The organism is Pantoea sp. F_5 (genome assembly GCF_008631595.1).
GTDB classification, from domain to species: Bacteria; Pseudomonadota; Gammaproteobacteria; order Enterobacterales; family Enterobacteriaceae; genus Pantoea; species Pantoea gossypiicola.
Genome location: NZ_VWUO01000015.1, coordinates 57672 through 104829, shown reverse-complemented (window position 1 = coordinate 104829; position 47158 = coordinate 57672). Strand labels below are relative to the sequence as shown.

Sequence of the window (47158 nt, the reverse complement as noted above, 5' to 3'; positions counted from 1 at the left end):
CTTCAGCCTCGCGAAGAATACTGATGATCTGTTCGTCGGAAAAACGCTTCTTCATGGGGATGTCCTCATGTGGCTTATGAAGACATTACTAACATCGTGGTGTATTAATCAACGGGGGGCAGGTCACCTGAACTGATGAGGGCCAGTATCATCCATAATATTTTCTTCATTTACGTCTCCCTTAACATCTATCATTTGTCGGTTTATTTATTAAAAACTAAAACGATAGCCGGCGTTAACCTGGCGCTGATCGAAGCGATTTCCATTTACCATATCTCCTTCGATAAAAAGGGTATGGTTACTGATTTGCGCACTGACACCGATACCGTTATTCCAGCCATTACCTTTAAATGAGAGGCGCTCATCTGAACCATTCAGAGCAAAAGCAGCATCCCCGCCAAACTCGCGTAAAGCACCTGTTTTGACATAAGTATTGAGTTTGTAGTTGCTCTGATTGACTTCATATCCTGCCAGTACGCTGGCTCTTCCCATCAGCGATTTGTAACTTGAGAGATCAATGTTGAGGCCATTCGACGCCCTTACTGAGGTTCCATCCTGATGACCTGCAGTCAGCTGAAGCTGTGGTTCCACGTAAAAGCCAGTAAGTTCGTCAGAGAAGCTGAACTTCTTCCCGGCTTCGAGTGATCCACTCAGGCCTGATGAAACACCATGACCGGATACGCGATTATTCTGTGTATCGCTGACATCGAATTGATTTCTCAGGCGGTTGAATTTCAGTACACCATCCAGGTAGAAACCAGCATCATTCAGCCATGTGCCGTAGATACCAAAATGTTCAGATTTTGTCGTGCCATCGCCAGCACGATAATGAGGCGAGCCCTCTGTTGCTCCCATGAACAAGCCCAGATAAATCGGCAGATCATCGGACAGGCGTTTATCTATCCCAAACTGATAGCCTGAATAATTCATGTGGAAGTTGCTCAGCTTGCCATTGGCAAAACCACTGAAACGCCCATCCATTCCGCGCAGCCAGACATTGCCGCCCGTCTTTCCCTGGCGCACATCACCCATACGCTGCATCAGAGTCTGCATTTCGGCATAATTCATCAGATAACCGATGTTAAGGAAGTTGGCACCTGCATTCGCTGTGCTGGTGATGGTTGAATTGTGATTTTGTTCTGCTGGCTGTGTCGGATTTCCATTTTCTTTCATGTCTTCATCTGAAGCAGGTTGAATGATGTTATCCGTTGGGACTACGGGGGATTGGTCTGCTGAGGGGTTCTCATCTGAAACAGGTTGAATGTTGTTATCGGCTGGAATGGCGGGTTGCTCATCTGCAGCAGACGTTTCAGGCGCTTTTGGCGATGAGAGAACCCAGTTAGTACCCTGTTTGTTGACCGAATAGACATACCCACCCAGTTCAACGTCGGTGTTGCCCCTGAACGTCGCGATACCATCCGTAGTCTCAACAACGGTCAGTACTTCATTACCTGTGGTAATGGCACTGCCGCGGTTCAGAATATTCAGACCGTACTCACCTGCGCTGCTTTCGGTCACCACGATTTTGTCGCCCGTATTATTTACCCCTTCACCATCGCCGACCAGATTGGTACGAAGGGTAAAGTTGCCGCTACCGCTCAGGTTTGCAATGGTCAGAGTGGAGTAGGTCGCATCGTCTGTTGCTGCAGAAAGATCTGCCAGTGAGTTATTTAATGTCAGGTTATCAAGATTAGATGTTTGACTAACGTTCCATGTGCTGTTGGTGAGGCTGACGTTTAAATGACCGCCATTCACGTTATCGCTGGTAGCACTACCGGACCACAGTGAACCCGGCTCTAAATTAAGATCGATCAGGCCCCCCTGCGATACCACGCTGCCGGTGATTTCCGCTTTCCCCTGAGAAGTGATAACGCCCGGTGCAAGCCCTTCGGCGTAAAGTGTTGCTATTGCTACGCCATCCGGAGAGGTCATATCGATAGAGAGATCGCCTGTCAGATTGGTCTGGCCACCATTCCAGGTAACAACACCTATTCCTGTATCAGGGCCGGTGATGCTTATGTCTTCGCCATTAATCTCGCCTCCACCCAGAGACCAAAGGCCTCTGCCGACCATATCTGATTGTTTAAGAACTATATCTGTGTTGGCCAGGTTGATCACTGCACCTGTCGATTGAGCGGATGCGCCATAACCACCAGACTGAATGGTGTTGCGTTCCTCTTCACTGCCTGAAAAGTTGAGGGTGACATTACTATCCATAGCAACAAGGCCGCCAGTCTGCGCTGAAGAGATTACGCTGCCTGCGCCGACATTTATCAGGCTATTTTCTCTGGCTGAAATGCCAGGAGAAGTCGTGCCAGATGTGCTGATTGTCAGATGATCGGCAGTCAGTTCACCCAGGCTCCAGATGCCTGCAGAAATCTTACCTGTGGTGATAATGGTTGAGTTGCTACCCAGATCGACCGAGCCATTATCCTGAATATTGATACCCTGCGAGGCATCGCCCAGGGTATTAATGGTCAGCGCTTCGGCTTTAAGCGTTGCGGCACTATTAATCGCATCACCGGCTAGTGTATCCACCTGGACACCATGACTGTTGGTCCCGTTGGTCTGTATACTACTGCCATTGCCTAAATCAACGTTCGAGCCGTAACCGCTGACGCGCAGTGCGATACCGTTGGTGCCCTGGGTACTGATACTCAATGCTTCGGCCTGCAACGAGGATTGATTGCTTACAACCACTCCCTCCGCGTAAGCAATGCCTGAACCGATCGATGTGACGGAGCTACCGGATCCCAGATTGCCAGTAACCTGCTTTCCGCTGAGCTCCATCGCTACTGCGGATATTCCTGAAACATTGAGAATTAATTTATCAGCTGTAAAGTTACTGTTCGCCGCCTGGATGAAAATGCCCTTAGCGTAGTGCTCAGGGTCTTTCACCGTAACTGTGCTGCCCGAACCGGCAGTCACTTCAGCAGCGGTTGCACCGGTTACAAGAATGCCATAATAACCATCGCCAGATGACTGATCGGCAATCAACGTGGTGCCATCCGCCAGCGTAATATCTCCGCCTCTCAGACTTCCGACAATAGCCGCTGAACTGATAAGGGGCAACATACCCATTCCTCCGGCCAGCACTATCGCTTTTACGCGTTTATTCAGGTCAGTATTATTATTCATATTCGTAACTCTTCCTTAAGGTTTTATTAAAGGGCTAAGGGGCTCTGAAAGGTGTTAGACAGGCATGCCATTTCGCACTTCATACGCTTCTTTGGCCCGATACGAATTAAGCGTTTTGTTAATTAAATCCATTAATAACAGCGTGTTTACTAAGGGCGTCAGGATTATGCAGGTGGGGCGTTAATTATGTAAAGGGAGTGAAAGTATGCGTCTTTTGACGACAGGTTAAAAGAATCGAGGTACTACAAAGGAATTTTCATTGAAAATTAAGCTTATGTGTTAACTATAACTCGGGAGGTCTTGTTAATTATTATTACAGTCATTCTCTTTTGGGGTTTGTTTATTGTGTTTCGCAGGCCAGTAATGAGAATGCCGACAGTAATAGGTGTTGTTAAGAGAGGGTTTAGCGCGTGGGTGCTATCATTATTAGATGCTCAGATAAACACCCGGTTTTTCCACAAACTGGCCAGAAACGAATCTGAAGCGATGGTCTATGAAAAACGCATGACGAATAGCGAATTAATTAATGCGCTCATCGCTATTACGCTTTGTGCCATAGCATGGTGAGCATGAAAAACGAAGTCTCACTGACCTGAAAATGATGCTGAGAGAGGGTTACATGAAAATCATAAACAGAATAACAGTCGGCTCCCTGATGCTGGCCACACTGCAAATTAGTGCCTGCACGCCTCATCATGCCGAGCCACAGCGCCTGGTAATGCGGAATCCTGCAAGTCAATGGTGCCTTCAGCGTGGCGGACAACAGGTAAAGGATGAATTATCGAACACCAGTACACTTTACTGTCTGTTACCTTCAGGAGAAAGGATTGAGCAGTGGGCGTTGTATCATCGCGATCACCCGCAATAATCACTTTTCAATTTCCCTGCCAGCAGGATTATCAAAAGCTATTGAAATAAATGATAATTCTCCTGAGGCTCTGTCTGAGCTCAATGCTGGCTAAATCTTTGCAAGACCCCGGATCATTTGTCGCAGTCCTTTTTCTGGACTGCTACAGATTTCTGCTGCCTTTCTTATTTCGGGCTTACTCCAGGAATGGTTAACCGCGTGTTTTATGTGAACTATACACGCAATTGATTAATCTTATGAATGATTTTGAGTATTATTTAAACAAAGTAAAATAAGCTTTTTAAGATAAGAATTAATCCCGCGATAGATAAAAAAACTGGCTCTTAAATAATAAATTATTTTTTATCAGGAAGTGTTTTTTATATCTATCTTGATCTCATTTGGCACTCGCCCGGCATATCTTTTAAGAATTATATTAAATAAGATATTTTCAATCCATTTTGGCAATGGGTTTTTATGGCCTTTTAATACAATGAGTTATCAAATATTTTACGCTAACCTGCCTCCTTTAATTGATCTGAATCAATATCTTTATAAAACTCAGATTCTATTACCGATTGTCATAATGATACTATTTCATTAATTAAGGTATTTTTCTTAAATAATAATAGCCTCATGAGGATAATCCATTGAAACATTTTGGAAGCGCAGCGTTATGTTGCACCTTCTTTATCTGCACCAAATCTTATGCGGGTATAATGCGACACGATATTGATGTGCAAGAATATCGTGATTTTGCTGAAAACCTGGGAAAATATTCGGTCGGTCTGACAAATATACCTGTCTATAAAATGGATGGTTCTTTATCAGGCTATCTTGATTTCGCCATGCCTGATTTCGGTATGGTAGCGACCTATGGCTACAGCACGCTGGTAGCACCCTCGTATGTTGCCAGTGCCCGTCACAACACCGGTTATCAGTCGCTGCAATTTGGCAACGGTGCACAATATGGTGCAACCTATAAGCTCATTAATCGCAATGAATCAACGATCTCAGATGTTGATTTCCACCTGCCTCGTTTAAATAAAGTTGTCACAGAGGCTGCGCCAGCAGAAGTGCTCGATAAGACGACCATGCGCACGGCTGATAAGTCACGTTTTTCCTGGTATACACGTACCGGCGGCGGTACGCAGAGTCAGGTCAGTGAGGATCAAACAACACAGATCACTCTGAGCGGTGCCTATAAATGGGTAAGCGGCGGCACTATTAATGCGGATACGATAACGACGCCGTCCGGGACCTTGCGCGCAATTGATTACGGACCAGACAACCCTCTCACTTCGCCGCTCGCGATTGGTACTCTGAGCGGTGATAGTGGTAGCCCGATTCTGGCCTATGACGAAATTGATCAGAAATGGAAATTGGCGGGTGTGCTACATGGTGGTACGAGTGCAGCAGCTTATGGCAGTACTTCCATGTGGGAATATATTCCTGATGGGTATATTCAGAACATCAGCGCCACAAATACCTCGCCCGATGTTACAGATAGTGCCAGTGGCGGCTCAATCTACTGGGACGGCAATGGCATTACTCAAAATAATGCTTCCTGGTCATGGAGTGGACTGGATACGAAATATGCGAGTATTGCCCCGTCAGAGCGAACCAATGAAGAGCTCGATGCCACCAAAGATCTTCGCTTCAATGGTGCTGGCGGACTCATCACCCTGAATACACCCATCAACATGGGTGCTGGCAAACTTCAGTTTTCCAGCGATTACACTGTCGCATCTGCCGACGGCGTCAATGCGACCTGGGCTGGCGGTGGTATTGAGGTTGATGCAGATAAAGAAGTCCTGTGGCAGGTTAACGGATTGGCCAATGACGCTCTGCACAAAATCGGCGCAGGTACATTGCATATCAATGCCGTAGGTAGAAACCCGGGTTCCCTGAATATAGGAGAGGGTACCGCTATCCTTGACCAGCAAGCGGATGCTTCAGGTAACAAGCAGGCTTTTTCCTCGGTTACGCTAGTCAGTGGTCGGCCAACCGTAGTACTCAATGACGAAAGTCAGGTTGCTACTGACCAGATCTTTTTTGGCTATCGTGGTGGTCGCTTAGATTTAAACGGCAATACGCTGAGTTTTAAAAAGATTAACCATACCGACAGCGGCGCTACACTGCTAAACCACAGTGATGCCGCGGCAACGCTCAACATTACTGGCTATACGGCCGCAGATGTTCCCTTTTATAAATTTACGGGCAGTAACCCTAAGGGAACACCAGGCACAATCTATGTATATAATAATCCTTACACTAAAGATACTGAGTACTTTCAGTTAAATACATCATCTTACTGGTATTTTCCGACCGATAAATCCTCGACGTCGACCTGGACGTATCTGGGGACCGATGCGGATGAAGCCATCAATCATCGCCTGACACAGCTGAACGTTCAGGTGTTCCGCGGTTTTCTGGGTGAAACGCTCGAAAATGCGCTGAATGGCGTCATGAATGTTAACATTTTACCGCGTAATACCACCGCGATTACCGCGCTGACCGGAGGGATGAATCTTAATGGCAATCTGGATGTTGCCAGCGGGACTGTTGTTCTCTCTGGCCAGCCGGTTCCACATGCGGGCAATGTTGTCGTTGATGATGACTGGAACACATCTCTGTTTAAGGCCGATCAGATCAATGTTGGCTCCGGAGCGCATTTCCAGGTGGGAGAATACGCTGGCGTTAAAGCCAACATTGTTGCTGCTGATTCGTCAACACTCTCTTTTGGCTATAACGATAGCGAGGTGGCAGGCGAGAAAAGCTGGCGTTGCTATTCTGCCATCTATTCTGATGATGTTTCCTGCAGTCAGCCCGTGCGAAGCGCAGAAGCACTGACACTGCTGCCTGCGAGTGAAGTTGAAGGGGATGTCCAGCTAGCGAATAACGCCTCACTTTATCTTGGAAAGGTAAATTATCAGGGTTCGGTAACCTCAACAGGCAGCACTATTATGACACTGGATCCCAATGCTGCCTGGACGATGACCGGCAACAGTAATGTCAGTTCGCTTATGGCGAAACGTGGATCGATGCTTTCAATGGTGCCTTCAGGCAACTGGAGCGCTAAAACGCTGAAGGTAGATACGCTGGATGCGACCGGGTTGAATCTGATGTTAGGCGTTAAGCCATCAACGCTGGAAAGTGACAAACTGATTGTAAAAAATTCGGTGAGTGGTGGTGATAACCTGCTGGACGTAAGTCTGCTAATCGGAAGTGAAGAGGAAGTTGCGCTGACCCAGGATCTGGTGATGGTGGATGCGCCTGCTGGCACCTCACACAGTTATTTCTCATTCGCCGACAGTTACAGTGGATTCAGCGTTTACACACCCAATTATCAGGTGAAAGATGATAACGATCGAGTTTTATGGGTGCTGGAGAGTAATAAGTCGGCCGAACCTGACCCCATCCCGGAGCCAACACCTGTTCCGGACGTGACGCCAGAGCCAACACCTGTTCCGGACGTGACGCCTGATCCAGAGCCAACACCTGTTCCGGACGTGACGCCTGATCCAGAACCGACGCCTGTTCCGGACGTGACGCCTGATCCAGAGCCAACACCTGTTCCGGACGTGACGCCTGATCCAGAGCCAGCACCTGTTCCGGACGTGACGCCTGATCCAGAGCCGACGCCTGTTCCGGACGTGACGCCTGAGCCAGAACCGACGCCTGTTCCGGACGTGACGCCTGAGCCAGAGCCGACGCCTGTTCCGGACGTGACGCCTGAGCCAGAACCGACGCCTGTTCCGGACGTAACGCCTGATCCAGAGCCAGCGCCTGTTCCGGACGTAACGCCTGATCCAGATCCAACCCCAGCACCGTCTGCTCCGACAGAGGATACCTCGACTGCCGAACAATCTGCTGCTGAGAAAGCGAAAGCTGAAGAGGAAGCTAAATCCAAAGCGGAGGCTGAAGCAAAGGCCGAAGCTGAAGAAAAAGCGAAAGAGGAAGCCGCGAAAGCAGAAGAGGAAGCCAAAAAACCGGCGTTCAATCCGGATGACTGGTTCTCTGTTTACGACAACCTGCCACTGATCCAGCGCACGCGTGCCTTAATCGCCTCGCGGCAGTACATTTTCAGTGAAGCGGTCAGCCAGTTGCATAACCGCACTGACAGTCTGCGCGCTTCGCCAGAAAGCAACGGATCATGGGCAACAATAGAGCAGAAAAAAGGGCATTTTCTTGGACTCGACGCCAACCAGCAAACACTGAATGTGGGCTGGGATACCCGCAGCGACACGCAAACAGCCGGTATCAACGTCAGTTATACTCAGGGTGAAGTTAAAGGTGAGGGGCATGAGAAGCATCGGCTGGCCACGGTTGGGGCCTACTACTCATGGCAGTCCGATGCCGGATGGTTCTTTGATTCTGCCAGTCGTTATATGTATCTGAATCAGGAGATAACGCTGGATCCTGCTTTAAATATTAATGGCATGAAAAAGGACAGCCATATGCTGGCAGGCAGCCTGCGCACTGGCTATCAGTTTGCGCTGGCTGACGATACGCTGTTTATCTCACCGTTTGTGGGTGTGACCGGAGGTGTCATGTCCGGCTATACCCTGAAAGGGGAGGATGCGTCAGTTTCGTTAAGTTCATCCACACCATACTTCACCAGCAGCGGGTTAATGGTGCAGAAACGCGGTGTGGGCGCATTAATGCCGAATATTAACGTCAGCGCCAGTCTGGCCTATCAGTATTCACCTGGTAAAAATGGCTCCACTACCACGCTCTCCGATCGTCAGTCAAACCGGCAATACAGCGCCTGGTCAGATAACCGTTATCGTGGCAGTGTAGGGCTGGAAGGCATTATCGCACCTGGCCTTTCACTGAATGCAAAAGTAGAGAGCAGTTTTGGTGGTGAATTTAAAACGGATTACAGTGGTTTGATCGGCCTGTCATATCACTTCTGATATCCGTGTCTGAATAATATCAGAGCATCACTGCGTGAAAGGGTGATGCTCTGACTTATCGATACATTATTCCTGCTGAAAAATATCAGTCTGCGGTCGTACTCGTAAGAGGAAAGGGGATAATCTGCAGACAGTAAATCATCAGCGGCTAATGTATTAATTTTTTTCTCCTTATTTCAGCTTCAGCAAACTAATCGCCAGACTTCCGCAGGCACTTCGTTGTAAGTCTCATTCATTATTAGTTCGGCTTTACGATGATCGTATGCGCCCTCAAAAGAAGAGAGATCGTCAGAAGGAAGTTTTTTTCGCATATAGCTTGTCACGATATCCAGGATATCGGTTGACGGGCAGTTTCTTAACTTATTCAGATAGTAGACTTTGTTCATAATTTTTTGCTGAAGTTAACCTGTAAAAATGAGCTTATGCGCGGTCTTAACTTTATCTAAGCTGACTCGCTGTGCTATCGATGCTGCCAGGAGAATAAATAAGAACCTGACAACAGATATACGTGTGTCCTTACGCACTGGATGCGTTCAGATGCGCAGTGTCGCCTCTGACGCTTCACTGACCTGGCTAAGCAGAAGGTTAAAAAATCAGTTTTTACCTTAACGTATTTTTAATTTATTGTTTTTTTGTATTATTTTTATGTGCAGCCCTGCCGTAATCCCATATCAGATTGAACAGATAAGCATAAACCAGAAAAAACAGCACCAACCCACATTCCAGTTTCAGCGCTGCGAGTAGCGTAATATCCAGCCACCATGCTGCAAAAGGGATCAATACGAATAACAGACCTGCCTCAAATAAAACGGCATGGAGACATCTTATTCGCCAGTCTTTTTTAAATCCGGTTCGCAGCTGAACGCTGTCAAACATCAGGTTGAACAGATAGTTCCATCCCATCGCCAGTGTCGATGAAACGATGGTCAAAAGTGCCGACTGTGAAGGTGCTGCCGAGGCAAAAATAATCAGAATGATGAAAACCAATACATTGGCAACAACTTCGAAAATAACAGCGTGCAGCACTCTTTCTGTGGTGGTGCGCACTGGAGATAAACACTTTTCCAAACCACGCTCTCATTAATCAGTCAGACACCGTTACCGGTGGAGATAAAATTCAGGATGACCCTCTGCTCAGTCCTCTTAATATAAAGCGCTGAAAGTATCCCTGCCTTAAACCGATGAGAATTTAACATCGCACCGTCATAAAGTGAAAGCGTAACGGGACACTGGCAATTAAAACCCAGACAGGCTTGATATTTATCAAACCTTATACAAAACGTGCTTTATCAGTCAAACACCTTAGCGTATCAGCTCCTGAATCGCTCTTTCTGTTCAGCGATCCGGGTTCAGAGTGTCTAATCTGATATGTTCCTCGCTGCATGCGATGCTGGCCTGTCGGATTTGAGGCGATGATAGCAACTCTGAAGTGGGGTGGAATATTAAAATAATAAATTGATTATATATAGATTTATATTTCAATATTTAGATGCAAGGCAGTTTTAAAACCTGCCTCTCGGCATCATTTACCGTTCTGAAGTGATTGCGATACAGAAGAGCAGAGTAGAAGTGATGCTGCCTGACGTTAAAAGTGGGTCATCTGCTGGCCCAATATCAATAGCCTGATCAGATTTCAACGGCTGGCATCTATAACGAAAATGAGGGCTCTCGGTGGAGGGTATGATGTGATGGTTTGCTTCATATCGCGTTCTCGGCTGTATAAATCATGAAGTCCACTTTACCGCTGGCATACTCATCGGGTTTCGTCCCCTGCTCCAGATAGTTCAGCATCAGCTGCAGGGCGATTTGAGTATGCTGCCGGGTATTCTGATCCAGCGTCAGCGCAACGCTTTGCTGCGCCATCAATGTGCGGGTGGTGGCATAAAGTTCATGGGTGATCCAGATACACTGATTAAGCCGACGATGACGTGCCAGCGCCTGACCGATCTCAGTGTTCCCCAGGCCGGTATTATAAATTCCCATCAGATTTCCGCTCTGAATCAGCTGTTTCTCCAGCAATTTACTGATTATGTCGCGATTTTCCTGAGCGGCCAGAACTTCACGCAGCTGAAGATGGGGATATCGTTCAGTCATAAGCGTGCAAAATCCTTCAATGCGCTGACGATGCGCGCTGTAATCCCTGTGACCACTGACCATCAATACCTCACCGGGCTGATGCAGCATTTTACCCATAAGCTGAGCGGCGGTGCGTCCTGCCTGCAACTGGTTGATCCCGACATGACAGAGCCGGGCGGCACCGGGTAAATCGGTGACCAGCGAGATCACCGGTACACCACGCACCTGGCAATGTTCCAGCGCCTCATAAATAGCCGGATGTTCATGGGCAAAAACGATTAATCCATCCCGCGATTCACTGCCTTGCCTGATAAGCTTTGCCAGCCTTTCTGGCTGCGCCTCCGGGACAAAAGTGCGATGCAGCGTCAACCGGCGATAGCCCAGATGGGAGGCGATCTCAGTAAAATCCTGCGCCAGTTGCTTAAAGAAAAACGAATCGTTACTGCTCAGCAGCAGTTCGATCTGCCATGGATGACGATGCTCCTCAGGCAAAATCCGCCTGAGTCCGACTTCCCGTGCCGCCTGCAATACCCTGTGGACCGTTTCCGGTGCAACGCCACCCCGTTCATTAAGCACCCGATCCACGGTTGCCAGCCCTACTCCTGCCCGCAGGGCGACTTCTTTCAGCGACATGCCGTTCTCCTCTGAGGTAAACACCTCAAAACATCATGCCGTCAGTGTAAAACGCCGCGCTATCCTGCCGTTGCAGCTTTCTGCCGTACTATGATGGAGTTCAAATAATGAATAAAAAGCAACGCGTTGCCCTGCTCGGGTGTGGCTTTATTGGCGAAGTTCATGCGGCTAATCTTCAGGCACATCCCGGGGCTGAACTGGTGTGGGTAGCCGATGCGGAGCCCGCACGCGCTGCCGCGTTTGCGACACGCTTTGGTGCCAGGGCCGCGTCCGTGACTGAAGCGATAAATGATGGGCAGATTGACATGGTATTGATCGCCAGCGCGACGCCAACCCATGCCGATTTGCTTGAAGCCGCTGCCCGTGTCGGTAAAGCCATTTACTGTGAAAAGCCGGTCGATCTCTCTCTTGAGCGCGCCCGTAAGGCCGTGTCTAACGTTCTCCCTTACAATGTGCCGGTCACGGTGGGATTTAATCGCCGTTTCGATGTCAGTCATCTGCAGCTTAAGCAGCAACTCCGCCAGGGGCGGATTGGCTCGGCGGAACTGATTCAGATGGTCTGCCGGTCTTCGTCCATGCCGCCACTGGCCTATCTTCAGGCATCCGGTGGCCAGATGCGCGATCAGGCTATCCACTTTTTTGACCTGCTGCGCTGGCTGACTGAACAGGAAGTGACGGAAGTGGCAGCGATGGGCGCAGCGCTGGCTCTGCCTTCGATCAGCGAATTCGCCGACGTGGACACCAGCACGCTGCTGTTACGGCTACAGAGCGGGGCGCTGGCACAGCTCGATAATGCCCGCCGGACTGGCTATGGCTATGACGAACGCATCAGTGTGATGGGGTCAGACGGCATGCTGGAATCGGCCTCTCAGCCGCAGCGCGGCGTCAGCTGTTATCAGGGCGCGCAGGTTCAGCAGCCTGGGCTGCTGCCAGACTGGTTCAGCCGGGTGCAGCCAACCTATTATGCTCATCTGGACGCATTTATCCGATCGCTGAACGGGGAGCAGGTTGGCGATCTGCCCGGCCTGGAGGATGGCCTCAGGGCACAGGCAATTGCGGAAGCCGCGGTGATCTCCCTGGCGGAAAGGCGCTTCTGTCAGGTGGAAAACGTGCTGATCTGATGAGGCATGGCAGACTGAAAAAATAAGATTATTTTTATCGATTAGAAACCGGTGCTGAGCTGTTTACCGATTGTGAGGAGTCCCGCAATCTGAAATCTGTCATTAATGGCCATCCCGAGGTCTGATGTAGCAGGGAGGCGCGAAAAATCATGTACAGCAACCTCCATCAGCACCCTGAGGAACACCTGGCGTATGGCTATGCGCTGTCGCACAACGGTGACATGGCATGCAGCTGGCCTGGTGGACGCACGACGGTTATCAATATGTACTGATTGGCCGCAACCAAACCCTCAGCGCAGCTGGCGGCCTCCTGAAACATGACAGGCAGCGCTCACGTAATCCGGCAGCACGCGCAGCAGTGACGATCAGCGCGGCTGTCTGACCTGCGCTACAATCTTAAGCGCAATATTTACCCGGTCGTCAACCACCCCGACCAGCCGATCCATACCGAAGGCGGAGCGGGAGATAGCGGTGGAGGCATGCAGCGCCAGCAAGCGTGAGGCAGGATCGAGGGTCTGCCCGCTGTCCAGCGAGGCCAGCATCACGACAGGCCGGCTGACAGTTTTAACCGTCAGCGTGCCAAAAATCCGGTAATTACCGTCACCCAATGCAGCCACGCGACTGCTGACGAAATGAATCTGCGGGTAATGTTCTGCATCAAAAAACAGATCACTTTTCAGTTGCCAGGTTAACAGGCTGTTCGAGGCGACCAGCGTTCCCACCGGAATATTCACTTCAATACGGTCGTCACGATCCTCATGCGGATTAAGCGTCACTGTGCCGGTCACGCCCTGTAGTCTGGCCTGCGAAAAGTCATGTCCAAAGGCACGCCACGAAAGGCCAATCGACGTTTTATCGGGGGTAATGGCATAGGTTACCGGCGCGGCACAGATCACCGGGCTGATCAGGACAAACAGAATGCATAAACAGGCGGCACGTATCATCACTTTTCCCCCTTCAGACAGACCAAACGTTAACGCCTGAAACCGCGATCTTATTCGCTTTTATTAGCACTGCTTTTACCACAGGGGCACAAATAATATTAAAGATATTAACTGACTGTCACCTTAGATTCACCAAAACGTAATGATTATTTGGGGCAAAGAACATCAACTACAGGAAATATTAAGAATGCATTAAGGAGGGCTTATTAATCGGTCGTTTTACTGAAATCCTGAGTGGAGGTATTTGATGACGTTAAGGGGGAAATTTTCAATCTGAAATTATCTTTTCGTCATCAGTGGCTTAAGGTTTCCCCATTAAAAAATCTGTGTCAGTCGAGCTGTGTCTGAGTTGATAACAGGCCGGCGTTTCTGTTTTTTAAACAAAATATCAATCACTCAAAAAGAGTTGGGTACCGGCGGAGTATTATTGAAATAATAGTGAAATTTTCAGAAATCCATTAAATGAATCCTCGCTGTTTTATTGTAATTAAACCTCTTCATTTAATGTTTAGTTAACTTTCATACGTTAGCTTGTATTAGCAGTCCGGTAACCTTAATTCCATAACGGGAAACCTGTTATGGCTTATCCGCCTGCCGGGTATTGATAAATCGCTATTTCAATTCTTTTCCGGCGTTGTATCCGATTAACAACGCGCGACAGTTTATGGGTTTGATTTGCAGGAGTTTTAGCATGGAATTTTTGCCATTTTCCCGCCCTTCATTCGGTGATGAGGAGCTGGCTGCTGTTAAAGCGGTATTCGATTCCGGATGGATAACAACCGGGGCGAAATGCGCTGAACTGGAGCAGGCCTTTGTTCAGCTGACCGGCAATCAGCACGCCATTGCAGTGAGCTCTGCCACTGCCGGGATGCATGTCACGCTGATGGCGATGGGGATCGGGCCTGGCGATGAGGTGATCACGCCGTCCATGACCTGGGTTTCAACCCTTAACCTGATTACGCTGCTGGGTGCCACGCCAGTCATGATTGATGTTGATCCGGATAACCTGATGGTGACGCCGGAACGGATAGCGCAGGCCATTACGCCACGCACCCGCGCCATAATTCCGGTGCATTACGCCGGTGCGCCCGCCGATATCGCACCGATCTATCATCTGGCTGAGCAGCATGGCATTGCCATTATTGAAGATGCGGCTCACGCGGTGGGCACGACTTATTACGACAGACCGGTCGGGTATCGTGGCACGGCAATTTTCTCGTTCCACGCCATCAAAAATATTACGTGCGCAGAAGGCGGTCTGGTGGTGACCGATGACGCTGCTCTCGCCGATCGTATCCGCAGCCTGAAGTTTCATGGCCTTGCCGTGGATGCGTTTGATCGTCAGACTCAGGGGCGTCTGCCGCAGGCGGAAGTGATGATGCCGGGCTTCAAATACAATCTGCCCGATATCAGCGCAGCGATTGCGCTGGTGCAGTTACAGAAACTGCCGGGCTTTATTGCACGCCGCCGTGAGATTGCCGAACGCTATCTTGAGGCGCTGCGTTCGCTGCCCTTCACGCCGCTTTCACGGCCAGAGTGGCCACATCAGCATGCGTGGCACCTGTTTATTATCCGTATTGATGAACAACGCTGCGGGCTGTCCCGTGATGCCTTTATGCAGGCACTGAAGTCGCGAGACATCGGCAGCGGCCTGCATTTCCGTGCAGCGCATACCCACAAATATTACCGCGAGCGCTATCCCGATCTGCGTCTGCCCGCCAGTGAACGTAACAGCCAGCAGATGTGTTCAATTCCGCTGTTTCCGTCCATGACGGATCAGGATGTAGAACGCGTGATTCAGGCTTTACATGACATTGCCGGAGTCTGAGATGCGCGATATCAAACCGATCAATATGCTCTCCGTGGTGATCCCGGTCTATAACGAGCAGGAGAGTTTGCCGGCGCTGCTGCAGCGCACCAGCGCCGCCTGCGACGCCATCAACCTTGAATATGAAATTCTGCTGGTGGATGACGGCAGCAGTGACCGCTCTGCCGAACTGATTGAACAGGCCGCTACCGTTCCCGGCAGCCGGATAACCGGCGTGCTGCTCAACCGCAACTACGGTCAGCACTCCGCCATCATGGCCGGCTTCAGCCAGGTCCGTGGCGATCTGATTGTTACCCTTGATGCCGATCTGCAGAACCCGCCGGAAGAGATCCCGCGGCTGGTTGAGGCTGCGCGTCAGGGGTATGACGTGGTGGGCACCGTGCGGCAGCAGCGCCAGGATACCTGGTTCCGTCGCAAGGCCTCGCGCACGCTCAATCACCTGATTCAGCGGGTCACCGGCAAAGCGATGGGAGACTACGGCTGCATGCTGCGCGCCTATCGCCGCCACATCGTCGAAGCGATGCTCAATTGCCACGAACGCAGCACCTTCATTCCGATTCTGGCCAACACCTTTGCCCGACACACCATCGAACTGCCGGTGATCCACGCCGAACGGGCTTTTGGCGATTCGAAATACAGCTTTATGCGCCTGATCAACCTGATGTACGACCTGGTGACCTGCCTGACCACCACACCGCTGCGACTGCTCAGCGTGGTCGGCAGCCTGATTGCCCTTTCCGGTTTTGCTTTCTCACTGGTGTTGATCGTATTGCGACTCTTTTTTGGTGCGGCCTGGGCGGGTGACGGCGTCTTCGTGCTGTTCGCCGTGCTGTTCATGTTTATCGGTGCCCAGTTTGTGGGTATGGGACTGCTCGGGGAGTACATCGGGCGCATTTATAACGACGTTCGCGCGCGTCCACGCTATTTCGTTCAACGCATTGTTCAGGCTCCTGAAGAGCCTTCAGTACAGGATACTCAATCATGAAGACCGTTGTTTTCGCCTATCACGACATGGGCTGTGTCGGCATCAATGCCCTGCTGAACGCAGGCTATGAGATCACCGCCATTTTTACGCACAACGACGTGGCGACCGAAAATAACTTTTTCGGCTCGGTAGCCCGCCTGGCGGCAGAACACGGCATCCCGGTCTATGCGCCGGACGAGGCGAATCATCCGATCTGGCTTGACCGCATCCGTACCATGGCACCAGAGATGATCTTTTCCTTCTACTATCGTCATCTGCTGAGCGATGAGATCCTGCAATGCGCTCAGAAGGGGGCCTTTAACCTGCATGGCTCCCTGCTGCCAAAATACCGTGGTCGGGCACCGCTGAACTGGGCGCTGGTCAATGGTGAGCGCGAAACGGGCGTCACGCTGCATCGCATGGTGAAGCGCGCAGATGCCGGTAATATTCTGGCGCAGCAGAAAGTAGCCATTGACGATCAGGACAACGCGCTGACGCTGCATCGTAAATTGACCCAGGCCGCAGAGCAGTTGCTGGGCGACATATTGCCTCGCCTGCGTCAGGGTGAGGTCAGTGAGTGGCCACAGGATGAGAGCCAGGCAACCCGGGTGGGCGGTCGCACGCCCGAAGATGGCCGCATTGACTGGAATCAGCCTGCTGAGAAAATTCATAATCTGGTCAGAGCGGTCACCGATCCCTGGCCTGGGGCATTCGCCTTCGCCGGTTCGGTTAAATTTATTGTCTGGAAGAGCAGGGTTCATCCGCAGCAGCAGCAGGTGAAACCGGGCACTGTCATCTCTAAACAGCCGTTTCTGATCGCCTGTGGCGAAGGCGCACTGGAAATCCAGACCGGACAGTCTGAGCATGGCGTCTATATGAACGGCAGCCAGCTGGCGCAGAGCCTGGGCATGGTGCCAGGTGCACTGCTCTATTCACAGCCGCAGTCGGCGCTGCAACGCCGTACCCGCGTGCTGATCCTCGGTGTTAACGGCTTTATCGGTAACCATCTCACCGAGCGTTTGTTACAGGATGAACATTTCGACGTCTACGGCCTGGATATCAGTTCAGACGCTATCAGCCGGTTCCTGGAACATCCGCGCTTTCATTTCGTTGAGGGCGATATCGCTATTCACTCCGAATGGATTGAGTATCACATCAAAAAATGTGACGTCATTCTGCCGCTGGTGGCGATCGCGACGCCGATTGAGTACACCCGCAACCCACTGCGCGTGTTTGAACTCGATTTCGAAGAGAACCTGAAAATCATTCGCGACTGCGTGAAGTATCAGAAGCGCATCATTTTCCCGTCCACCTCTGAGGTCTACGGCATGTGTACCGATGCCAGCTTCGATGAGGATTGTTCTAACCTGGTGGTCGGGCCGATTAATAAACAGCGCTGGATCTACTCCGTATCCAAACAGCTACTGGACCGTGTGATCTGGGCATATGGTGAAAAAAGAGGGGCTGCGTTTTACCCTGTTCCGTCCCTTCAACTGGATGGGACCGCGTCTGGATAACCTCAATGCGGCACGCATCGGCAGTTCCCGTGCAATTACCCAGTTGATCCTCAACCTGGTAGAAGGTTCGCCGATTAAGCTGATCGACGGCGGCAAACAGAAGCGCTGCTTTACCGATATTCAGGATGGCGTGGAAGCGCTGTTCCGCATTATCGAAAACAGGCAGCAGAATTGTGACGGTCAGATCATCAATATCGGTAACCCGGACAACGAAGCCAGCATTAAAGAGCTGGCCGAGCAGCTGCTGGAAAGCTTCGAACGCCATCCGCTGCGCAGCCAGTTCCCGCCGTTTGCCGGTTTCCGGGAAGTGGAGAGCAGCAGCTACTACGGCAAAGGCTATCAGGATGTAGAGCACCGAAAACCCGCTATCCGCAATGCACGTCGTTTGCTGGGCTGGACGCCGACCGTCACGATGGATGTCACTATCGACAACACGCTCGACTTCTTCCTGCGCACCGTCGAGCAACAGGCTGATAAGTGATGAAGAAGATCGGTCTGCGGATTGACGTAGATACCTGGCGCGGCACGAAGCAGGGTGTGCCAGCGCTGCTTGAGCTGTTCCGGCGTCATGCGGTGCGAGGCAGCTTTTTCTTCAGCGTGGGACCGGACAACATGGGCCGCCATCTCTGGCGGCTGGTGAAACCGGCGTTTCTCATGAAGATGCTGCGTTCCCGCGCTGCATCGCTCTATGGCTGGAACATTCTGCTCGCCGGCACGGCCTGGCCGGGAAAGCAGATGGGACGTGGCTTGCGGCAAATTATGCAGGACGCCACCCGTCAGCATGAAGTTGGCCTGCACGCCTGGGACCACTTTGCCTGGCAGACCTGGGCGGGCGTCTGGCCGCAGGACAAGCTGGTTGAGCAGATAGCCCGCGGCACGGAAACGCTGAGTGAGATCCTCGGTCACCCGGTCAGTTGCTCGGCCGTTGCAGGCTGGCGCGCTGATAGCCGGGTCATCGCTGCCAAACAGGACTTCAGCTTTCACTACAACAGCGACTGTCGGGGCAGCGGCCCGTTCCGGCCCCTGCTGCCGGATGGGCAGATCGGCACGGTGCAGATTCCGGTGACGCTGCCCACATGGGATGAAGTGGTTGGCCGCGAGGTCAGCGCAGCAGGCTATAACGACTACATTCTGGCGAAGATGCTCGCGTCTGATGAGGGCGCGGTTTACACCATACATGCCGAAGTTGAGGGGATCATCGGCTACCCGGACTTTGACCAGTTGCTGGATGCTGCGGAACGTAACGGCATTCAGTTCTGTCCGTTAGGCGAGTTGCTGCCCGACGATCTCAGCACGTTACCGGTGGGCAGGGTCGTCAGAGGCGAAATTCCCGGACGGGAAGGGTGGCTGGGCTGCCAGAAACTGACTGAAGAGGCGAACTAGTGCGGATACGTAACAACACGATGTGGGTGCTTTTTTGCAGCTTCTTTATTCTCTATTACCTGATCCCGCCCGTGTTCCGTGATCTCTGGCAGCCGGATGAGACCCGCTACGCGGAGATCAGCCGGGAGATGCTGGCCACGGGTAACTGGATCACGCCACACTTCTTCGGCCTGCGTTATTTTGAAAAACCGATTGCGGGTTACTGGATTAACTCGTTGGGGCAGTGGCTATTTGGCCACAACAATTTTGGCGTGCGGGCGGGATCGATATTCTCCACGGCGATGACTGCCGCGCTGGTCTTCTGGCTCGGCAGGCGGATATTTGGTTCGGCGCGCACCGCCGCTGTCAGTGGTCTGATTTTCCTCAGTTCACTGCTGGTCTACGGCGTGGGCACCTATGCGGTGCTCGATCCCATGCTGATGCTCTGGCTGGCGGCGGCGATGTGCAGCTTCTGGCTGGCGACGGAGGCCACCGGACGTGCCGGACGCGCGGGCGGTTATCTGCTGCTGGGCCTTGCCTGCGGCATGGGATTTATGACCAAAGGCTTTCTGGCACTGGCGGTTCCGGTGCTGGCGATTCTGCCGTGGGCGATCTGGCGAAAGAGACTTCCGGAGCTGCTCTGCTTCGGGCCACTGGCGATGCTTTCAGCCGCAGCGATCAGCGCGCCCTGGGCGCTGGCGATCTATCATCAGGCTCCCGATTTCTGGCACTACTTCTTCTGGGTTGAGCATATCCAGCGCTTTGCGGAAGAGAATGCACAGCACAAGGCACCGTTCTGGTATTACCTGCCGATTCTGCTGCTGGGCACGCTGCCATGGCTGGCGCTGTTACCGGGTGCATTAATGGCTGGCTGGCGCGAGCGTCATCAGCATCCCGGCGCGCTCTATCTGCTGAGCTGGGCGGTTATGCCGCTGCTGTTTTTCAGCCTGGCAAAAGGCAAGCTGCCGACTTATATCCTGCCCTGTTTTGTGCCGCTGTCGCTGCTGATGGCGCACTATGGGCTGAACGCCGCGCAGCGGGCAGGGCGCGCTTTAACGGTCAATGGCTGGCTTAACCTGATTTTCGGCATTCTCACCCTGACAACGGTACTGCTGGTGCTGGCACCCTGGAGCGTGACGCATCATCCGCTGTTCGCTACGCATGAGATGCTGAAGCTGCTGCTGGGCGCGCTGGCATTTCTCATCTGGGGGCTGGTGGGTGCCTACAGCTGTCGATCTTCACAACGCCGCTGGCTGGCGGCCGCGCTTTGCCCGCTGGGTGTCGCACTGCTTATTGGTGCTGCGATCCCGGATAAAATCCGCGACGCTAAACAGCCACAGCACTTTGTTGCCACGATCAGCGCGCGTCTGGCCTCAAGCCGCTTTATCCTGGCGGACAATCCCGGCGTGGCGTCTGCCGCTGCCTGGCATCTGCAGCGCAGCGATATTGGCTTCTACGACACCAAAGGCGAACTGGAGTATGGGCTGAGCTACCCGGATGCGCAGTCCCGTTTTGTCTCTCAGGCCGACTTCGGCAGCTGGCTTGCCGACCATCGCCGTACCGGAAGCGTGTCGCTGCTGTTGCTGGTCGACTCGGTGCACAGCGATATCGGTGAGGATGTGCCGGTGCCGGATGCGGTCTATCGTCAGGGCAGGCTGGTCTGCCTCTACTACGATCAGATGAAGTAATGCTGCTGCTGATTGTGCTGGTGAGTCTGCTCAGCTGCAGCGCGCAACTGTGTCAGAAACAGGCGACGCACGCGATTTCGCGCCGTATTCGCCTGAGCTGGATTGGCATGAGCGTGCTGCTGTTAGGCATTGCGATGCTCCTCTGGCTGCTGGTCCTGCAGCGGGTACCGGTGAGTCAGGCCTATCCCATGCTGAGCCTGAACTTCATTTTCGTTGCGCTGGCCGGACGCATCCTCTGGCGCGAGCGGTTAACGCTGCGCCAGATTGTCGGTACGCTGCTGGTGGTGACGGGTGTGGCGCTGATGGCGAGCCAGCTATGAAAGGATACGGATGGGTCGCGTGCAGCGTGCTGCTGGTCTCCGCGGCACAGCTGATGATGCGCTGGGCAATGCCGCGGCTGCCCGATGTCAGCAGTATCTTCTCTCTGCCGACTATTGCCATACAGCCCGCCTTGCTGCTGTTTTCCGGGCTGGCCGCTTATGGAATTTCTATGCTCTGCTGGATTCGGGCACTGCACTATTTCCCGCTGAACCGGGTCTATCCGCTGCTCAGTCTGAGTTACGTGCTGGTCTGGCTGGTGGCTGTCTGCGCGCCGGTATTTCATGAAGCATTCAGCTGGCATAGTCTGGCGGGCGTGGTGATTATTGTTACCGGGCTGCTGTGCATTGTGATTAAGCCCTGAACATGTAAGTTAGCGTTTCCGCATCATCAATCCATTTTATTACTATTTTCGGGCAGGAATTAATGCTGCTGTGGTTGGTATATTAGCGTTTTCGTGTTAAATATCCTTTTTGTTATCATTTTCGGGAAACGGATAAAGGATTCGCTATGCTGGTCGGCTTCAGCGCACTGCGCGAACGTTATGCTATTAATCCGGCGCAGCCATTACGCGTTAAGTCAGCTATCGGAACGGTACGCTCTCATCATGAGAGTCAGGGGCAGGTGGAAAATCATTATCCACCTGGCTATCAACCGGAAGATGATTTTGCCGGTCACTTTGCCTTTGGTCTCAAATACGAAGAGATTCACCTTGAGTTTTTTGCCCGCCTGTTTACCGCTGTCGGCCCGGAACCTCTGGAGGCGTGGTGCCGTCAGGAGCCGTTCGGACAGTATGCGCGACGGGCTGGCTTTCTCTATGAATGGCTGACCGGCAACACGCTGCAGGTACCGGATGTCACCAATGGAGGCTATATTGAGGCCATCTCATCCAAAACCTATCTGACCCGAACGACAGTAAAGCGCGTCAGACGCTGGCGCATCAATGATAACCTGCCAGGAACGGTGGATTTCTGCCCGCTGGTGCGCAGGACCGCGGCCGTTGAACAGGCGCTTACGTTCGATCTCAATGAAGCCTTAAACGATCTGGATAGCGCCTTTGGCGCGGACATTCTGATGCGCACGGCCAGCTGGCTGACATTTAAAGAGTCGCGCGCCAGTTTTCTGATTGAGAAAGAGTCGGATCAGGGCGACCGCATTCAGCGTTTTGCTCACGTTATTGCGCAGTATTGCGGACAGCTTGACGATCCGCTCAGTGATAGCAGCCTGCATACCATACAGCAGGGCATTCTTGGCCAGGACGCATTGGGGCTGGGCCTGCGCCGCTCACCTGTATTTGTCGGGCAGTCGACAATGCGTGAAGATATCGTCCACTATATTGCGCCACACTATGATGATGTTCCTCGCTTCATGCAGGGCCTTAAAGCCTTTGACCTGGCGACGCGGGGGGCCGCGCCACTGGCCCGTGCCGCGGTTATTGCGTTTGGCTTCGTCTATATTCACCCGATGCGTGATGGCAATGGTCGCATCCACCGATTTTTAATCAATGACACGCTGATTCGTGACGGGGCGATACCGGATGGGGTCATCCTGCCGGTCTCAGCCACCATCACCAGCTCGATAGATTTCCGGGTCGGCTACGATCGCACGCTGGACGTGTTCTCGAAACGGCTGATGCGGCGCTATGCAGGCTGTTATCGGTTTGGCGAACTGAAAACCTATGAAGATGGCACGCTGAGTAATTTCAGTTTTAGCAATTATGAGGATGCCCGGTTCGCCTGGCGCTATCCCGACTTAACCGAGCATGTGCTCTATACCGGCAAAGTAATAGAGCACACCGTCCGAAAAGAGATGGCTGATGAAGCGCGCGTGCTGGTGATATTTCAGCGTGCACAGCAGCGCCTGAAGGAAGTCGTTGAAATGCCCGATCAGGATGCGAGTCGCATTATTCGTTCGCTGAAGGAAAATGGCTGGCAGATTTCCGGCAAGCTTAAAAAAACGTTCCCGTTGCTGGACGATGCGACACTGTCCGGGCGCATCGTGGAAGCGGTCAGATCGGCATTTGAGACCCAGGCAGACTGACTGCCTGAGTCTCACCGGCAATCACTGCGCACTATGCTCAGCAGAGCGGCTTAAGCTGTGCGGCCAGCGCCTGGATATCGCTGACGATCAAATCAGGTGCAGGTGCCAGCGGATAAAGTGCCTGTCCCTGACGGCTGACAAAGGCGGTTTTCATGCCAGCCCGTTTTGCTCCGCCAACATCCCAGCCATGCGCAGCCACCATCATGCACTCTGCGGCGGGCTTGCCCATCTCTTTCATGGCCCACTGATAGACTCTGAGATCGGGCTTATACACCTTCACTTGTTCCACGCTGAGAATGCGAGTGAACAGCGGTGTCAGTCTGGCTGAGCTGAGTTGTTTTTCAGCCAGCGCGGCTGAGGAGTTGGTCAGCGCAACCAGCGTAAAACCCTGCTGCTGCAATGCAGACAAGCCAGTGGCAATATCCGGATGGGCGGGCATGGCGGCGATGATGTCAGCCAGCGGCGTCGCGCCAGCTGGCATAGTGACGCCGTAACGCGCAGCGGTCATCTTCAGTACCGCTTCTGCAATATCACCAAAGCTGTGCCAGCTGCCGGTCACTGACTCGACCAGTGAATGATGCAACAGTGAGGTAAACCAGGCCTCGGCGCGCTCAGGCCTGTCGCCGAGCCGTTGCGCGACAGCCTGGTTCAGGGATGTGGTATCCAGCAGGGTTTCATTGACATCGAAAAACAGGGTGCCGCTGCAGGGTTCGGGGTTGTGATTGTTAGTCATAGAGTCTCCGCCTGGCTTAAAAGGGTGAGGGTAAGGCGTTATAGGCGCTGACTGAAGGCAGGACCCGGGGGGCAGATTCACCAACAATAGGGCTTAATTGCCAGACGCTGATTGCTGGTGACGTTGAATATCGCGATGGTCACACCAGCGCCTGCATCAGGCAGTATAATCTAATCAAAAAATCGGTTCAGGTTGATAACAAATATCATTTCTGACTAAGGAGAATATTCTTCTTAAATCAGCGAGCCTCGTGAAACATTTTCAGCTGCAAATTTTCCCCATACTGGTGGCCGATACTCCTGTGCACTCTGCTACACGTGTTCACTGGGTTACAGTATGAAATATCCTGTCATCTTCTGAAGCAGAAAAAAATTTTCTCCATAACCTTACTAAAAGTCGGGGATTGAGAAAATATTTCTCCCCCCTCCTGATTATCATACCTCCAAAGAGTGAATCAAATTTTGAGAGGATGCCTGTGAGTAAAATTAACGATGACGTTTTCCTGAAATGGCTCAGGCAGGAAGTCAGACCTGCGTTGGGGTGTACAGAGCCGGTAGCGATAGCATTTGCCGCAGCCATGGCCTGCCGTTATCTGCATGAACCCTGCGTCAGTGTCTCGGGCTTTGTTTCTGAGAATCTGTATAAAAACGCGATGGCTGTGACTATTCCGGGAACACAGTGCTCCGGTATTGCTATGGCTGCAGCCATAGGCGTCTACGGTGCCGATCCTGATAAAGGGCTGGAGGCGCTGCGCGGACTCACCGCAGAACACATTAAACAGGCTGAGGTTCTGGTGGATCAGGAGCTGGTTAACATTACCGCCCGCGCCGTACCCGATTTTATTCACGTCGACCTGACGGTATCTGGTAAGGAAAACAGGTGCCGTATCGTCGTCAAGGGCGGGCATACCTCCATTACGGAACTCTATCTGAATGACCAGCCTGTCGCTGACTTCTGCCGCCCGGAGAAAAAAGCCAGCACGCCACCACTGCCCCAGTTCTCTGTGCGTGAGGCGTTTGACTTCATCACCCGGGTTCCCCTGCGTGATATTGATTTTATGCTCGAGGCCGCTCGTCTGAATAGCGAGTTATCCCAGGCGGGTATACATGGCCGCTACGGACTCAATATTGCCGGCACGCTTTCAGCCGCCCTCAGTCAGGGGCTGATGAGCGATGATCTGCTTTACCGTATTCAGCTGGAAACGGTGGCGGCTTCTGACGCCCGAATGGGCGGTGCGCCAGTCACGGCCATGTCCAATTTTGGATCCGGCAATCAGGGGATAACGGCGACGCTGCCTGTCGTTGTGTTAGCCCGGTCGCTCAACGCCGATCAGGAGACGCTGGCCAGAGCGCTGACACTGTCACATCTGGTAGCCATCTCCGTACATGCCCGTTACACCCGGCTTTCGGCCCTGTGTGCGGCATCCACGGCGGCAATGGGCGCTGCGGCAGGCATGGCATGGCTGTTCAGCCGTGATTTGAATGTCGTTGAGTCAGCCGTTATCAATATGATCAGCGACGTAAGTGGAATCATCTGTGATGGTGCTTCGGGCAGTTGCGCAATGAAAGTCTCAACCGCGACGTCGAGTGCGTTCAGATCCGTGTTGATGGCAAGGCAGGGCGTACGGGTCAGCAGCACCGATGGCATTGTCGGCGTCAGTGCTGAGCAGACGGTTGATAACCTTAGCCGGTTGGTTGTTAACGCGATGCCTGCTACCGACAAAGAAATCATTCACATCATGACCGAAAAGGACGCGCTCGCGCACAGTTGAGTGCCTTCAGACAATGACGAGCTGCTCTCAGTGAGCGGCTCGGGAGAGTGTTAATGGACAAGAAAACCACCATCTGCCGTGGCGTCAGCGCGGTAATGCCCCTCTGTATAGGAGACTTTCCGTTCTCCTTCATCGTTGGCGCATTAAGCGTCAGCGCTGGCATGAGTGTGTGGCAGAGCACAGCCTGGTCCTGCATCGTAATTGCTGGTTCAGCCCAGATGCTGGCAGTGAACATGCTGAAAACCGGTGCCAGCCTGGGGGTGATTATCTTCACTACCTTCGTCATCAATCTGCGCCACGTACTCTACAGTGCCTCTCTGGCCGGTAAAATCCGGGATGCTTCTTTTTTTCAAAAATGCCTGATGTCTTACGCGCTGACCGATGAGGTGTATGCCACCACGATTAAGGAGATGGAAGAAAACAGGGGAGACAAATACCTCTTCTATTTCACCGTTATGCTGACTTTCTGGGGATTCTGGGTGCTGGCAAACTTTATGGGCGCGATGATCGGCTCTTCTTTCCCGGATATTCAGAAATACGGTCTGGATTTTGCGATGGTGGCCGCTTTCATCGCCATCGTGGTGCCTCAGGTCAAAAGTCAGGCCTGCACGGTCGCGGCTCTGGTCGCCTCTATGTCAGGCGTACTGCTGGTTATCCTGCCGTGCTCACTGGGTATCGTCATCGCCTCTCTGCTTGGCGTGCTTGCGGGCCTGGCGGTGGATCTGTCGGAAGAACGCAGGCAGAAAAACGTCAGCGGCTCTTCCATCATCAGGGACACCGCACATGAATAATAGCTACTTTGCTGCGCTGACATTGGGTATGGCAGCGGTGACATTTCTCATCCGCGTCTCCTTTACCGGGATGGCAGGCAAAATACAAATGAGCGAACGGGTCAGGAAAACACTGCGCTTCGTACCCGTGACCGTGCTGCCTGCCATCATCACCGTCCAGATTCTGGACATTAACTCACGTATGCAGTTCGACCTGCATAATCCCAAGGTGATTGCGGCGATCGTCTGTACTTTAGTGAGCTTTCGGTTTGGCCTGATTTGGGTGGTCATCAGCGGAGTAGGCTCACTGATTCTGCTTAACCAATTTATGTAACGGAAGAGAGAAGCATTAAATGAACATTATCAGTACAAAACAGGCACCGGCAGCCATTGGTCCTTACGTTCAGGCAATAAGCACCGGCAGCATGGTTTTTACCTCTGGACAGTTACCGGTCGATCCGGAAACAGGGCTAATGTCAGAGGCGATTGAAGTTCAGGCTTACCAGTCTCTGGAGAACGTCAGAGCGATCATCGAAGCCTCAGGTCTGGCGGTGAAAGACATTGTTAAAACAACCGTTTTTGTCAAAGATCTGAACGACTTTGCCGCCGTAAATGCGGTTTATGAAGCCTTTTTTACAAAGCACGCCGGAGCATTTCCAGCGCGTTCCTGTGTTGAGGTGGCTCGTCTTCCGAAAGATGCCAAAATTGAAATCGAGGCGTTAGCGGTGCTGTCGTAGCAGACAGAATTGTCATTAGCAGGCTGCTGCCGTAAAAGGTAGCAGCGTTGCATTCACTTTCTGTTCCGATTCATGATGCCGCCCGGCATTGTTGATGTTGTAGTGTTGAATCAGCAAAGTATAAACAGCTTGTGTTTTATCCGCATAACACTAATTATGTTAAATTAATTGTACGGACGCGCACCCTATGTTGCGCGATGCAGTCACCTGTACATCAATGATGCTATTGCTTGCAGCTTATTACTATAATTATGCATGTTTTGAAATTTAGAGGTTTAGAATTTGTCACGGGGTTTTGTTGGCACACACAGAACAACAGTATCCTTAAGCTTGAGTTCTGCAAGTGTAGGAACTTTATTAATGAGCAGTGTAGTACTTCCGGCTTCTCCCAATTGAAGAAATCTACGCTCAAGTTCTTTTTCTTTGTCCGCCGAGTTCTCGAATAATTCATATTTGCACAGATTCGAGTTCTCAGTAAATTCGCTCATTTTTTCCTCATATTCTGAGCGTGTAAAGTAAGCATGTGCGCCAGGAAATATTGAGAAAATAGCTAAGCATGATAAAATGAGAATTAATAGTGAGGATGTAAATCTCATTTAGGCAAGATCTGGATGGCGCTTTGCATATGCCAGTTTTTGCATGGTCGGTGTTATGGTTTTTTCTTTTATAAGCACCTGGTCAACATTGAATTTTTTATCTGTATTGTAGAATTGTATAATGACAGAGTCATTTGGAAAAACTTCATTAATTAAAATCTCTTTTAAATCGGGCATTACCTCAAAAACGACATCTACATCACGGCGATGATAAATTAAGCGAGGCAGATATTCATATGAACCTGACATTAAAACTCGTATGTTTTTCTGAACGCTGGTAGTGAAATTGTCTATGCGGAAATAAAGGCAACTTAACTGTTCAATTTTTTCTAAAGCCTCTTTGCTTAAATCCTTGGTTATTTCATTCGGAATTTCGAACATATCTTGTTTTTCAATGAATGTATAACCAATTGCATCTGGAAGTTCCTGCCGAATTTTTATTGCAGCGAGAATTTGATCAAACATTCTAAATCCTTTCTACTTTTCAGGTTAATATAGTTGGCTGACGTAACAACTTGTTAAATCATTAATAAAAATAATAAGGTCAGAGTGTCATTTTATAATAAAATCCCTGGCCGACAAAGTTATTATCGACTCTCAGGGATTATTTTTATATAATAAATGAGTAGGTCATGCCCGTTACCATTATAGTCTTTGATAAAATTATTTTTTCTGGCCTTATATAAACCGGGAGGCTATATGAAAAACAAGCTCAATCCAAAAGACATATTTTTATTTTAAAATTCGATTTATCGATAGCGGTAAATCCTGATGAAATCTGTCCTCTCCACAGAAAATATGCATGTATGATCAAATCAGGCCTTACTAACGCATTCTCTCACTGGCAAGATGATACACATCATTGCGCTCGCGCTTACCTACAGCCACTACGGCAATGATCAGTTGATCGTCGATCACCTGATAAACCAGCCGAAAGCCGGACGCCCGAAGTTTGATTTTGTAGCAGTCTTTAATGCCACGTAATTTTGCCGAGGGGATATGGGGATTCTCACAACATTTCTTAAGCTTTTTAGCAAACTGCTGCTGGAGAGATTTGTCCAGCTTCTGCCATTCTTTAAAAGCCTCTTCCCTGAACTTGACGGTATAACTCACAAAAGTGCATCCAGATCGACATCAAGCAGAGGCTGGTTGCTCCGTTCGTGGACCAGCTTAGCCAGTTCCTGATCGTCAAGGGCATCAAGCATCTGTTCATAAAGCTCAGCCGGCACGCAATAGAATGCAGGCTGGTTGCGGTTGAGAATAGCGACGGGATAGCCGTCCCCGGCATTAACAGTAGCCATCGGGTTTTTTTTAAGTTCGCTGACGCTGGCACTGGTATCGCTTAAAATGATGTGTGGCATAAGGCCTCCAGGACTGCTTAACAGGTCTTTATGGTATCAGGATGAAGACCTGTTAACCAGTCATGGTGTACTGACAGAATCCGATTTATCCAGAATGAAAAGCACTAATTCAGTTAAGAAAAAGCCGCTGATTATGACTTGCGCGACACCCGGTAGCTTCGGCAAGGTTATGTCATACGATATAAAGCCCCAAACCACAGACAGGCGGTTTTAGTTATCCCTGTTATTACAACCTGAATGTGGCTTATGCACTATGGCTCACGATTCAGGGTTTGAGGATAACCTTTGTCCAGCCATTATCACGATCGTCAAAATGCTTATAGCCTTCGGGAGCGTCTGCCAGTGCAAGACGGTGCGAGATGATCTGCGACGGATTGGCTCTGCCCTGATGGATAAGCCTGGCGAGCTGGCGGTTGTAGGCTTTCACATTACACTGGCCGGTCTTCATCGACTGTCCTTTAAACCAGAACGTACCAAAATCGAACGGCACTTTTCCCTCTTTAGCCAGTTCGGTTGCACCGCCGGGATCCTGAGGAACAAAAACGCCTACCGTACCAATGCCGCCCGTGGCTTTGGTGGATGCAACAAGGCTGTTCAGTGTGGCGGAGTTATCCTCGTGGCCATGTTTATTGCAGCACTGATAACCCACGCATTCGCAACCGCAATCCGTGCCGCGCCCGTCGGTGAGTTCGAGGATTTTATTTACCGCCTCATCACCCACGCCATTGATCGCCACTGCGCCAAGCTGTTCGGCTAACGCCAGTCTGTCCGGATGAGTATCGACCACAAAGACCTGTGATGCGCCTTTAATCATGGCCGAGTGCGCAGCCATTAAGCCGACCGGGCCAGCGCCGTAAATGGCAACACTCTCGCCAGGGCGCAAGCCTGCCAGTTCAGTGGCATGCCAGCCGGTGGGGAAGATATCAGAAAGCAGAACGTAATCTTCCTCTTTTTCTACCGCATCCGGCGGCAGTACCAGGCAGTTAAAATCAGCATAGGGAACGCGAAGTAGCTCCGCCTGTCCGCCCTCCCATTCACCCATCTCCGCAAAGCCATAGGCGGCACCTGCCGTACCCGGGTTGGCTGTCAGACAGTAACCGGTTAACCCTTTCTCGCAATTTTCACAGAAGCCGCAGCCGACGTTAAAGGGCAGACAGACATAATCACCGACTTTAACGCGCTCCACAGCGCTGCCAGCCTCAATAACCTGTCCCAGGTTCTCATGGCCGAAGATGCGACCCTGCTCGAAGCTGGTTCGCCCTTCGTACATATGTAAGTCAGAACCGCAGATATTGGTGGTGGTAATACGGACAATCACATCGGTGGGACGAACGATTTTCGGATCCGGAACGTCTTTGACTGAAACGTCAAACGGTCCGTTATAGACAACTGCTTTCATAGTGTTCACCTCTCGTGCATGCTCAGTTTTGAGGGTGGCGACTGCGTGATACATTGCTGTCACCACCTTCTTCGTGATGCTGCTTTTTCAGTCAAATGGCGCGACTGAAGGTGTAAGTGTAGAACAGCTTATGGCGCAGTCTGGCAAAAGAAATATCATGTAACTCTATGAAATATAAAACCGCTTCGCTAAAAACCCATTTATCTCCCACTGTCGTTCTGCTTATCCTCGTCCTGCTGTAACGCTCCGGGATAATGCTGGAACAGGATTAGCGAGGCCGCCTGTTGCTATTTAACAGCCTGATTATCATCAGATGTCAGACGGCGTTTATCCTGATAAACATCCGCCTGATGTTTGCCTACTTCTTATCCTGTGACCACGTCGCGCTGCGGATATCGACTTTTACCGGCAACAAACCAATCCGGGTAAAGGTATCTGCCAGCGCCTGCTGCTGGGTGAAGACTTCTGGCGTCATCCGCTCTGCGCCAAACGGCATCCTTGCCAGCGCGCGCTGCCAGATCGGCTGCGGCAGGCCGGTTGAGGTGGACATGATTTTTGCTGCTTCTTCCTGATTTTGATTAGCCCACTGACTCAGTGAACCCAGCTCATCTACCACCTCAGTGGCGATATGTGGATATGTCTCTGCGAACTTACGACTGGCAAGATAGAAGGTGTAGTGTGGCACCAGCCCTTCGGCATTTTTAAGCAGCCGCGCGTGGGCATTAGTTTCCACTTCGGCGTAATAGGGATCCCAGATGACCCAGGCATCCACCGCACCACGCTGGAAAGCGGCGCGCGCATCAGCAGGTGGCAGATAGACCGGCGTAATGTCTTTATAGGTCAGCCCGGCCTGCTCCAGCGCGGTGACCAGCAGATAGTTAACGTCAGAGCCTTTATTCAGCGCCACGCGCTTGCCTTTGAGATCCGCCACACTTTTAATCGGGGAGTCAGCGGGCACCACAATCGCTTCGGTTTTAGGGTTAGCAGGCGAGTGTCCCAGATAAACCAGATCGGCCTGCGCTGCCTGCGCGAATGTCGGTGGCGCGTCGCCGGTAGCGGCCAGATCGATACTGCCGATGTTTAAGCCTTCCAGCATCTGCGGTCCGGCCGGGAACTCAATCCAGTGCACCGCAATACCCTGCTTTTTAAATTCCTGATCCAGCGTGCCGCGATACTTCAGCAGCGCGAAGATATTGGCTTTCTGAAAACCGATGTTCACTGTCTCGGGTTTCTCTGCTGCCTGGGTGTTGAACGCGAAACCCGCCTGGGCGGCAATCATCATTACGCTGAGTAAAACTTTTTTCATCTCTCATTCCTGAGTCTGGTTGTTGTCTGCGCAACATAACAAACGCGGGTTGAAGCGCTTAGCGATGAAATGTTCGATGCTTAGCTAAAAAAACGCTATGGATGCCAGACCGACTCGCGTACGCGAATGGCGCGACTGAATAACCCCAGCGCATAGAAGCGGTCCGCGATGGTCTGCTGTTCCCGGATGATGGCCAGGTTCATTCTCTGAGTCTGATGACTGCGTCGGGCTAAGGCGTGCATCAGTGAGGTGGCAGAGATGCCGAGTTCCGTGGAGAGCAGTCCGGCAGCTTCAGCACGATGCGCATCAATGTAGCGGCCGGTCTGCTCCAGCGCACTAAGCAGAACATGTAACAGATCGCCAGCGTGCGTCGCAAATCCGCGCTCAGCCAGGTAAAACTGATGGTTATTGACCCGGCCTGTGCCATCCGCAATCACCCTGAACTCTCCGCTGTTCTCAGCATCACTGAGTAACGGATCCCACATCATCCAGGCATCCACCGCGTTGAGGTCGCTGGGTGTCAGCGGATATTTAGGCGGGGCATAGACAATGCGCACATCATCCAGCGCTAAACCCGCCTCATCCAGAATCTGCAATAACAGATAGTGAACGTTGGAGCCGCGATTCACTGCGATGCGTTTGCCCCTGAGATCGCCAATCTGCTGAACCGGGCTGCTGTTCGGCACCAGCAGCGCCACGCTCTGCGGGGCGGCAGGTTCCCAGGCGACATAGACCATCGGACTGTTGCTGGCCTGTGCAAACAAGGGTGGAACCTCACCGGTGGTCCCGAAATCGATCTCCTTATTGCTCAGCGCATGCAGAAGCTGGGGACCCGCAGGAAACTCACTCCACATGACGCTGACACCCTGCCCGGCCAGCTGCTGCTCCAGCGACTGGCGCGCTTTCAGAATGCCAAGGTTGCCAAATTTCTGATAACCAATACGCAGTTCCCGCTCCCGCTCAGGCTGCTGACCAGGAGCAGCATCGCGCTGACGCACTGAACCGCGGCGCGGTTTAATCACCCCCAGATGCCCCAGCTGTGTGCGCAATGTATGTCGGCTGATCCCCAGCAGCGCGGCCGCCTGTAACTGATTACCCTGCGTGAGTTCCAGCGCATTTTTCACCAGCGCAGCAATGACCCGGGGATAGAGCGGCGAGTCACTCTGCTGCATCTGCTGGCGTAAAAACTGATCCAATGCCTCCTCTCCCTGCGGCAGATCGCTCCCCGCAAGTGGGCTTAGCCGCAGCTGCTGGGGCGTGACCAGTGAGGTTTTGCTGAGCAGCACGGCGTTGTGCAGCGTGTTCTCCAGTTCACGGATGTTGCCCGGCCAGCTGTAGTTCATCAACACCGTCATGGCTTCATCGCTGAGGCGAAGCTGAGGACGACCAAGACGGCGCGCATAGAGTTGCAGGAAGTGACTGGCCAGTACCGGTATATCTTCGCAGCGCTGGCGCAGCGGTGGCAGTGTGACGCTGGCCACATTCAGCCGGTAGTAGAGGTCTTCCCGGAATCGGCGTTCACGGATAGCCACCGCCAGATCCCGGTTGGTCGCGGCAATGACCCGCACATTGACTTTTACCGGCCTGGACGAACCCACGCGGGTGATCTCACGCTCCTGCAGCACGCGTAGCAGCTTCACCTGCAGCGACGGGCTTAGCTCACCAATCTCATCCAGCAGTAACGTGCCGCCCTCAGCCGCCTCAAACCAGCCACGATGCCTATCCTGTGCGCCGGTAAAGGCACCCTTCTCATGACCAAACAGCTCCGACTCCGCCAGGCTCTCGGTAAGTGCGCCGCAGTTAACCGCCAGAAAAGGCTGCCGGCTGCGGGCGCTGTGGTGATGCAGATAGCGCGCCATCACCTCTTTGCCGGTGCCGGTTTCGCCAATAATTAATACGGTTGCATCAGTGGGCGCGAGCTGGTCCAACACGCTTTTGAAGGCGCGCGATGCGGGGTCAATTAACTCAGGGCTGGATATCTGCATCTCTTTTACCGGGTGAGTTGGAAAGTCATGACCATACCGCGCCGCTGACGCCGAAACGAGAGGCGAAACAAGTCAGATTGTTGCCAATGCAGCAGGATGCAACTGCCTCTGTTGCCAATGCAGCAGATTAACGCCAGTCAGCAGGTTGCTATATGACTGAATTTTAATAATAAAAAAATTTCACCGTACTGGCACGCATCCTGCTAAAGCCTATATAACCAAAGGGATTAACCCTATGTGATAAATTCGAATATCGTTATAAAGGAATCTGCTAATGAGTCATGCGACACAGGAAAACCTCAACCTCTTCTGGTTTCTGCCTACCCATGGTGACGGGCGCTATCTGGGCACCACCGAAGGCGGCAGAGCAGTTGATTTACCCTATTTACAGCAGGTTGCGCTGGCGGCAGATAATCTGGGCTACTACGGTGTGTTAATCCCGACCGGTAAAAGCTGCGAGGATTCATGGTTGGTCGCCTCGGCACTGGCACCGATTACCAAAAAGCTGCGCTATTTAGTGGCCGTGCGTCCCGGCCTGCAACCGCCCAGCCTGGCGGCGCGTATGGCGGCGACGCTGGATCGTCTTTCCGGCGGCCGGTTGCTGATCAACGTGGTCACAGGTGGCGATCCGGTGGAGAACAAAGGCGACGGCATCTTCCTGAGTCATGAAGAGCGCTATCAGGTGACCAAAGAATTTCTTGAGGTCTATTCCCGCCTGCTGAAAGGCGAGAAGGTCGACTTTGAAGGCGAACATATTCGCGTGGAAGGCGCTGAGATCCTCTTCCCGCCGGTGCAGGAAGACGGTCCGCCACTCTATTTCGGTGGCTCGTCTGAGGCCGCTATCGACGTTGCTGCGAATCAGATCGACACCTATCTGACGTGGGGCGAGCCGGTTGAGCAGGTCGCGGAGAAACTGGCGGTGGTTCGCCAGCGGGCGCAGGAGAATGGCCGCACGCTCTCTTATGGCATCCGGTTGCATGTCATTGTACGAGAAACGGAAGAGGAAGCCTGGGCAGCGGCCGATCGGCTGATTTCGCATCTGGATGAAGAGACTATTGCCGCCGCGCAGAAGATCTTTGCCCGCATGGACTCCACCGGTCAGGCGCGGATGAGTGCCTTGCATCAGGGTTCGCGGGAGAGCCTGCGCATCGGTCCCAATCTCTGGGCGGGTGTCGGCCTGGTGCGCGGCGGCGCAGGAACTGCGCTGGTCGGCAATCCGCAGCAGGTTGCCGATCGTATCCGGGAGTATCAGGCACTGGGCATTGAGAACTTTATCTTCTCCGGCTATCCACACCTTGAAGAGGCACACCGCTTTGCTGAACTGGTCATGCCATTGTTACCGCTGGCCGCCAACGCCGAAAAGAAACAGCGCAGCGTGAATACCGGCCCGTTTGGTGAAACCATCGGCGGCGACCGTCGCCCGGCTAAACAGGCCAGCGCCGGCTAGTTAGTTAACAGAAAAAGGCTCGCTTATGTCACAACAGCAGATTGTCATTATCGGCGGCGGGTTCACCGGCACTGCGCTGGCGATCCATCTGGCCCGCGCTGGCCAGGCGGGGTTGCAGGTGACGGTGATTGAACCTCGCGCGCAGCTGGCGCAGGGCGTGGCATACGGCACTACCGATCCAGCCCACCGCATTAATGTGCCAGCCGCCAGAATGCAGCTTGTCGGTGATGAAGAGGGGGCATTTGATCGCGACTATCGCGCCTCGCCCGACTTCAGGGCCGATCCAGAAGCGCTGTGGCATGACGGTAATGTCTACCCGCAGCGCGGTGAGTTTGGTCACTGGGTCAATGCGCAGTTTGTTCATCAGCAGCAGCACTCACCGGTGAAACTGAGCCATCTGCGTGACAGTGCCGTCGCTTTTAAAGATGGCGTGGTGACCACGGCCTCCGGGCAGCAGATTCATGCCGATCAGGTGGTGCTGGCGATCAGCCATCCTCCGCCGGATCTGCCTGCTCTGCTGAGGCCGTTACAGGGCCATCCGGATTTGATTGCCAATCCCTGGCAGCGCGACGCGCTGGCGCAGGTCGCCCGTGACGATCGGGTCGCGATTATCGGTTCAGGCCTGACCATGTCCGATGTCGTGGCGTCACTGGATCGCCAGCTGCACCGCGGAAAGATTACCGGCTTCTCCCGTCGTGGTCAGTTGCCGCGCGCCAACCTGAGTGGCAGTTTTGAGAACTACACGCTGGATTACGATCAGCCGCAACCTGCGACCGCGCGCGGCTGGTTACATCGGGTGCGACAGGAAGTTAAACAGGCGGCGGCGCTGAATCTGCCCTGGCAGCTGGTGCTGGATGATATTCGCCGTAACGGTCAGCGCATCTGGCAGAGTCTTTCGCTGCATGAGCAGCAGCGCTTTCTGCATCACCTTCGCCCCTGGTGGGATGTTCACCGCTACCGCATTGCGCCGCAGGTGAGCCAGGTTCTTAGCCAGCAGCAGGCCAGCGGTCAGCTGTCGCTGCTGGCGGCACGTCTGATTGCCGCTGATGCGAGGGGAAACACTCTTCGGCTCACGCTGCGCCTGCGTGGCGCGCAATCACACATGCTGGAGGTGGATAAAGTCATTGTCACCACCGGCCCTGCACACAACGCTCTGCTTAACAGCACTGCGCTGCTGCGTCAGCTCCATGGCGATGGCGTTATCCAGCCTGACCCGCTGGCGTTGGGAATCCGGGTCAATGCGCTATCACAGACGCTGAATGCGCAGGGCAAGGCTAATCCACATCTCTATGTCGCCGGGCCTGCCGCGCGGGGGCGCTTTGGCGAGCTGATGGGATTACCGCAGGTGGCGGAACATGCTGAATCTGTAGCAAGGCAACTGCTTAGTGCCCCGCCACTGCCGCTCAGCGAGCGATGTCCCGGCTCACTCACCTACTGAACCTTCCTCCTGAAACACACTTTAAAAGGTGGGCGGCAAGCGATTGCCGCATCCGCTCTGGAGTCGCTATGTCATCGCAACGTGAAATTCGCCTGAATGCTTTCGATATGAACTGTGTTGGTCATCAGTCACCCGGCTTGTGGGCGCATCCCCGCGACCGCTCATGGCAGTACAAGGACCTGGCATACTGGACCGATTTAGCCCGCCTGCTGGAGCGCGGTAAGTTTGACGGGCTGTTTATTGCTGACGTGCTGGGTGTCTACGACGTGCTCAACGGTAATAACCATGCCGCCATCCGTCAGGCGACACAGGTGCCGGTTAACGATCCGCTGGCATTAATCACGCCGATGGCCATGGTGACGGAACACCTGGGCTTTGGCCTGACCGCCTCGTTGTCGTTTGAACACCCCTACCCGTTTGCGCGACGGATCTCGACCCTGGATCATCTGACCAAAGGCCGTATTGGCTGGAATATTGTCACCTCCTATCTGGAAAGTGGTGCACGCAACATTGGCCAGCAGACCCAGACCGATCACGATGCACGCTACGACTACGCCGATGAGTATCTGCAGGTTATCTATAAGCTGCTTGAAGGAAGCTGGGAAGACGACGCTGTCCTGCGTGATCGTGAACGTCATATTTTCAGCGACCCCAGTAAAATCCATCCGATTAACCATCAGGGAACGTTTTTCCAGGTGCCGGGTATTCATCTTTGCGAGCCGTCACCGCAGCGCACGCCGGTGCTTTATCAGGCCGGTGCCTCCAGCCGCGGTAAAGCCTTTGCAGCGGAGCATGCTGAATGTGTATTTGTCGCGGCACCGTCGAAAGTGCTGCTGAAGAAAACCGTGGCGGATATTCGCCGCAGGGCCGCTGAGGCGGGACGCGACCCGCGTTCCATACTGGTCTTCAATCTGCAGACGGTGATAGTGGGTGAAACTGACCTGGCGGCACAGGCCAGATGGCAGGAGTACAAAAGCTATGTCAGTTACGAAGGCGCGCTGGCGCTCATCTCGGGCTGGACAGGTATTGATTTCGGGCAGTATCAGCCGGATCAGGTCCTGAAGCATCTGCATACCAACGCCATTCAGTCGGCGGTCGAAACCTTCTCCACGGCCGACCCCAACCGTCAGTGGACGGTGCAGGGTCTGGCTGACTGGGTGGGCATTGGCGGTTTTGGCCCGCTGCTGGTGGGTAGCGCCGAAACTGTGGCCGATGAGTTGCAGAGCTGGGTTGAAGAAACCGACGTTGACGGGTTTAACCTCGCTTACGCCGTGACGCACGAAACCTTCACTGACGTGGTGGAACTGCTGGTGCCGGAACTGCAAAAGCGCGGCGTTTACAAGCAGGACTATCAACCCGGCACGCTGCGTGAGAAGTTGTTCGGGCAGGGACCACGGCTGGCAGTGCCGCATCCGGGTGCCGGTTATCGCCGTATCACAGGCGCGGAGCAGTGGACAGAAAGCGTGGAGGCCTCATGATTGAGATTACGGGGCTGAGTAAAACGTACGCCGGGCCACAGAACCGTCAGATTGAGGTGCTGAAAGATATTACGCTCAGCGTTCCTGCCGGTTCAATTACGGCGGTCGTCGGGCCAAGCGGCGCGGGAAAATCGACGCTGGCAAAGTGCATCAGTCTGCTGGAGCGACCGACATCGGGAAGCATCCGGGTCAATGGTGAGGATCTCTCACATTACACGGGTGAGACTTTACGTCACAAACGTCGGGCGATAGGCACGGTGTTTCAGTCATCCGCGCTGCTGCAGCGCAAAACCGCCTGGGAAAATGTGGCGCTGCCGCTGGAATGGCTGGGCGTGGTGCCTGTGGAGATCAAACGCCATGTTGGTACGCTACTGGAGAGCGTCGGTCTGAGTGACAAGGCGGGCTTTTATCCGTCTCAGCTCTCGGGCGGCCAGCGCCAGCGTGTGGGTATCGCCCGGGCGCTGGCGCTTAAGCCCTCGGTGTTGCTGGCTGACGAGGCTACGTCCGGGCTTGATCCGGATGCCACCCGCGCCATTCTGACGTTACTGAAAACCCTGCGCGATCAGTTTGGGCTATCAATCATCTTTATTACCCACGAAATGGATGTGGTGCGGCGCGCAGCCGACGCCGTCGCGCAGATTGCAGACGGCAGGCTGGTGCAACAGGGCCATTTACGTCAGCTGCTGGCCACGCCCGATTCGTCGCTCGGCCAGCAACTGTTCCCACTCCAGCCACTCGCTGGGTCCGGCGATCTGCTGCTGCAACTCACCTATGGCGACCGCCCGATTGCTATCGACTGGATCAGCCGTCTGACGCAGCAGTTTGCCGTGCAGGTGGATCTGCTGGCCGCACACGTTGAGCAGGTTGGCGATGCGCTGGCGGGACGGATGCGGGTGGCCATTCGCTTTTCCCATTCTGGTATCACGCCCAGGCAGGTGACAGAGCAACTGCAGCACTATGGTATTCATGCTGAGATCCTGGAACAACGTGCGGCCCTGCAGGAGGTGGTATGAAACCGGCTGACGTATTGAGCCAGGATACGCCGTGGAACCAGATCCCGGCGCTGATGCTGCCGGCCTACGGAGAAACCTGGCTGATGGTGGCTGTGGTGATGCTGTTTGTGGTGACACTCGGTGGCCTGCTGGGGGTGGTGCTGTTTAACACCTCGCGGCAGGGGCTGTTTCCGCACAGGACGCTGCACCAGATTCTGGGCTGGATTATCAACATGGGCCGTTCACTCCCTTTTCTGGTGCTGATGGCCGCCATTATCCCTTTTACCTTTTGGCTGACCGGCACCACTATTGGCATCCCCGCAGCCGTGGTACCGATGATCATCGCCGGCACGCCCTTTTTTGCCCGACTGGTCAGCAATGCGTTGCGTGAACTGCCCGCTGATGTCACCGCCGTGGGCCTGGTCTCCGGCGGTTCCACATGGCAAATCATTACCCGCGCCCAGATCAGTGAAGCCCTGCCCGCAATTGTGGCAGCCATTGTGCTGAATCTTATTTCGATGATTGAGTATTCCGCTATCGCCGGAACGATCGGTGCCGGGGGGATTGGCTATCTGGCTGTGGTTTACGGTTATCAGCGTTTTGATAATCACATCATGGTGGCCACCATTATGGTGCTGATCGTCACTATTCAGCTGGTTCAGTTTTTAGGCGACCGTTTGATTTCGGCGCTGCAACCTTATCAGGGAAAACATTCAACATGACGCATCACGACTTTGAAATCCGACAGAAGAAAAAATGGCCGTGGGTAGTGGCTGGGGTGGTCTTACTGTTGATTGCCGCTGCGGTCTGGTATCAGGTTGCGCACAAGGCCCGCACCGTCACTTTTGGCACCACGCTGAAAGTCCATTTTGAACCGGCGATGGCCGGTGAAGAGCGGCTGATTCAGTTTGTGGCGCAACATATAGCGCCCGACTACGGCATTAAACTGGAGGCGGAAGGATTGCAGGATCCGGTACAGGCCGATCGCGCAGTGGCGGAGGGTAAATATGCCGCCACCGTCTATCAGCATCAGTGGTGGCTGAAACAGGTGGTGGATGCCAATAAATTTCCGCTGACAGCCACCCTGCCGCTGTTCCAGTGGGCGTTTGGCATCTACTCAGATCGCTACCGTGCCATCAGTGAACTGCCACAGGGCGCGGAGATTGTGGTGCCCAATGATGGCGCTAATCAGGGACAGGCCTTATGGCTACTGCAGCGTATCGGCCTGATTGGCCTCGATCCGGCGATTGAGCCACGCACCGCAAAACTCAAAGACATCAAAGAGAATCCTCATGGTTTCAACTTTAAAGAGCTGGATCTGTTGACCATGCCACGTGCGCTGAATTCGGTTGATGCAGCCATCGGTTATGTTTCACAGTTTGATGCCGGAAAAGTACCGCGCGAAAAAGGCATTTTATTCCCGCCAGCCCCTCGCACCTTTGCCTCTCAACTGGTTATAGGTACGCCCTGGCTGGCAGATGAAAATATTGTCCGGCTTAAAAAAGCCTTCGCCGACCCCCGGCTACAGCAGTGGCTGAAAGAAACGCAGGATCCGCTGGTGAAAGGCGTGCTGGTGCCGGTTTCCGCAGAATAATCAACAGGCCTGGACTGGCCCGAACCGGATGAATCACTGCATTCATCCGGTCTTTTCCATGTCTGATAAATGAGATTAACTTATTGAATTATATAGAATAGTTATCCATATTTGTTGGTTGTTTACTGAGCCGGGAATGCCTATAAAAACCTCGTTACCTGCTGAATATAATAACGAGGATATGATGAGTACATTAGAGATTGACAACACCCTGACCGCTCCGCCGCCCCACTCCACGCCGGTTCGTTCGGTGAGTGATGTGGCCCGGCTAATCAACAGTAATACGGAGAACAACAGCTACGCCCGCTGGATTGTGTTCCTGGCGCTGGGCGGTGTATTTCTTGATGCTTACGATCTCACCACGCTCTCTTATGGTATTGACGATGTCGTGAAAGAGTTTGGCTTAACCCCGGTGCTGACCGGACTGGTCACCTCTTCAATTATGATCGGCACTATCGTCGGTAATCTGGTTGGCGGCTGGCTGACCGATAAATATGGCCGCTACTCGGTGTTTATGGCGGACATGCTGTTCTTTGTGGTCTCTGCGATAGCTGCGGGTCTGGCACCCAACGTCTGGGTATTGATTGGCGCACGCTTTCTGATGGGCATCGGGGTCGGGATCGATCTGCCGGTTGCCATGGCCTACCTGGCAGAGTTCTCTAAATTCTCCGGCAAAGGCAACAAAGCGTCGCGTCTCGCGGCCTGGTGCCCGATGTGGTACGCCGCGTCATCTGCCTGTTTCTTTATTATTTTTGCGCTCTATTTCCTGCTGCCTGCCGAACACATCGACTGGTTATGGCGTGCCTCGCTGTTGTTTGGCGCGGTACCGGCGCTGCTCATTATCGCCGTGCGCAGCAAATTCATGAATGAGTCACCGCTGTGGGCAGCCAATCAGGGAGACCTGAGCGGTGCAGTTCGTATCCTGCGCGACTCCTACGGCATTATTGCGCATGAAGAGCAGCCCGAAAAAACCGAAACCGCGAAAGCGGCCCCGAAAGTGAGTTTCCGCGTGCTGTTTCAGAAGCCTTACCTCGAACGCACGATCGTCAGCGCAGTAATGAACGTCTGTATCGCATTTGAGTACACCGCCATCGCATTCTTTCTGCCCTCTATCCTGGCGCAGTTCCTGGGCGCGGGCGTGTTTGAAACCATCTCCGCCTCACTAGGGCTGAACGCGCTGTTTGCCTTTACCGGCGGTCTGCTGGGGATGCGGCTGGCATGGAAGTTCCCTTCCAGACATGTGGCGATTGCGGGTTTTGCCCTGCAGTTTATTGCGCTGATCTCGCTGGCGCTGATCGGTCATCCACAGGCCACTGCTGGCGTGGTGTTTGCCGTGCTCATGCTGGGACTCTGGCTGTTTGCCGAAGGGTTCGGCCCCGGTGCGCAGTTAATGATCTATCCGGCGCTCTCTTATCCTACCCACATTCGCGCAACCGGTGTTGGCTTCAGTCGCTCGCTCTCTGGTATCGGCAGTGCGCTGGCACTATTTATCCTGCCCATTCTGCAGGCCCGTTATGGTACCAACATGTTCTGGATCGTCTCTCTCGCCGCCCTTATCCCCATTATTTTCCTGTTGATTATCCGGTTTGAACCGACCCGACAGGACATTGATGAACAATCTGCAACAGGAGAAGATCATGTCTGAATTAACCCGTACTGAATTTTCCGCGCTGACCGAACAGTTCCGGCCACTCTTTAACCGCATTGCTGAAGGCGCTGCCGCGCGTGAAATCAACCGTACTCTGCTGCATGAGCCAATCCGCTGGCTGAAAGAGGCGCGGTTCGGCACCCTGCGCATCCCCAAAGAAGAAGGCGGCTTCGGCGTCTCACTGCCGCAGCTTTTTTCTCTGCTGACCGCGCTGGCTGAAGCGGATTCGAATCTGCCGCAGGCACTGCGCGCGCACTTTGCCTTTATTGAGGATCGCCTGAATCAGCCGGAGAGTGAGGATCGACGGCAATGGTTCCGCCGTTTCGTGGATGGCGAGCTGGTGGGCAGTGGCTGGAGTGAAATCGGAGCGGTTAAGCTGGGTGAGGTCAACACCCAGGTCTCACCGGCAGAGGGAGAATGGCGCATCAGCGGTGAGAAGTTTTACAGCACCGGCACGCTCTATGCGGACTGGATTGATGTCTATGCACAGCGGACTGACAACGGCCGCGATGTCATCGCGCTGGTGAACACGCATCAGAATGAGGTAGAGCGTGATGATGACTGGGATGGTTTCGGGCAGCGGCTGACCGGCAGTGGCACCACACGCTTTCATCATGCCCGCGTGGAGCAGCCGCACGTTTATGATTTCAGTGAGCGCTTTCGCTATCAGACCGCATTTTATCAGCATGTGTTATTAGCTACGCTGGCGGGTATAGGCCGGGCCGTAGTGCGCGATGCGTCAAAGGGGGTCGCACAGCGTAAACGGATTTACAGCCACGGCAATGCGCCTCAGGTTAAGCAGGATGTGCAGGTGCTGCAGGTAGTCGGTCAGATCAGCAGCTGGACCTGGGCCGCTGAAGCCGCCGTTGATCGGGCGACCCACTCACTGCAACGGGCATTTGAACTGCAACTGAGCGGTGCGAATGAAGCGGAGCTTCACGCGGCGAACGTTCAGGCAGAGGTGGAGTCCGCCCGGGCGCAGGTCGTCGCGGTGGAGTTAGTGACGCGAGCTGCCACGGAGTGCTTCAATGCGCTGGGCGCGTCCGATACCCGCGTCAGCAAGGCGCTGGATCGGCACTGGCGCAACGCCCGCACAGTGTCATCACACAACCCGGTGATCTACAAAATCCGCAATGTGGGTGACTGGGAGGTCAATGGCAACGATCCGACATTTATCTGGCAGATCGGCAACGGCGAAGGGGCATAAAACAGCAAGGCCGGGGGAACCCGGCCTTATACGTTTAGCGATGGTTCAGGCGACGCGACAGCCGATCGCCACACAACTGAAGGAGTGTCACCAGCGCAACCAGCACCACAATCACTGTCACCATCACCTGCATATCAAAACGCTGATAACCATAACGATACGCCAGATCCCCCAATCCGCCTGCACCGATAGCGCCGGCCATGGCTGACGCGTTGATCATCGTCACCAGCGTGATGGTAAAACCGCTGACGATGCCAGGCCGCGCTTCAGGCAGCAGCACATGCCAGATAATATGCCAGCGATGAAATCCCATGGCCTGTGCCGCTTCGGTCAGCCCTTTATCAACTTCACGCAGGCTCACTTCCGCAATACGGGCAAAAAACGGGGTAGCTGCAAGGGTGAGCGGTACGACGGCTGCCCAGACGCCATAGGTGGTTCCCACAATCCAGCGGGTAAAGGGAATTAACGCCACCATCAGGATCAAAAAGGGAATAGAACGAAAGAGGTTAACCACCCAGCCCAGCACCCGATTAAGGAGTGGGCTGGGAAAAAGATCGCCGCGTCCGCTGACCACCAGAATCACCGCCATCGGTAAGCCCAGCGCGAGCGCGAGCGCAGAGGAGACACCTACCATCAGCAGCGTATCCAGAAAGGCGACCCATAAACGTTCAATAGCCGGTGACATAACCTAATACCTCCAGTCGATCGGCGATGTGCGCCAGTTGTGTTGTCACAGATTGCGCCTCGTGTCGGGCATCCAGCAGGAGCAACAACTGGCCGGTGGGTTTGCTGTCAACCCACTCGATAGCGCTGTAAATCAGGGTGATTTCGCCTGCGAGCTCTGCACTCAGCGCACCGATATCGGGTTGTGCACCCTGCCCTGTGTAACGTAACCGGACTAACAAACGGGATTGATGATGTTGCCGGTGGGCAGTCAGGCGTGTGACGACCGACTCCGGCAGAGCATGATGATTGGGGTTCAGCAGCTGGCGCGTCGTCTCCTGCTGCGGGTCGCTATAAACCTGCCAGACCGGGCCGCACTCAATGATTTCACCCTGATCGATTACCGCAACGTTGTGGCAAAGGTCATGAACGACGTCCATCTCATGAGTGATCAATACAATGGTAATATGGCGTTGCTGATTGATCTTTTTAAGCAGCGCCAGAATCGAGCGTGTCGTTTCGGGGTCGAGTGCTGATGTCGCTTCATCGCACAGCAGCAGTTCCGGATCATGGACCAGCGCACGGGCAATACCGACGCGCTGTTTCTGTCCACCGGAAAGTTGTGCGGGCCAGGCGTGTTGCCGCGCCTCCAGCCCGACCAGCGCCAGCAGCTCATCCACTTTGCGCGCCCGCACGGCAGCAGGTACGCCTGCCACTTTGAGCGGTAGCTCAATATTCTGCCGTACGGTTTTGGCCGATAGCAGATTGAAGTGCTGGAAAATCATGCCGGTGCTGCGCCGCCATTCGACCAGTTGCCGCGTGTTAAGCGCGCTGATATCGGTGCCATCGATCACAATGCGCCCGGCAGTCGGCTCTTCCAGACGATTGAGGCAGCGGATGAGCGTAGATTTTCCCGCACCGCTGCGGCCAATGATGCCGAATATTTCTCCGCGATGGATCCCGAGATTAATATTGCGCAGTGCATCCACAGACTGGCCGGGATAACATTTACTTAATGCTTCAATGATGACGTGTGAAGCACCGCTGGTATGGCGCGTAGCGGCATCGGACAATGCCGACGTCTCAGGGATGCTAAGGCTGACCATGTTTACTGGCTCCAGCCTGGCTGATAGAGTTTGCCATAGAAATTGTCGAGGCTGGCGCGTACTACCGGAGAGTGCTGATAGATATCAACAAACTTTGCCAGTCGCGGATCGTCCTGATGGCCCTGACGGATTACAAACTGAATCACATATTCCGGGTGCTCCAGCCCGTCGAACAGCAGCGCCTTATTGGGATCAATTGTCTTTGCCAGACGCAGATAGTGTGGGTAGCCCTGCGCCAGGTCGACCTCTTCCAATGACCGTGAGAGCTGTACGGCTTCCACCTCGATAATTTTCAGCTTTTTTGGGTTGCTGACGATGTCATCAACGGTTGCTTTCAGTCCCACACCCGGTTTGAGCGTAATCAGCCTCGCCTTCTGCAGCAGTAATAATCCGCGTGCGCCATTAATTGGATCGTTGGCGATAGCAACGGTGCCGCCTTCGGGAATCTGATCAATCGCACTGTGTTTTTTGGAATAAAGACCAATGTTATTAATGATGGCCGGCGCATAAGCGACCAGGTGGAAGCCGCCAGACTGATTAGCATTCTCCAGAAAAGGCTTGTGCTGGAACAGATTGACGTCGATATCACCGTTTTCAACGCTGACGTTAGGTGCCGTCCAGTCGGTAAATTCGACCAGTTCAACATCCAGGCCCTGCTTCTTTGCTTCGGCGACGGCGGTCTCCAGCGGCGGGGCAAACGCGGCGGTGGTCCCCACTTTGAGCGGGCCGGAGTAGTTCGCTGCGGTCGCAGCGGCACTGAGAGTCAGCAGCAGACCGCCCAGGGCGGCGCGTAGTGTTTTTGAGCGTGTCATAGTGATTCCTTGAGGTTAAATAGATCAATGAGGTCAGGCGGAATGACGCCAGCGTGCCGCCGGGTGACGTTCGGGCAGGCGATCCTGCTGGAAAATTTTGTGGCGCAGTGAACCGGGCTGGTAAGCCGTTTTATAGCGCCCGCGCAGCTGGAGTTCAGGTACAACTAAATCGATAAAGTCGCGATAACTCTGCGGGTTCAGAATGCGGGTCAGATTAAAGCCGTCAATGTCGCCTTCATCCATCCAGTGCAGCAGCGCGTCCGCGACCTGCGCGGGATTACCAATTATGAGTGGATAGCGACTGCCCATCGCATGCTGCTCCAGCAGGCGACGACGGGTCCAGCCGCTGTAGGCTTTACTGACCGATTCGATAGCCCTGGTCTCCCCGCTGATAATGGGCTCGTCGAGCTCAAAGGCGGCCAGATCGAGACCAATGGAACTGGAGAAATGGGCAATGCCCGCTTCCGGGCTGGCATATTCAAGATAACTGCGGTGTTTCTCCTGTGCTTCACGCTCTGTCGGGGCCACGATTACGCCGACACCCATAAAAATGCGCAAATCATCTGCACGTCGGCCTGCCTCCACCGCCGCCTGCCGCAGTCGCTGTGTCTGCTGCCGCATCGCTGTGGGTGTCGCTGCGTTAACAAAAGTGCATTCAGCATGACGCGCAGCAAACTGAATCCCGCGTGCAGAGGTGCCCGCCTGAAACAGCAACGGGGT

40 protein-coding genes and 1 pseudogene (1 of these 41 running past the window's edge) are annotated in these 47158 nt (G+C 53.4%); 24 read left to right on the top strand and 17 right to left on the bottom strand.

Translation table 11 applies throughout. From position 1 onward, the window contains the following. Positions 1-210: 210 nt before the first annotated feature. Positions 211-3138, bottom strand: coding sequence for an autotransporter outer membrane beta-barrel domain-containing protein (locus tag F3I44_RS18285; protein ID WP_150019509.1), 2928 nt, complete (start codon positions 3136-3138; stop codon positions 211-213). 598 nt (positions 3139-3736) lie between these two features. On the opposite strand from F3I44_RS18285, the gene F3I44_RS24330 reads away from it, so the two are divergent. Beyond that, positions 3737-4006, top strand: a complete 270-nt coding sequence (locus F3I44_RS24330) for a DUF333 domain-containing protein (protein ID WP_368668633.1) — start codon at positions 3737-3739, stop codon at positions 4004-4006. 629 nt (positions 4007-4635) lie between these two features. Next, positions 4636-8904, top strand: a complete 4269-nt coding sequence (locus F3I44_RS18275; protein WP_223811698.1) for a S6 family peptidase — start codon at positions 4636-4638, stop codon at positions 8902-8904. A gap of 182 nt (positions 8905-9086) precedes the next feature. Here the strand turns inward: F3I44_RS18275 and F3I44_RS18270 are convergent, their stop codons facing one another. The 3 genes from F3I44_RS18270 to F3I44_RS18260 form a co-directional block, all read right to left on the bottom strand. Then, positions 9087-9290 carry an Hha/YmoA family nucleoid-associated regulatory protein gene (locus tag F3I44_RS18270; RefSeq protein ID WP_150015823.1) on the bottom strand — a complete coding sequence of 68 codons (204 nt, stop codon included), beginning with the start codon at positions 9288-9290 and terminating at the stop codon, positions 9087-9089. 235 nt (positions 9291-9525) lie between these two features. Continuing rightward, entirely contained in the window at positions 9526-9972 is a 447-nt protein-coding gene (locus F3I44_RS18265) for a PACE efflux transporter (protein ID WP_150015822.1), read from the bottom strand. A 630-nt stretch (positions 9973-10602) separates the two neighbouring features. After that, on the bottom strand, positions 10603-11613 hold the full coding sequence (locus tag F3I44_RS18260) for a LacI family DNA-binding transcriptional regulator (RefSeq protein ID WP_150015821.1): 1011 nt from the start codon (positions 11611-11613) through the stop codon (positions 10603-10605). Between the two features lie 107 nt (positions 11614-11720). On the opposite strand from F3I44_RS18260, the gene F3I44_RS18255 reads away from it, so the two are divergent. Both F3I44_RS18255 and F3I44_RS24135 read left to right on the top strand, forming a co-directional pair. Next, positions 11721-12734 (top strand): Gfo/Idh/MocA family oxidoreductase, encoded by a 1014-nt coding sequence (locus F3I44_RS18255; RefSeq protein ID WP_150015820.1) that lies wholly within the window; start codon positions 11721-11723, stop codon positions 12732-12734. Between the two features lie 149 nt (positions 12735-12883). Beyond that, positions 12884-13006, top strand: coding sequence for a hypothetical protein (locus tag F3I44_RS24135; protein ID WP_255467314.1), 123 nt, complete (start codon positions 12884-12886; stop codon positions 13004-13006). Between the two features lie 93 nt (positions 13007-13099). On the opposite strand, the gene F3I44_RS18250 is transcribed toward F3I44_RS24135, so the two are convergent. Beyond that, complete coding sequence (locus F3I44_RS18250; protein WP_150015826.1) at positions 13100-13678, bottom strand: YceI family protein; 579 nt, start codon at positions 13676-13678, stop codon at positions 13100-13102. A 691-nt stretch (positions 13679-14369) separates the two neighbouring features. On the opposite strand from F3I44_RS18250, the gene arnB reads away from it, so the two are divergent. From arnB to F3I44_RS18210, 8 genes and pseudogenes are all read left to right on the top strand, one after another. Further along, positions 14370-15506, top strand: a complete 1137-nt coding sequence (gene arnB / locus F3I44_RS18245; protein WP_150019508.1) for a UDP-4-amino-4-deoxy-L-arabinose aminotransferase — start codon at positions 14370-14372, stop codon at positions 15504-15506. A 1-nt stretch (position 15507) separates the two neighbouring features. Further along, positions 15508-16491: an undecaprenyl-phosphate 4-deoxy-4-formamido-L-arabinose transferase gene (arnC, locus tag F3I44_RS18240; RefSeq protein ID WP_150015819.1), complete on the top strand. Its 984-nt coding sequence runs from the start codon at positions 15508-15510 to the stop codon at positions 16489-16491. Then, a pseudogene (gene arnA, locus F3I44_RS18235) lies at positions 16488-18468 on the top strand (bifunctional UDP-4-amino-4-deoxy-L-arabinose formyltransferase/UDP-glucuronic acid oxidase ArnA). The gene arnC and the pseudogene arnA overlap by 4 nt, the downstream one beginning before the upstream one ends. Continuing rightward, positions 18468-19370 (top strand): 4-deoxy-4-formamido-L-arabinose-phosphoundecaprenol deformylase, encoded by a 903-nt coding sequence (arnD, locus tag F3I44_RS18230; protein ID WP_150015817.1) that lies wholly within the window; start codon positions 18468-18470, stop codon positions 19368-19370. Before arnA ends, arnD begins: the two are co-directional and overlap by 1 nt. Further along, positions 19370-21037, top strand: a complete 1668-nt coding sequence (gene arnT / locus F3I44_RS18225; RefSeq protein ID WP_150015816.1) for a lipid IV(A) 4-amino-4-deoxy-L-arabinosyltransferase — start codon at positions 19370-19372, stop codon at positions 21035-21037. Before arnD ends, arnT begins: the two co-directional genes overlap by 1 nt. Next, on the top strand, positions 21037-21357 hold the full coding sequence (arnE, locus tag F3I44_RS18220; RefSeq protein ID WP_150015815.1) for a 4-amino-4-deoxy-L-arabinose-phosphoundecaprenol flippase subunit ArnE: 321 nt from the start codon (positions 21037-21039) through the stop codon (positions 21355-21357). Before arnT ends, arnE begins: the two co-directional genes overlap by 1 nt. Then, positions 21354-21719 (top strand): 4-amino-4-deoxy-L-arabinose-phosphoundecaprenol flippase subunit ArnF, encoded by a 366-nt coding sequence (gene arnF / locus F3I44_RS18215; protein WP_150015814.1) that lies wholly within the window; start codon positions 21354-21356, stop codon positions 21717-21719. The genes arnE and arnF overlap by 4 nt, the downstream gene beginning before the upstream one ends. A gap of 146 nt (positions 21720-21865) precedes the next feature. Next, positions 21866-23395, top strand: a complete 1530-nt coding sequence (locus tag F3I44_RS18210; protein ID WP_150015813.1) for a Fic family protein — start codon at positions 21866-21868, stop codon at positions 23393-23395. Positions 23396-23432: 37 nt separating this feature from the next. Here F3I44_RS18210 and F3I44_RS18205 read toward each other — a convergent pair whose 3' ends face one another. Continuing rightward, on the bottom strand, positions 23433-24128 hold the full coding sequence (locus F3I44_RS18205) for a haloacid dehalogenase type II (RefSeq protein ID WP_150015812.1): 696 nt from the start codon (positions 24126-24128) through the stop codon (positions 23433-23435). Positions 24129-24603: 475 nt separating this feature from the next. Here F3I44_RS18205 and F3I44_RS18200 point away from each other — a divergent pair, with 475 nt between their 5' ends. From F3I44_RS18200 to F3I44_RS18185, 4 genes are read left to right on the top strand one after another with little or no spacing between them, the layout of a single operon-like run. Further along, on the top strand, positions 24604-25899 hold the full coding sequence (locus F3I44_RS18200) for a serine dehydratase subunit alpha family protein (protein ID WP_223811697.1): 1296 nt from the start codon (positions 24604-24606) through the stop codon (positions 25897-25899). A gap of 53 nt (positions 25900-25952) precedes the next feature. Continuing rightward, positions 25953-26690, top strand: coding sequence for an AzlC family ABC transporter permease (locus tag F3I44_RS18195; RefSeq protein ID WP_150015810.1), 738 nt, complete (start codon positions 25953-25955; stop codon positions 26688-26690). Next, a complete protein-coding gene (locus tag F3I44_RS18190; RefSeq protein WP_150015809.1) occupies positions 26683-27003 on the top strand; it encodes an AzlD domain-containing protein in 321 nt (106 codons plus the stop codon). Before F3I44_RS18195 ends, F3I44_RS18190 begins: the two co-directional genes overlap by 8 nt. A gap of 19 nt (positions 27004-27022) precedes the next feature. After that, positions 27023-27406, top strand: a complete 384-nt coding sequence (locus tag F3I44_RS18185) for a RidA family protein (protein WP_150015808.1) — start codon at positions 27023-27025, stop codon at positions 27404-27406. A gap of 275 nt (positions 27407-27681) precedes the next feature. On the opposite strand, the gene F3I44_RS18180 is transcribed toward F3I44_RS18185, so the two are convergent. The 7 genes from F3I44_RS18180 to F3I44_RS18150 all read right to left on the bottom strand — a co-directional run bounded on the left by F3I44_RS18180 (position 27682) and on the right by F3I44_RS18150 (position 34053). Then, a complete protein-coding gene (locus F3I44_RS18180; protein WP_150015807.1) occupies positions 27682-27894 on the bottom strand; it encodes a hypothetical protein in 213 nt (70 codons plus the stop codon). A 108-nt stretch (positions 27895-28002) separates the two neighbouring features. Then, positions 28003-28467 (bottom strand): hypothetical protein, encoded by a 465-nt coding sequence (locus F3I44_RS18175; protein ID WP_150015806.1) that lies wholly within the window; start codon positions 28465-28467, stop codon positions 28003-28005. Positions 28468-28827: 360 nt separating this feature from the next. Beyond that, positions 28828-29115, bottom strand: coding sequence for a type II toxin-antitoxin system RelE/ParE family toxin (locus tag F3I44_RS18170; RefSeq protein ID WP_150019507.1), 288 nt, complete (start codon positions 29113-29115; stop codon positions 28828-28830). Next, positions 29112-29363 carry a type II toxin-antitoxin system Phd/YefM family antitoxin gene (locus tag F3I44_RS18165; RefSeq protein ID WP_150015176.1) on the bottom strand — a complete coding sequence of 84 codons (252 nt, stop codon included), beginning with the start codon at positions 29361-29363 and terminating at the stop codon, positions 29112-29114. Before F3I44_RS18165 ends, F3I44_RS18170 begins: the two co-directional genes overlap by 4 nt. A 265-nt stretch (positions 29364-29628) precedes the next feature. Beyond that, entirely contained in the window at positions 29629-30762 is a 1134-nt protein-coding gene (locus F3I44_RS18160; protein WP_150015177.1) for a glutathione-independent formaldehyde dehydrogenase, read from the bottom strand. A gap of 358 nt (positions 30763-31120) precedes the next feature. Continuing rightward, positions 31121-32044 (bottom strand): sulfonate ABC transporter substrate-binding protein, encoded by a 924-nt coding sequence (locus F3I44_RS18155; RefSeq protein ID WP_223811699.1) that lies wholly within the window; start codon positions 32042-32044, stop codon positions 31121-31123. Positions 32045-32163: 119 nt separating this feature from the next. Further along, positions 32164-34053, bottom strand: a complete 1890-nt coding sequence (locus F3I44_RS18150) for a sigma-54-dependent Fis family transcriptional regulator (RefSeq protein WP_150015179.1) — start codon at positions 34051-34053, stop codon at positions 32164-32166. 274 nt (positions 34054-34327) lie between these two features. Between F3I44_RS18150 and ssuD the strand changes: the two genes are divergently transcribed. The 8 genes from ssuD to F3I44_RS18110 all read left to right on the top strand — a co-directional run bounded on the left by ssuD (position 34328) and on the right by F3I44_RS18110 (position 43857). Next, on the top strand, positions 34328-35500 hold the full coding sequence (gene ssuD, locus F3I44_RS18145; protein WP_150015180.1) for an FMNH2-dependent alkanesulfonate monooxygenase: 1173 nt from the start codon (positions 34328-34330) through the stop codon (positions 35498-35500). Between the two features lie 25 nt (positions 35501-35525). Beyond that, complete coding sequence (locus F3I44_RS18140) at positions 35526-36938, top strand: FAD/NAD(P)-binding protein (protein ID WP_150019506.1); 1413 nt, start codon at positions 35526-35528, stop codon at positions 36936-36938. A 68-nt stretch (positions 36939-37006) separates the two neighbouring features. After that, the gene (locus tag F3I44_RS18135) at positions 37007-38416 is read left to right on the top strand and encodes an LLM class flavin-dependent oxidoreductase (protein WP_150015182.1); all 1410 of its coding nucleotides are present in this window, start codon (positions 37007-37009) and stop codon (positions 38414-38416) included. Then, complete coding sequence (locus F3I44_RS18130) at positions 38413-39429, top strand: methionine ABC transporter ATP-binding protein (RefSeq protein ID WP_150015183.1); 1017 nt, start codon at positions 38413-38415, stop codon at positions 39427-39429. The genes F3I44_RS18135 and F3I44_RS18130 overlap by 4 nt, the downstream gene beginning before the upstream one ends. Then, a complete protein-coding gene (locus F3I44_RS18125; RefSeq protein ID WP_150015184.1) occupies positions 39426-40130 on the top strand; it encodes a methionine ABC transporter permease in 705 nt (234 codons plus the stop codon). The genes F3I44_RS18130 and F3I44_RS18125 overlap by 4 nt, the downstream gene beginning before the upstream one ends. Further along, positions 40127-41002, top strand: a complete 876-nt coding sequence (locus tag F3I44_RS18120; RefSeq protein WP_150015185.1) for a MetQ/NlpA family ABC transporter substrate-binding protein — start codon at positions 40127-40129, stop codon at positions 41000-41002. Before F3I44_RS18125 ends, F3I44_RS18120 begins: the two co-directional genes overlap by 4 nt. 184 nt (positions 41003-41186) lie before the next feature. Continuing rightward, positions 41187-42647 carry an MFS transporter gene (locus F3I44_RS18115; protein ID WP_150015226.1) on the top strand — a complete coding sequence of 487 codons (1461 nt, stop codon included), beginning with the start codon at positions 41187-41189 and terminating at the stop codon, positions 42645-42647. Then, positions 42640-43857: a monooxygenase gene (locus F3I44_RS18110; protein WP_150015186.1), complete on the top strand. Its 1218-nt coding sequence runs from the start codon at positions 42640-42642 to the stop codon at positions 43855-43857. Before F3I44_RS18115 ends, F3I44_RS18110 begins: the two co-directional genes overlap by 8 nt. 34 nt (positions 43858-43891) lie before the next feature. On the opposite strand, the gene F3I44_RS18105 is transcribed toward F3I44_RS18110, so the two are convergent. The 4 genes in view from F3I44_RS18105 to F3I44_RS18090 are tightly spaced (at most 33 nt apart) and all read right to left on the bottom strand, a layout consistent with a single transcriptional unit that may run on beyond the window. Then, positions 43892-44542, bottom strand: a complete 651-nt coding sequence (locus F3I44_RS18105; protein WP_061060926.1) for a methionine ABC transporter permease — start codon at positions 44540-44542, stop codon at positions 43892-43894. Continuing rightward, positions 44526-45626 carry a methionine ABC transporter ATP-binding protein gene (locus F3I44_RS18100; RefSeq protein ID WP_150015187.1) on the bottom strand — a complete coding sequence of 367 codons (1101 nt, stop codon included), beginning with the start codon at positions 45624-45626 and terminating at the stop codon, positions 44526-44528. Before F3I44_RS18100 ends, F3I44_RS18105 begins: the two co-directional genes overlap by 17 nt. A 2-nt stretch (positions 45627-45628) precedes the next feature. After that, entirely contained in the window at positions 45629-46438 is an 810-nt protein-coding gene (locus F3I44_RS18095) for a MetQ/NlpA family ABC transporter substrate-binding protein (RefSeq protein WP_150015188.1), read from the bottom strand. 33 nt (positions 46439-46471) lie between these two features. Beyond that, a protein-coding gene (locus tag F3I44_RS18090; RefSeq protein ID WP_150015189.1) for an LLM class flavin-dependent oxidoreductase crosses the window boundary here: on the bottom strand, positions 46472-47158 show its 3' portion. The gene runs 663 nt beyond the window's last position; the window shows 687 of its 1350 coding nt (coding positions 664-1350); its start codon lies beyond the right edge, outside the window — the gene reads right to left on this strand; its stop codon occupies positions 46472-46474.

Excerpts from the sequence above, each read along its gene's own strand:
- F3I44_RS18285 (WP_150019509.1), bottom strand. The coding sequence starts at position 3,138 with ATGAATAATAATACTGACCTGAATAAACGCGTAAAAGCGATAGTGCTG.
- F3I44_RS24330 (WP_368668633.1), top strand. The coding sequence starts at position 3,737 with ATGATGCTGAGAGAGGGTTACATGAAAATCATAAACAGAATAACAGTC.
- F3I44_RS18270 (WP_150015823.1), bottom strand. The coding sequence starts at position 9,290 with ATGAACAAAGTCTACTATCTGAATAAGTTAAGAAACTGCCCGTCAACC.
- F3I44_RS18260 (WP_150015821.1), bottom strand. The coding sequence starts at position 11,613 with ATGTCGCTGAAAGAAGTCGCCCTGCGGGCAGGAGTAGGGCTGGCAACC.
- F3I44_RS18255 (WP_150015820.1), top strand. The coding sequence starts at position 11,721 with ATGAATAAAAAGCAACGCGTTGCCCTGCTCGGGTGTGGCTTTATTGGC.
- F3I44_RS24135 (WP_255467314.1), top strand. The coding sequence starts at position 12,884 with ATGTACAGCAACCTCCATCAGCACCCTGAGGAACACCTGGCGTATGGC.
- F3I44_RS18250 (WP_150015826.1), bottom strand. The coding sequence starts at position 13,678 with ATGATACGTGCCGCCTGTTTATGCATTCTGTTTGTCCTGATCAGCCCG.
- arnB (WP_150019508.1), top strand. The coding sequence starts at position 14,370 with ATGGAATTTTTGCCATTTTCCCGCCCTTCATTCGGTGATGAGGAGCTG.
- arnC (WP_150015819.1), top strand. The coding sequence starts at position 15,508 with ATGCGCGATATCAAACCGATCAATATGCTCTCCGTGGTGATCCCGGTC.
- arnD (WP_150015817.1), top strand. The coding sequence starts at position 18,468 with ATGAAGAAGATCGGTCTGCGGATTGACGTAGATACCTGGCGCGGCACG.
- arnE (WP_150015815.1), top strand. The coding sequence starts at position 21,037 with ATGCTGCTGCTGATTGTGCTGGTGAGTCTGCTCAGCTGCAGCGCGCAA.
- arnF (WP_150015814.1), top strand. The coding sequence starts at position 21,354 with ATGAAAGGATACGGATGGGTCGCGTGCAGCGTGCTGCTGGTCTCCGCG.
- F3I44_RS18210 (WP_150015813.1), top strand. The coding sequence starts at position 21,866 with ATGCTGGTCGGCTTCAGCGCACTGCGCGAACGTTATGCTATTAATCCG.
- F3I44_RS18205 (WP_150015812.1), bottom strand. The coding sequence starts at position 24,128 with ATGACTAACAATCACAACCCCGAACCCTGCAGCGGCACCCTGTTTTTC.
- F3I44_RS18195 (WP_150015810.1), top strand. The coding sequence starts at position 25,953 with ATGGACAAGAAAACCACCATCTGCCGTGGCGTCAGCGCGGTAATGCCC.
- F3I44_RS18190 (WP_150015809.1), top strand. The coding sequence starts at position 26,683 with ATGAATAATAGCTACTTTGCTGCGCTGACATTGGGTATGGCAGCGGTG.
- F3I44_RS18185 (WP_150015808.1), top strand. The coding sequence starts at position 27,023 with ATGAACATTATCAGTACAAAACAGGCACCGGCAGCCATTGGTCCTTAC.
- F3I44_RS18180 (WP_150015807.1), bottom strand. The coding sequence starts at position 27,894 with ATGAGCGAATTTACTGAGAACTCGAATCTGTGCAAATATGAATTATTC.
- F3I44_RS18175 (WP_150015806.1), bottom strand. The coding sequence starts at position 28,467 with ATGTTTGATCAAATTCTCGCTGCAATAAAAATTCGGCAGGAACTTCCA.
- F3I44_RS18165 (WP_150015176.1), bottom strand. The coding sequence starts at position 29,363 with ATGCCACACATCATTTTAAGCGATACCAGTGCCAGCGTCAGCGAACTT.
- F3I44_RS18160 (WP_150015177.1), bottom strand. The coding sequence starts at position 30,762 with ATGAAAGCAGTTGTCTATAACGGACCGTTTGACGTTTCAGTCAAAGAC.
- F3I44_RS18155 (WP_223811699.1), bottom strand. The coding sequence starts at position 32,044 with ATGATGATTGCCGCCCAGGCGGGTTTCGCGTTCAACACCCAGGCAGCA.
- F3I44_RS18150 (WP_150015179.1), bottom strand. The coding sequence starts at position 34,053 with ATGCAGATATCCAGCCCTGAGTTAATTGACCCCGCATCGCGCGCCTTC.
- ssuD (WP_150015180.1), top strand. The coding sequence starts at position 34,328 with ATGAGTCATGCGACACAGGAAAACCTCAACCTCTTCTGGTTTCTGCCT.
- F3I44_RS18140 (WP_150019506.1), top strand. The coding sequence starts at position 35,526 with ATGTCACAACAGCAGATTGTCATTATCGGCGGCGGGTTCACCGGCACT.
- F3I44_RS18135 (WP_150015182.1), top strand. The coding sequence starts at position 37,007 with ATGTCATCGCAACGTGAAATTCGCCTGAATGCTTTCGATATGAACTGT.
- F3I44_RS18130 (WP_150015183.1), top strand. The coding sequence starts at position 38,413 with ATGATTGAGATTACGGGGCTGAGTAAAACGTACGCCGGGCCACAGAAC.
- F3I44_RS18125 (WP_150015184.1), top strand. The coding sequence starts at position 39,426 with ATGAAACCGGCTGACGTATTGAGCCAGGATACGCCGTGGAACCAGATC.
- F3I44_RS18120 (WP_150015185.1), top strand. The coding sequence starts at position 40,127 with ATGACGCATCACGACTTTGAAATCCGACAGAAGAAAAAATGGCCGTGG.
- F3I44_RS18115 (WP_150015226.1), top strand. The coding sequence starts at position 41,187 with ATGAGTACATTAGAGATTGACAACACCCTGACCGCTCCGCCGCCCCAC.
- F3I44_RS18110 (WP_150015186.1), top strand. The coding sequence starts at position 42,640 with ATGTCTGAATTAACCCGTACTGAATTTTCCGCGCTGACCGAACAGTTC.
- F3I44_RS18105 (WP_061060926.1), bottom strand. The coding sequence starts at position 44,542 with ATGTCACCGGCTATTGAACGTTTATGGGTCGCCTTTCTGGATACGCTG.
- F3I44_RS18100 (WP_150015187.1), bottom strand. The coding sequence starts at position 45,626 with ATGGTCAGCCTTAGCATCCCTGAGACGTCGGCATTGTCCGATGCCGCT.
- F3I44_RS18095 (WP_150015188.1), bottom strand. The coding sequence starts at position 46,438 with ATGACACGCTCAAAAACACTACGCGCCGCCCTGGGCGGTCTGCTGCTG.